Below are 55,759 nucleotides of genomic sequence, written 5' to 3'. Positions count from 1 at the left end.
CTCGTCGCTCTCGCGCGACGTGTCGGCGCGTACGTTGGCGATGCTCACGCCCGAGAACTCGTCCTCGGGTGCCGACGCCGTTGTCTATCTGCTGCGCACGCTCAATGCGACCGACGTGTCGTTTCTGGGGCAGATCGGTGCGCACGTGGGCGGTGATTCGGGACCGCTCGGTGTGATCGGTGTCGTCTCGCGCGCCGACGAGGTGGGGTCGGGGCGGATGGACGCGATGATGTCGGCCAAGGAAGTCGCTGCGCGATTCGCGTCCGAACTCGAGGCCACCGGCCTGTGCCAGGCGGTGGTTCCGGTCGCGGGTCTGCTGGCGCTCGGTGCGGAAACGTTGCGGCAGAACGAGTTCTCGGCATTCGAGATGTTGGCCACGGTGCCGACCGAGGATCTGCAGTTGGCGATGCTCTCGGCCGATCGATTCGTCCGTGCAGAAAGCACGCTACCGGTCGACGCGGCGCTGCGAGCCAGCATCGTCGACCGTTTCGGGCTGTTCGGCATTCGGATGGCCGTGACGTTGATTCGGCTCGGGGTACGCGATTCACCCACGCTGGCCGCCGATCTGGTCGAGCGCAGCGGGCTGACCGAACTTCGGTCGGTGATCGACGTGCAATTCGGTCAACGCGCCGACCAACTGAAGTTGCACTCGGCTCTGGTTGCCCTGCAACGGATTCTGGAGTTCCGTCCGGAATCGCATGCACTGCGCACCGAAGCCGGGCGAATGCTCGCCGATGTGCACGGCTTCGCCGAATTGCGTCTGCTCGGCCGATTGCGCTCCACCACACCGAAACTGCCCGACGGCGGACTGCTCGAGCTGCAGCGCATCATCGGCGGCTTCGGCATCGCCGCCACCGAACGCCTCGACCTGCCTCCCGATGCCGGTCACGCCCAACAGCGAGACACCGCGCTGGCGGCGGTACACAAGTGGCGAGCACTGTCCTCGCATCCACTGTTGGACCGATTCACCTCGACCTCGTGTGCCACGGCGGCCCGGAGCGCGGAAGGAATACTGGCCTCACTGGCGTGAGGATCCCCGGGGCAGGAGGGCCACGATCGTCGCAGCGACAGCCGTGCCCGCCACGACGAACGGCCCCCACTGCAGAACGCCGCCGAGCAGCGCGGAGGCGTCGGACACGAAGGTCGAGAACGTGACTGCCGCTCCGATGGTCAGGATTCCGACCGCTCCCATCAGGACCTTCGACGACACCGCCGCGTTGCGCAGCAGATTCAGTGCGACGAATCCCAGCAGCACGAGCACCGCTGCTGCGGCACCACTGGACAGCAGCGTGGCCGAGGCGGTGTTGCGGACGTCGGCGGCACTTGCCGTCGAATCCTGCTGTGACACTGCAGTTTCGACGCCGGAGAGCACGGACTCCCAATTCAGCGCGATGACGGCGGCCAACGCGAGGATCAGAGCCGCTGTCAGAGTCCACAGCGCGCTCGCGACCTTGGGTAGGGCCGACCGAGATGGCTCCTGCCGTGGCCGCAGCGGTTCGACGGCAACATCGGGCCGCGGTGGTTGCGGACGGGGAGGCATGGGCCTCCGCGATGTCGGGTCGTTCTGTTCTTCGGCCACGGCAGGAGTCTATCCGTCGGTGGGGAGCCCTGCGGTCTCAGCGCAGCACCACCGGCACACCCTCGTACGGGCGCAGCGTCATCGGGAAACTGTTCAGTTCGTCCACCGTGGCGATCTCGTTGTCGTCCGATACGTCGACGGCCGTGGTGCCGGGCACCAGGTGCTTCGACTGGATGGTCGCGCTGATCTCCTCGGACGAGAAGTTGAGCACCGTCGCCTGGATGGTTCCCTGCCCGAGTTCGTGCACCATCACCAGTAGACCCTTGTGCGAGACGGTCGGGATGTCGATCTGCTGGGCGGTGGCGATACCGAACTTCTTGCGCAACTCGATGATTCGCGCCAACTGGCGGGCGAACGACTGTGGATCCGCCAGCTGCTCCGGGAGCGAACCGTACAGGCTGCGCCCGCGGGGGATGCCGGATTCGGAGCGCACGGCCTCGGGGAAGTACCCCATCAGATCGTGTGCGCCGCGGTTGATCCAGCGGGTGTCGCCTTCGCGGATGAGGTCGTCGACCTCCTCGGCATCGATCGGCAGGATGCCCAGAAGATCCCAGCCGGACAGTGCGAACACGCCCGGTTGCAACGCGTTGTACATCGCGAGCAGCAGATGGGCCCGCTTGACCGTCTCGATGTCTCGCTCGTCCATCCGGTCCAAATCGCGGATCCCGAGCGATGCGGTGATCACACTTGCTGTGGTGCAGGCGATTCCGTTGGTGGTGAACGTCCGGTTGTACGGTGCCCAGCGCCCGGTGAGTCGATCGGTCAGCTCACCGCGGATCCGGTCGCCCAGATCGCTGCCCTTGACCGCCTCGCCGCCGTAGGTGAACTCGTCCTCGGCGTGCAGGGTGGCGAAGTGGATGAGCTCGAACGTCATCTCGTCGTGGTTCTGCAACGCGTGCACCAGAGATGCCGTGTCGACGCCGTGATCGCGCGCCAGAGTCATGGTGAGCCTGAGAAACTCGGTGTTTCCCATGACGAGCGCGTGCTGATAGGCCGGGCGATTGATGAAGTCGTACGACAGGTCGGCACCGTTTTCACCCATGGCCTTGATGTCGTCGATCGTCAGGTTCAACTCCTGGAAGGTGAACCCGCCCATCTTGCGCACCACGCTGGCGATCAGGTGGTTCGCCGCCTCGGACAAGGGGTGGCCCTCGGACCAGCCCGGGCCTTCGGCTCGACGCTCGACACCGAGAAAACCGTTGGCGTCCAACCGCAATGCGCCTGCACCCAGATCGGCGATGGAGTGGCACGCGTCGCCGATCACCAGTCGCATTCCGGCGAAGGAGGGATCGAGCCAGTTGATCGACGGCTGACCGGCCTTGAAGTAGTGCAGGTACACCCAGCGACGCTCGACGCCGTCGATGCCGACGACGGGAGGTGTTGCGCTCCAGTTGGTTTCCTTCACACCGAGCTCGTAGAAGATCACGCGCTGCAGCTGGCCGATGATGTATCCGGCACGGGCGAGATTGGCCTCGGCCTCGGCGTCGATGTTCTGCGAATCGGCTCCGGCCCGCACTCGTGGCAACAGATGCCAGTCCTGCGGTTCGATCTCGACCATGTGGTAGATGCCGGGGTAGTCGGCCACGGCCATCTCGGCGAGCCGGAAGTCCGCACCTTTACCGGTGTGTCCGGGCACGATGTCGTCGATCACGATGCCGTCGTACGCCGACGCCACCACGCAGAGGCGTCGGAACTCCTCTTCCGATCCGAACGCGGGGTCGATCTGCATGCCGATGCGGTCGAAGTGGCCGTCGACCGAGGGAGTCGGACGCCAACCGTGGATGCCGCCGGCCACCTTCACCGGGCCGGTATGCACTGCGGTGACACCGATTTCGGAAAAGGCCTGCCACAGCTTCTCGTCACCGAGTGTGCTCAGGAAGCTCGTCTGCGGGGCGTTGATCACCGAGATGGGATACGCGGTGAACCACACCGGTGCGCGCTCGACGGCGGCGCGAGGATCGGGGTCGGCATACGGGTTCTGCCACATGCTGCCCTTGCCCGAGAGTTGCTCGGCAATGAGCTTGGCGTCGCGCAGCATCGACTGTTCGGTGAGCCAGTCCACGTACTCGGGATTCGAGGCCACCGGTTCGCTGTCGGGTGTGGGGCTGCTGCTCCTGTTGGCGCGTCGCACCGAAGGTCGAAGTGGTTTCGGCCGAGCCGGATAGAACTTCTCGTCGTAGGTGATCTCGCTCGGTTCGTGCTGCACTTCGGGATCCATGTGCCTCCGTAGCCTCGCTTTTCCTCAACCCTACGTAGGGCGCGGCCGATCCGCAGGGTTGTGGTTCCCCTGATCGGCAACCGGTGAAACCTGGCTCACCGACCGGTGAAACCTACTCCGAACTACATGGATGTGATTCGTCAGGGGCGTTTTCCTTCGATATGCGAACGTCATCGAATCGAGACCGCCTGGTGTGGAATGTCGGAATCCGATAGGACATAGTGAGTTGAGTACCAACTGACCCATCTGTCACATCAGACTCATGAGTCACATCCCCTTCAGCTACAGGAGTTGTTCATGCGACGTCTTGCCCGCACATCGATCCTGGCCTCGACGGCCGCTCTGGCCGCCGCCATCGGTGCGGTTGCCCTCGCACCGGCCGCATCGGCCGAACCTGCCCCCGAACCCGTCGGCCCGCTCGGCTCGGTGGTTCTCGAAAGCCCCGACCTGGTGGTGACCATGGCCGCCGTCTGCGACACCACGGTCAAGGACGCACCCGAGGGCGGCGTCGTCGCACTTCAGGTCAAGGTGGACAACGTCGGTGCGGACGACGCGTCGAACGTCAACGTCAACTACGGCGCACTGCCGGGCGTGCAGGGTCAGAACACCGAGACGACCATCGAGGCAGGCGAAGCCGCCACGTACACCGTGCCGTCGGTCGATCGTGAATGGATGGCCCGCCCCGCCGGTGCCGCGGCCTTCGCCAGTGCACTCGACGCGAACTTCCTCGACAACATCACCGGTGGGCTGCTCACTCACAGCTGCATCCCCGCCCCGGTCGAGGAGCCTGCCGAGTAATTCCCCCCGCAACACTTTCTCCCCGCTGCGCCGCGACGATCCTCGTGATCGTCGCGGCGTACTGCTGTGGAGGGGCTTCGCCCCACGTGCGCGAAACCTCGTAGCAGGGGTCGAGTTTTCGCTCACATGCGGCGCACCCGCTCCCACGGGAACAAAGTCGCCACACCCTCCGTTGTGCAGGTCAGCAGCCTTGAGTGGATGAGGCTCAAGTTGGAAGTTGACGCGACAAGACGCGTTGTGCAAACTTGAGCGGAGTTCGCTCACCCAGGGACTGAACCCCAGCACTAACAGGAGGAAACATTATGGCTCGTGCGGTCGGTATCGACCTCGGGACCACCAACTCGGTCGTGTCCGTCCTCGAGGGCGGCGAACCGGTTGTCGTCGCCAACTCCGAGGGATCACGCACCACCCCGTCGATCGTCGCTTTCGCCAAGAACGGTGAAGTGCTGGTCGGCCAGCCCGCGAAGAACCAGGCGGTCACCAACGTCGACCGCACGATTCGCTCCGTGAAGCGCCACGTCGGCACGGACTGGACCGTGGAGATCGACGGCAAGAAGTACACCCCGCAGGAGATCTCCGCGCGCACGCTGCAGAAGCTCAAGCGCGACGCCGAGGCCTACCTGGGCGAGGAAATCACCGACGCGGTCATCACCGTTCCCGCGTACTTCGAGGACGCACAGCGCCAGGCCACGAAGGAAGCCGGCCAGATCGCCGGCCTCAACGTCCTGCGCATCGTCAACGAGCCCACCGCGGCAGCTCTCGCATACGGCCTGGACAAGGGCGACAGCGAGCAGACCATTCTCGTGTTCGACCTCGGTGGCGGCACGTTCGACGTCTCGCTGCTGGAAATCGGCGACGGCGTCGTCGAGGTCCGCGCGACGTCCGGCGACAACCACCTCGGTGGCGACGACTGGGACGAGCGCATCGTGACCTGGCTCGTCGACAAGTTCAAGGCTCAGAACGGCATCGATCTGACCAAGGACAAGATGGCGCTGCAGCGTCTGCGTGAGGCTGCCGAGAAGGCGAAGATCGAACTGTCCTCCGGGCAGAGCACCTCGATCAACCTCCCGTACATCACGGTCGACGGCGACAAGAACCCGCTGTTCCTCGACGAGCAGCTCAGCCGCTCGGAGTTCCAGAAGATCACCTCCGACCTGCTCGACCGCACCCGTGCGCCGTTCCAGGCAGTGGTCAAGGACTCCGGCATCGCCGTCAAGGACATCGACCACGTCGTGCTCGTCGGTGGTTCGACGCGTATGCCCGCCGTCTCCGAGCTGGTCAAGGAACTCTCCGGTGGACGCGAGCCCAACAAGGGCGTCAACCCGGACGAGGTCGTGGCCGTCGGTGCTGCACTGCAGGCCGGTGTGCTCAAGGGTGAGGTCAAGGACGTTCTGCTCCTCGACGTCACGCCGCTGTCCCTCGGTATCGAGACCAAGGGTGGCGTGATGACCAAGCTCATCGAGCGCAACACCACCATCCCGACGAAGCGGTCCGAGACCTTCACCACCGCTGACGACAATCAGCCTTCGGTGCAGATCCAGGTCTTCCAGGGTGAGCGCGAGATCGCCTCGCACAACAAGCTTCTCGGCTCCTTCGAGCTGACCGAGCTGCCCCCGGCTCCTCGCGGCGTCCCGCAGATCGAGGTCACCTTCGACATCGACGCCAACGGCATCGTGCACGTCACGGCCAAGGACAAGGGCACCGGCAAGGAAAACACGATCAAGATCCAGGACGGCTCCGGTCTGTCCAAGGAAGAGATCGACCGCATGGTCGCCGACGCGGAAGCTCACGCAGACGAGGACAAGGCTCGTCGCGAAGAGGCCGAGGTCCGCAACCAGGCCGAGTCCCTCGTCCACCAGACGGAGAAGTTCGTCAAGGACAACGAGGACAAGGTCGACGCCGAGCTCAAGGGACGCGTCGAAACCGCCATCGCCGACGCCAAGTCGGCTCTCGCGGGCAGCGACATCTCGGCAGTCAAGACCGCCGTGGAGAAGCTCTCGACCGAGTCGCAGGCTCTCGGCACCGCCATCTACGAGGCTCAGGCCAAGGAGCAGGGCGGCGCAGAGGGTGGCGCGCAGGCCGCTGACGACGGTGTCGTCGACGCAGAGGTTGTCGACGAGCCCGCCGACGACACGGACAAGAAGTGACGTCGGACAACACCGAGCAGGAACCGGTCACTTTCGTGGACAAGCGAAAGATCGATCCCGAGACCGGTGAAGTACGGGAAGGTGACGCAGTTCCGGAGCCCCTGGTGGGCACCGGGGCTGCGCCCCAGCCCGACTCGGTGGACGAAGGGACCGTCGACGGCGACGTAGTGGAAGACCCGCGTGACACGCAGGTTGCAGAGCTCACCGCAGATCTGCAGCGCGTCTCGGCGGAGTACGCCAACTACCGGCGTCGCACCGATCGTGAGAAGCAGACCGGAGCGGAGAACGCGAAGGCGTCCGTCGTCTCGCAGCTTCTTCCGGTTCTGGACGACCTCGAGCGAGCCCGCCAGCACGGCGACCTCGAAACCGGACCGCTCAAGGCAGTGGCAGACAAGTTGGCAGGGGTGTTCTCGAACATCGGCCTGACCACTTTCGGAGCCGAGGGCGACGCCTTCGACCCGGCCATCCACGAGGCCGTCTCCCATGAGGGCGACGGCAGCAGTCCGGTCGTCGGAACGCTGATGCGTCCGGGCTACAAGCTCGGTGAGCGCGTCCTGCGGACCGCGATGGTCGGCGTCGTGGACAGTGCAACACAAGAATCGGATGCACCCGCGTCCGACGAGCAGTAGAGAAATAGCGCGAGAGGAGGAAACGCCCGGTGAGCCAGCGGGAGTGGATCGAGAAGGACTTCTACAAGGAGCTGGGCGTTTCCTCCAGCGCGACTGCAGAAGAGATCAAGAAGGCGTACCGAAAGTTGGCCCGGGACAACCATCCCGACGCCAACCCCGGTAACGCCTCGGCCGAGAACAAGTTCAAGGCGGTCAGTGAGGCGCACGCCGTCCTCGCCGACCCGGCCAAGCGCAAGGAATACGACGAAGCACGAAAGCTGTTCGCCTCCGGTGGTTTCGGTAACCGTGGCGGAGGTGGATTCTCGCCCGGCGCAGGCGGATTCGGCGGCGGTGGACAGACCTTCGACGTCGGCGACATCTTCGGCCAGGGCGGCGGCGACGGCGGAATCGGTGACCTGTTCGGTGGCCTGTTCAACCGCGGCGCGCAGCAGCGTCCGCAGAACAATCGACCCCGACGCGGTAGTGACGTCGAAACCGAGACCTCGCTGCAGTTCCGTGAAGCGGCACAGGGCGTCACGGTCCCCCTGCGATTGACCAGCCCGTCCTCGTGCACCACCTGCCACGGCAGCGGTGCGAAGCCCGGAACCAGCCCGCGGGTGTGCCCCAAATGCAACGGCCAGGGTGTCGTCAACAGAAACCAAGGCGCGTTCGGCTTCAGTGAGCCGTGCGACGACTGCCGCGGTACCGGATCCATCATCGACGACCCGTGCGTCGACTGCCGCGGCACCGGAGTGCAGAACCGCACCCGCACCATCACCGTGCGCGTCCCGGCCGGCATCAGCGACGGCCAGAAGGTCCGGCTCGCCGGTCAGGGCGAAGCCGGCTTGCGCGGAGCACCGTCCGGCGACCTGTTCGTCACCGTTCGGGTCAAGCCCGACAAGGTGTTCGGCCGAACAGGCGACGACCTGACGGTGACCGTTCCGGTGAGCTACGGAGAACTGGTGCTCGGCACCACGCTGTCGGTGCCCACCCTCGAAGGGCGAGTCGGAGTGAAGGTGCCACCGGGCACCGTCGACGGCCGAGTGCTACGTGTGCGTGGCCGCGGTATCCCGAAGAAGTCCGGCACCGGCGACCTGATGGTGACCGTCAAAGTTGCCGTCCCGCAGAAACTGGACGATGCTGCTACCGACGCTCTGAAGAACTATCTGGAAGCCGAGAAGGCCAGCGGATTCGACCCGCGGGCCGGGTGGGCAGGTGTGTGATGTCGGTCCCTCCCGAGGGCGGATCCGCGAAAGCCGGTGGCGGGCAAGCTGATCCCGATGCCCAGGTCTTCGTGATCTCCGTCGCGGCACAGTTGGCAGGTATGCACGCGCAGACGCTGCGTACCTACGACCGGCTCGGGCTCGTCACCCCGCATCGCACCACCGGCGGCGGTCGACGCTACTCACCTCGTGACGTCGCGCTGCTTCGTGAAGTGCAGCGACTCTCGCAGGACGAGGGCGTCAACCTCGCCGGCATCAAGCGCATCATCGAACTGACCAATCAGGTCGAGGCACTGCAGGCCCGGGTCTCCGAGCTGGCTCAGGATCTGGCCAACGTGCACGCCAGCTATCGCCGCGACCTGGTGCCGATTCAACGCAACGCCCTGGTGGTCTGGAAACCGCGCCACCAGCGCTGAATTCGAGGGTTCGCCCTTCACCGTTCACCCCCAACTGTTCGCAAAAGCGCGCGCGTTCGTCAGGTGCGCGCGGATTCGCCGGCGATCGGTCGCTATTTCGCGCGCGTTCGGCAAACGCGCGCGCTTTTGCGGCGTCGACCGGGGGCGCCCGGCGTCGACCGGCCTCCCACCGGCGTCGGCGGCGAACCTCCCGCACCTCGACCGGCCTCGACCGGGGCGACGGCATCGACCCCCGCGCGTGTGTGCGAGGTATTTCGCGTCGGCCCCTATCCTGGTTCACATGCAGGCGTGGAGTTCGACGGTTGTTCAGTATCATCGCCTTCGGAACGATCTTGCGGTGATCAGACTCGAAGGCGATGCTGTGCCGTTTCAGGCAGGCCAGTCGGTGTCGGTCACGGTTCCCCAGAACGCTGCTCTGACGCGGCGATACTCACCGGCGCTGCCGCCTTCGCGAGACGGGAAGCTGGAATTCCATGTTCGAGCCGTTCCGGCCGGTTGGGTGAGCGGTTCGATCGTCAACGAGACGCGGCCCGGTCATGTGTGGCAGATCAGCGATCCGCGGGGCAGTCTGCATGTCGACGATTCGGGGCGCGACGTCGTGATGATCGCGGGCGGCACCGGCCTCGCTCCGTTGCGCGCGATTCTGCTCGACCTCACTCGCCGCCCACAGCCGCCGAACGTGACGCTGTTCGTGGGCGGCAAGTCGCCACGTGATCTGTATGCCGGTGACATGCTGTGGTTGATGGCGGCGGAGTTGCGGTGGTTGACGGTGGTACCTGTCGTCGACCAACTGCACGAGCCGTGGGCGTCGGATCGATGGAACGACCGCATCCATGCCGAGATCGGTTCCAGTGCAAAGTTCTTCGAGCCCGAGCATTGCTGGGAGGGCAGTGTGGCCGACGTCGTCGCCACGCAGGGGCCGTTCCCGGATCGCCAGATCCTGGTCTGTGGCTCACCGGGAATGGAAGCGGCGACCGTGCGCGCGCTCGTCGAGATCGGCACACCACTCGACGCCATCCGCCGCTGAAGCGGGAAGCCCAGAAATCAGGGCAGCTGCAGAATCCGTCGTAGATGCGCCAGGTCTTCGGCGGATACCGTCGTGAATTCCGGCGGCGGGGCGTCGGCGATCGCTCGCGCCTTCTCGGCGAGGCGGCGTCCGACATCGGTGAGTCCGATGATGCGGCGTCGGCGATCGTCGGGATCCTCGGTGCGCATCACCAAGTCGCGTTTCTCCAGCTCGCGGATGTTGAGCGAGACGTACGGCGCATCGGACGCGAGAATCTCGGCCAATTCGGTCACCGTCCGATCGCCCGTGAGCAACTTGGTGAGCAGCTTGGCTCGCAGGAAGCTCATCCCGGTGGCGTCGGCGACGGCTCGGCGGGTGTCGTGCTTCTCGAGCATCAACGCGCGCATCTCGCGCCAGACGAGGGCTGCCTCCGAGTCGGTCATACGAGCACCGGTTGGTCGATTCGGTCGGCGGTCGAGCGGGCCCACCTGCCGGTGGTGACCACTGCGAGCACGGTGACGACCACGCCCGCGCCCGCGATGACGAACCACGCCGGAACTGCTGCGGCGGTGAAGCCGTCGGAGATCTCGCCGACGATGCTCGCCGTGACGATGGATCCGACGACGGCCACGCCGAGCGATTGACCCACCTGCCTGCTCGTCGACGCGATGGCGGATGCCACTCCGGCCTGACTGCGCGGCATTCCGGACACAGCGGTGTTGGTGATCGGGGCGTTGACCATGCCGAAGGATATTCCGAAAATCACGTACGCCACCGCAAGCCACGCGAACGACGTCGTCGGAGTCAGTCGGGTGAGCATCAGCGCCGAGGCCACGAAGCCGATTCCGGCGATGAGCAGCGGGATACGCGCTCCGAGGGTGCCGACGATGCGACCGGAGATCGGCGCGAAGATCAGCGTCATCAACGCCATCGGCAGCGTGTACAGACCGGCGTGCAGTGGTGAGTACCCGCGCACGTCCTGCAGGTAGAGGGTGTTGAGGAACAGGAATCCGCCGAGAGAAGCGAACGCGCACACCGCGATCACCGTCGCTCCGCTGAACGGCGCGCTCCGGAAGAACTTCAGTTGGATGAGCGGTTCCTCGATTCGCGACTCGACCACCAGCAGCCCGACGAGAGAGCCGACGGCGACGGCACCGGTGAACACGATCAGCGGCGATCCCCACCCCTTCGCGGGACCTTCGATGATGGTGAACACCAGGGACACGAGGAACGCGAAGATGAGGAATTGGCCGGCCGGATCGAACTTGCGTGAGTGCTCGGCCTTCGATTCCGGGACGAATTTCAGTGTCATCGCCAGAGCGAAGATCCCGACGGGGACGTTGATCCAGAAGATGGACTGCCAGCCGGCACCGGTGACGAGGATGCCGCCCAGCGCCGGGCCCGCCGACATCGAGATTCCGACGACGGCACCCCACATTCCGATGGCTCCGGCACGTTCTTTCGGATCGGTGAAGGTGTTGGTGATGATCGACATCGCGACAGGATTCATCATCGAGCCGCCGACGGCCTGCAGCATGCGGAAGGCGATGAGCCAGCCCAGTGACGGTGCGATGCTGCACAGCAGGGAGCCGAGGACGAACGTTCCGGTGCCGATCAGAAAGAAGCGCTTGCGGCCGTATTTGTCGGCCATCGAGCCGCCGAGCATCAGCAGTGATGCCACGACCAGCGTGTATGCGTCGATGATCCACTGCAGACCCGATACCGACGCGTTCAGATCTGCGCGCATCGACGGCAGCGCGACGTTGACGATCGTGTTGTCGGTGCTGACGAGAAACAGACTCAGGCAGCAGATGCCGAGCACGAGATACCGGTGTCGTCGAGTCAACTCGGCCACGTTCACCTCCGCGATAATGCTTGTATATCTACAACTATTACATGAGTACTCCTAAATTGTTCGACGAGCAAGTGAGATGCACGCAGAGCACGCCCGATAGGGTGTGTGTCACAGACTTGCTCGACCCCGAAACGCTTGCTCGGTGAATGGAGAACAACAGTGGCTTCCGAGATCGCACCAGGCGACCTGGTTCAAGCGTCCGGGCATGCAGGCCCGTGGAAGGTGCTCGAGATCCGTCAGGGTCTGGCGTTGCTCGAGCATCACGACGGTCATCGGTTGTCGGTACGTACCACCACGGTCGAGGTGGTGCGGAAGGCGTCGAACATTGAGGGTTCGGCCCGGCAGGCCGAGGCGGAGACCGACAGTCCCTCACTGTTCGACGAGAGCTGACCTACCGCTTTCTGCCGTCGACGGCGTACTTGACGCGCAGCGACTTCGAGATCTGCTTGTACTCCCGCAACTTCTGGCTGCGAGCACGGGCGTCCTGCCTCGACATCGCCCAGGCATTCTCGCGCAACAGTTTTCGGTAGTTGCCCAGTCGTCGTTCGGTGAGCTCACCCGCGTCGACGGCGGCAAGCACCGCACAGCCGGGTTCGTGTTCGTGCGCGCAGTCACCGAACCGGCACAGTGCGGCGAGTTCGTCGACGTCGGAGAAGGCGCTCGCCACAGCGTCTTCCGATCCTTGCACGCCCACCGAACGCAAGCCTGGGGTGTCCAGCAGCACCAGGGCAGAGGACGGGATCGGCACCAATTCTCGACGCACCGTCGTGTGCCTGCCTTTGCCGTCGGCCGACCGAGTGGCACCGGTTTCCAGAACCGAACCACCCAGCAGCGCGTTACCGAGCGTCGACTTTCCGGATCCCGACGGCCCGATCAACGCGACCGTTCCGCGCAGATGTGCTGTCAGTGAGTCGATTCCGCTGCCGTCGACCGCGCTGGTGGTGCACACCTCCACACCCGGCGCGGCGGCCAGCACCAACTCCTCGGCGACGCTACCGCTGTCGGTCTTGGTGATCGCGACCACGGGAACGGCGCCGCTGCCCCAGACCAGGGTGATGTAGCGCTCGACGCGACCGAGATCGAGGGCGGTGTCCGACGCCACCGTGACGACGACGGTGTCGACGTTGGCTCCGAGAACCTGTGTGTCGGAGGTGGATCCGGCGGAGGCGCGTTCGATGGCTGTGCGGCGAGGGAGGGTAGCGGCGAGCCTGAACGAGTCCAGTGTCACCCAATCTCCGGTGCAGATACCGGTGCCGGTGCAGCGGACGATGCCGCTGTCGGTGACGGCGTCGAATTCACCTCGGTCGACGCGAACGACGCGGGCGAGAGTTGTTTTCTGGGAGAGCTTTTCGAATTCGGTCAGCCAGTGCTGATCGAGGCCGTAGTGGTCGAGTGGAGACATGCGAGGTCCTTGGGGGAGGAGGAACGGGGGCTCGGGTCCGTCGATGTCCGGGTGGCCACGATGCCACCTCCTCACTGTCTCGATGCACGAAAAAACCGTCGACGGCAAAGTAGCAGCCGTCGACGGTATCGGGAAAGCGATTTATCGGCTGAGGTTGGTGCCCTCCGCCGGCGCTGCGAGTGCGGTCAGGAAGGAGCGGGCCCAGCGATCGACGTCGTGCGCGAGCACCTGCCTGCGCATGGCACGCATGTGGCGTTTGCCTGCCTCGGGTTCCTGCTCCAGTGCGCCGATGATCGCGTCCTTCACGCTGTCCAGGTCGTGTGGGTTGCACAGGTACGCCTGGCGCAGTTCTGCTGCGGCACCGGTGAATTCGCTGAGCACCAGCGCGCCACCGAGGTCGCTGCGGCAGGCCACGTACTCCTTGGCGACGAGGTTCATGCCGTCACGCAGCGGAGTGACCAGCATGACGTCGGCAGCGACGAAGTAGGCCAGCAGGTCGTCGCGGGGGATCGGCCGGTGCAGATAGTGCACCACGGGATGACCCACCTGGCCGTACTCGCCGTTGATCCGGCCCACTTGCTGCTCGATTTCGCCGCGCATGGCGACGTAGCTCTCGACGCGTTCCCGGCTGGGTGTCGCCAACTGCACGATGACGTTCTCGGCGGGATCGACGCGGCCCTCTTCGAGCAATTCGCGGAACGCGTTGAGCCGAACGTCGATTCCCTTGGTGTAATCGAGTCGATCGACGCCGAGCATGATGCGCTTCGGGTTGCCCAGATCCTTGCGCAGTTGCTTCGCGCGATCACGGACGGCCTTGGAGCGAGACTTGGTGTCGAGGTCACCGGAATCGATGGAGATCGGGAACGCGCCGACTCGCACGGTTCGGAAGCCGACCTGCACGACGCCCAACTTGGACCGCACTCCGACGGTTCCGCGGGACGTGGTTCCCCCGGCGAGGCGTCGGGCAAGGTAGAGGAAGTTCTGCGCGCCGCCGGACAGATGGAAACCGATGAGGTCGGCACCGAGCAGCCCTTCGACGATCTCGGTGCGCCACGGCATCTGCATGAACAGCTCGATCGGCGGGAACGGGATGTGCAGGAAGAACCCGATGGTCAGGTCGGGGCGCAGCATCCGCAGCATCTTCGGAACGAGCTGAAGCTGGTAGTCCTGGATCCACACCGTCGCGCCCTGTGCTGCAGCCTCGGAGGTCTTCTCGGCGAAGCGGCGGTTGACTTCGACGTAGGCGTTCCACCAGTCGCGGTCGTACTCCGGCTTGACGATCACGTCGTGATAGAGCGGCCACAGCGTCGCGTTGGAGAAGCCCTCGTAGTACTGGGTGTATTCCTTCTCGCTGATCGTGACCGGACGCAGTTGCAGGCCGTCCTCGACGAACGGCTCGACGTCGACGTCCGAGACACCGACCCACCCCACCCAGGCACCCTTGTTGGCGCGCAGGATCGGTTCGAGAGCGGTGACCAACCCGCCGGGGCTTCGCTTCCATCGGGTGCTTCCGTCCGGAAGCTTTTCCAGATCGACCGGCAACCGGTTGGCTACGACGACAAAATCCGAACCCTGCGAGGCGTCAGCCACAACTGTCCAATCCGCTTGTAGATCTCTGGGGGAGCCAGTCCTGCGAAGGTGCTACTCGCTTTCGCCCTTCACAACAGGATCTATACCCAACATCGACAGCAACATGCGGCATTCGTCGGCATCGGTTGCGTAGGCCGCGACGACGCGCTGAGCCTGGCTGGCCGTCTCGTACTCGAGTGGGACGATGTCTTCGTCGGCGATGTCGTTGTCGGTCGAAGTCTTGGCAGGCATGGTGTTCTCCGTACTCTCTGCTGGGCTTACACGGTGTTCGTTGGTCCCGACTCTATGTAAATGTGGCGTCCCATCGCCACTTCCCGATGCCATAGGCTGCAGCAAATGACCGATTCTGTGCCGCTCCGCCATGCTCGGACAGTGGTGGAAGAGCCTTCTCCGGCCACCGGCTCCGCGATTCTGCGACGCACCGTCCGACGCCATCGCACCCGACTGATCGTCTCGTCGCTGCTGTTCGGAGTGCATCAACTGTGCGAAACGATGGTCCCGGTGGCGATCGGACTCATCGTCTCGCGGGCCATCGACACCGGTGATGTGACGGCGATGATCGTCTCGCTGGTCGGTCTGGCGGCCTTGTTCGTCACCCTGTCGTATGCGTGGCGGATCGGTGCCCGCATCATCGTCGTCGCCATCGAGCGGGAGGCGCATCTGGTGCGCGTGGAGGTCGCCGGTCGTGTCCTCGATCCGCGGGGTGTACGTACCGAGCTGTCGGCGGGGGAGTTGCTGACGGTCTCGACGTCCGACGCCGAGAAGGAGTCGTGGATCCTCGATCTGATCGCCCGGGTCTTCGCGTCGGCCGTCGCGGTCGTCGCATCGGCTGTGGCGTTGTTGATCATCGACGTTCCCCTGGGCCTTGCCGTCGTGATCGGGACCCCGGTCATCTTGATCGCGCTGCAGCGCCTCGCTCCACTGCTCACCCGCGCAGCCACCGCCCAGCAGGCCCGGATCGCCGGTGTGTCGGGTATGGCCACCGATCTGGTCAGCGGTGTCCGGCCGCTGCGTGGCATCGGTGCCGAGAACGCCGCGACCGAGCGATTCGTGACGTCGAGCCGAACGGCATTGGCGGCGACTCTGAAGCTGGCTCGCGCGAACAACGTCTATCAGGGCTTGTCGGCAACGGTCAACGCATTGCTGGCCGTCGGGATCGCCGGTACCGCCGGCTGGTTCGCGCTGCAGGGCCGAATTTCGGTCGGTGAGTTGATCACCGTCATCGGCCTTGCCCAGTTCGTCATCGAACCCCTGACCGGGTTGGCGAGGATCCCCGGCGTCGTGGCGATGGTGCGCGGATCGGCCGATCGGTTGGCCCTGGTGCTCGGTGCGGAACACGTTCTACCGCAGTCGAAATCCGCGGTGCCCGCGCGGACCGATCTCGGTGTCGACAGCGTTCGATTCCGATCGCTCGACGGCCTCACCTTCCGGGCAGAACCAGGCGAGATGCTCGGCGTGGTCGCCTACCGACCGCAGGACGGAGAGGCGCTCGCCGCGCTGCTGTCCGGTCAGATCTCCGACGCCGACTACACCGGATCTCTTCGCGTCGGCGGCATTCCGGCGGGAGAGATCGATCTTCGACGCTCCCGCGAGACCGTTCTCGTCGAGCCGCACCTCACCGACCTGTTCGCCGGAACCGTCCGCAGCAACGTCACCGCCGGGCGGGAGCGGCCCGACGCCGAACTCGACCGAGTGCTCCAGGCATCCGCGGCCACCGACGTCGTCGAATTGCACGAGGCGGGTCTCGATCACGCCGTCACCGACCGCGGAGCCAGCCTGTCCGGCGGCCAACGCCAGCGAGTGGCGTTGGCGCGAGCGCTGTCGGTCGACGCCCCGGTCCTGGTACTGCACGACCCCACCACCGCCGTCGACGCCGTCACCGAGCACGCCATCGCCCGCGGCATCGCCGAGCTCCGGCACACCGAAAGAAGCTCGCAGACAACGATCCTCATCACCACCAGCCCTGCGCTGCTGTCGGTGACCCATCGCGTTCTCGTCGTCGACGACGGCCGCGTCGTCGCCGAGGGAACGCACCACGATCTCGCGTCCTCGGACGCGCAGTACAAGGACGCGGTGCTGCGATGACCACCCCCGAACTTCTTCCGATCGCCACCGGAGCCCGATCCGGTCGCTGGTTGCTGGAACAGCTGAAACTACGACGGGTGCGTACGGCGGTCACGCTGCTCCTCGGCGCACTTGCGGCGGCGATGTCGCTGGTGCCGGTCTACGTCTTCGGGGTCCTGGTCGACCGCGTCCGCGACGGGGCCGACTCGTCGACGATCATCGGGGTCGTCGTCGTGATCTCGGTGGCCGCGGTGATCGGCGGCATCGTCACCGGTTTCAGCGGCTACCTCATCAGCACGTTGGGTGAGGGCATTCTGGCGTCGCTGCGCGAGGTCGTCGTGCGCCGCGCGCTGCATCTGCCGGTGGCCACGCTCGAGCGAGTGGGCAAGGGCGACTTGCTCTCCCGGGTGGGCGACGACGTCGCGGTGATGGCCAAGTCGATCGGTGAGGTGATCCCGCAGCTCGTCGGTGCGTTCCTGCTCGTGTGCCTGAGCATGATCACGATGCTCGGCATCGACTGGCGACTCGGCCTGGCGGGGCTCGTCGCGCTGCCGATGTACGTCCTCGCGCTGCGCTGGTATCTGCCCCGCTCGGCACCGAAGTACGCGGCCGAACGCGTGGCGATGGGCGAGCGAGCGCAGTCGTTCGTCAGCAGCATGCAGGGCGCAAAAACCGTTCGTGCGTACGGACTCGAGTCGGCGCACCTGAGCGAGATCGACAGAGCGTCGGCGAAGGCCCGCGACATCGGCGTCGATGTGTTCCGCTTGTTCACCCGATTCGGATCTCGAAGCAATCGCGCCGAATGCGTCGGACTCTCGGTGATCCTGTTGGCCGGATTCTTGCTGGTGCGAGGCGATCACGTCACCGTCGGTGAGACGACCGCTGCGGCGCTGCTGTTCCACCGACTGTTCAATCCGATCGGCACCCTGCTGTTCACGTTCGACGACATCCAGTCCGCGGGAGCCTCGTTGGCCCGGCTCGTCGGCGTCATCGACATCCCCGACGACCGACCCGTCGGCGACGGTTCCGTGCCGTCCGACGCCACCTTGGACGTCACCGATCTGCGGCACGAGTACGAGTCCGGCCACGAGGTTCTGCACGGAGTGAACCTGCGGGTCGGCGCAGGGGAGACCGTCGCTCTCGTCGGATCCACCGGCGCAGGCAAATCCACGATTGCAGCGATCGCGGCAGGCTCGATGGCGTCGACGTCTGGGACGGTTCGGGTCGGCGGCGCATCACTGGATGCGCTGGGCAGTGAGGGCCTGCGGCGACACGTCGCGATCGTCAGCCAGGAAGTGCACGTGTTCGCCGGCCGATTGATCGACGACGTGTTGCTTGCCGCCCCTGATGCCGGTCGTGACGACGTCGAAGCCGCACTACGCACCGTCGGTGCCTGGTCGTGGGTCGAGGCGCTCGAGAACGGCCTCGATACCGCCGTCGGCGAGGGCGGACGCCAGTTGACCGCGGCTCAGTCGCAGCAATTGGCCTTGGCGCGACTGGTTCTCGCCGACCCGGCCGTCGCGGTGTTGGACGAGGCCACCGCGGAGGCGGGCAGTTCCGGTGCGCGAGATCTCGAAGCTGCGGCCGAGGCAGCGACCAGGGGGCGCAGCACGTTGATCGTCGCGCATCGGCTGACTCAGGCTGCTGCCGCCGACCGCGTGGTGGTCCTCGAACACGGCAGAATTCTGGAACAGGGTCCGCACGAGGAGCTGGTCGCGGCCGGTGGACGATACGCACAGCTATGGGAGGCGTGGCAGGGTCGCTGATTGCTTTAGCAATTTGCCTAAAGCTATTAGGTTTGGTTACGGTGTCCTCGAAAGAACGAGGAGGCCGGTATGGCACGCGCAGGATTGACCGCGCAGCGCATCGTGGCGGCAGGAGCGGATCTGGCCGATGAGGTCGGCTTCGATCGCGTCACCGCCAGTGAGCTGGCCAGACGCTTCGATGTCAAGGTGGCGAGCCTGTATTCGCACCTGAAGAACGCGCACGAGTTGAACGTCGGGATAGCGCTGCTGGCGTTGGAGGAACTGGCCGATCGGGTGTCCGAGGCGCTGGCAGGCCGAGCGGGCAAGGACGCATTGGTGGCCGTCGCCAACGCGTATCTCGGTTATTCGCGGGAGCACCCCGGTCGCTATGCGGCGACGCAGTTTCCACTCGATCACGAGACTGCTCTTGCAAGTGCGGGAGTGCGTCACTCGGCAATGATGAAAGCGATCCTCCGGGGGTACGACCTCGGCGAAGAGGATCAGGTACACGCAGTTCGATTGCTCGGCAGCGTGTTTCACGGCTATGCCAGCCTCGATGCGTCGGGCTCGTTCGGTCACAGTGCGCCCGATTCGCAGCAGTCCTGGGCCCGCATCCTCGACGGAATCGACACACTCTTACAGCACTGGAGGCAGTGACATGGAACCGATCTCCGAGCGCGACATCAGGTCGTCGTTCGTCAACTCGTCCAAGGGGGACGCCGGAAGGCTCTCCCTTCCCGAGATGTTCGACGCGGTGCCGTGGAGCGATCTCGACTTCTTCGGTTGGGTCGACCCCAAGCTTGCCGGGAGGAGCTACATCGTCGTTCCTTCCGTGGATCGACTGTGTGGAATCTCGTTGCGCTACAAAGTCGGTGGGCCACGCACAGCGCAGATGTGCAGCATCTGCCTCACCACACACGCGAACGGTGGCGTCTCGCTGATGGCTGCCGCGAAGGCAGGCGAATCCGGCAGGCGCGGAAACACGGTGGGTACCTACATCTGCTCGGACCTCGCGTGCTCGCTCTACGCGCGAAAGAAGAAGACCCCGGCGTTGGGCCGTCAATTCAAGGAAGACTTCGATGTCGAGACCCGCACCGCGGCAGTCGAAGACAACATTGCTGCGTTTCTCGCCCGCGTCCTCGATTGATCAAGTGGTGGGCGGCGAGCGCGCGCCCCAATTGACGACTGCGCGCCCATACTCTGATGCGAGTAGGGGCGCGCAGTCGGCAAAAAGGGTGTGAGGTCCTGCCGGAGATCGGTAATTCGCCGACAGTACCGAAGTCAGTCCTTGTTCTTCTCTGCGATGAACAGCTTCTCGATGCGCTCTGCCTCGTCCTTCTTGGCGGCGGCCTCGTCGGAACGCTCGGCGGCCTCGGCCAGTTCGGCCTCGGACGGCGCGGCGGCCAGCTTCTCCTGCTTGTCGACCTGAGCCTGCTGCGCCTTCTTGCGATCCTCTGCGGCCTTCGCGGTGGCAGCGGCCTGCTCGTCGGCCTTCTTCTTCTTGGCGGCGGCTTCACGCTCGGCATCCTGAGCGGCCTCGCGCTTGCGTTGCTCGGCCTCCTGGCGGGCGTCACGTGCGGATTCCTGGGCGGCGGCGTCGGCTGCGCGGCGATCCTTCTCGGCGGTCTCGCGAGCCACCTTCAGTTCGTCGTTGGCTGCGGCCTTCTTGGCCCGAGCCTCGGCGTCGAGGCGCGCTGCTTCGGCACGGTTCTCGGTGCTGTCGACCAGGGTTTCGCCGCGATCGGCGAGTCCCTTGTCTCCCAACAGGTTTCCGACGGCACGGTCCAGTGAACCGAGCGTGTGCTCGTACACCAGGCGCGCGGGTGATTCCGCATTCATCTTCTCGACCACGTTGGTCTCGATGAGCTGCAACGGAATTCGAGCGATCTTGTACTGGATGCGAAGAATGGTCATCGGTATGGCTAGGACACTCATGAAACGAAACTCCTGTTTTGCAGTAGTGGTTCAGGCCTGGTTGCGGAGCTCTTCGGCCTTCTTGCGATCGGCCTCGGCCTGACGAAGCGCCTCCTGGTGCTTCTGTGCGGCCACCATTTCGTCGGAGTCCGCGGCAGCCTGCTCGATGCGCCGGTCCTCTTCGGCCTCGATCTGCTCGGCGGTCGCGTCGACCTCAGCGGCAGCGCGCTCCTGCGCTATGGTCTCGCGCTTGTTCTGCTCGGCCGCGACCACCTGCGTCTCACGCACCCGATCTGCCTGCGCCTCGGTGACCGCGGCGTTCTCCTCTGCGGCCTCTCGGCGGCTTTCGGCTGACGTGCGAACGTCGGCCAGTTCCTCGGCGGCTTCGGTGGCCTGCGCTTCGGCGACCCGCTCCGTGGCCTGGGCCTCCTTGTGTTCACGAGCCTGAGCAGCCTGTAATTGGCCCTCGGCCGTCAACGAGTCGTTGCCGGTCACCGCGCCCACGACCTCTTTGGCCTTGCCCTTGATTCCGTCGAGCAATCCCTTGCGTGCTTCGCCCGCTACGTTCTCGTCAGTCATGTAACACCAGGTACCCACTGGCTGTTCGAGTAACCCCGTGTCGGTGTCGGACGATACGATCCCGGACGGACGAATCAGCAGTAAGGAGACGTATGCCTATCGCCAAGATCAACGGCATCGACCTGAACTACCAGGTCAAGGGCAGTGGAGACCTGGTAGTTCTGATCATGGGCACCGGTAGCCCGGGCCGTGTGTGGGAGCTGCATCAGGTGCCCGCTCTCACAGCAGCGGGATACCGGGTGTGCACTTTCGACAATCGCGGCATCGCGCCGTCGTCGGAGAGCACGCACGGCATCACCATGGAGGACATGGTCGCCGATACCGCCGGCCTGATCGAACTTGTTCGCAACGGCGACGAGAAGGCCTACGTCGTCGGAACCTCGATGGGCTCACGCGTCGCGCAGGAGCTCGCTCTGAGTAGGCCCGACCTGGTTCGTAAAGCGGTCTTCCTCGCCGGCCACGCCCGAGTCGACGAATTTCAGAAGACTCTCGCCAACGGCGAGCGAGCCTTGTACGACAAGCGCGTCGAGCTCCCGGGAACCTATTCGGCTGCGGTGACAGCGGTGATGAACCTGTCGCCTGCGACGTTGCGTGATTCTCGCGGGGCACGCGACTGGCTCGACCTGTTCGAGTTCTCCGCCTCCTCGCCGTCCGCCGGCGTGCGCGCTCAGCTGGGCATGGAGGACGATTTCGATCGAACTGCGGCCTACCGCGGCGTGTCGGTGCCGTGCCTGTCGGTCGGATTCGCCGACGATCGGATGATCCCGCCGTACCTTGGCAAGGAACTGGCCGACGCCATTCCCGGTGCGCGGTACGTCGAAATAGCGGACGCCGGGCACTACGGATATCTCGAGCGTCCCGAGGCCGTCAATGCGGAAATGCTCGGCTTCTTGAAGGCCTGACGGCACCACGGCTCGACCTGCGTTGCTAGGGTCGTGTGGCACCTCACGGTGCAGACTTACCAACCAAACGTTCGCGACGAGTGAGGCGAGATGAGTACCAACCCGTTCGATGACGAAGACGGACGCTTCTTCGTGCTGGTCAACGACGAAGACCAGCATTCGCTGTGGCCGACGTTCTCCGAGGTCCCTCAGGGATGGCGTGTCGTCTTCGGTGAAGACACCCGCGCCGCGTGCTTGGAGTACGTCGAGAAGAACTGGACCGACATGCGTCCGCGCAGCCTGCGTGAGGCCATGGAGGCCGACGCTGCTGCACGCGCATCCGCTGAGGGAACCCCCAGCACAGAGGCCTGAGCTCCGCCTCTTACGAAGGACTCGTACCGCGCCGCCGACGAACAGTCGGTCGGCGCGGTTCTTCTGTGCGGCGAAGCGTCGGGCGCAGTAGTTCTTCCGTGCGCGCGATGATGCGTGGTCGACGCAGGGTGCGGGCACCCCACTCACCCAAAGTCACACCGGCGGCCAGGCCGCAGCCGACGCCGAACGCGGCGAACAACGAGCTGATGCCGAGCAGTAGCTGGTCGTTGAGGATCGCGTACAGACCGCGGTACAGCGCCAGGCCGGGGAGCAGGGGAGTGATGCCCGCGACGGCGACGATCAACGGTGGAATCAGCGCACGACGAGCCAACAGACCACCCGCGAATCCGACGACGGTGGCAGCGATGGCCGAGGCGATGATCGGCCCCACGTTGAGCGTTTGCGAGAGCAGATACACCAGCGAGCCCGCGAAGCCGCCCATGAAGGCAGCCGTCAACGCACGACGCTCGGCGTAGCAGGCCAGTGCATAGAACAGCGACGCTGCTGCGCCGGCGATCACCTTGGTGGGGACCTGCAGGATGTCCGGTGGGGCCAGGTTGCTGATCTGCGGCAGATCGCTGCCGATCAGCGCGGCCAACCGCAGAGACGTCGCGACGCCGGCGATGATGCCGCCGGTCATCATCAACACTTCGAAGAATCTCGACACCGCCGTGATCGGGGCACCGGTGATCGCATCCTGCACCGAACCGACGAGCGAGAGCCCCGAGAGCAGCACGATCACCCCGGCCGCGATGATCTGCGACGGCGAGATACTGATGTTCAGCTGGTCCTGGAAGTTGTAGAGCGTGATCGCCGGTGTCGCCGCCACGAAGCCGCCGACAACCTGTTGGAAGAAGAACGGCAGGCCCGCACGGTTGAGGACGCGTCCGATGCGGTCGATCACCATCGTCGTCAGAAAGCTGACCACAGCCACCAACGCGCCACCGCCGAGCAACACACTGATGGCAGCGGCCATGCCCGACCACGCCAGCGTCGCAATCCACCGGTTGTACGGGTGCGGAGCCTTGGTGATCTCGTCGAGCCGCTCGAGCGCCGCGCTCGGCGGCACCATCTTGACGCGCACGGCGCGAATGAGGCGGTCGACCTCGGCCAGCCGCGTGAAGTCCATCGAGCGGTAATGCACGATGCGCATCGTCGACGCCGGAGGACGCGTCGGGCCCCGGTGAGCACTGAGGGTGATCGAGTTGTACGTGACATCGACATCGCATCGCGCGAGGCCGTACGTCGCGGCGATGTACTGCACCTGAGTCGCCGTATCCATCGCTGCCGTGCCCGAGGCCAACAGCACTTCGCCGACGCGAACCGCGAGGTCCAGCACCTCCGCAACCGACGCATCGTCGGTCAGATCGATCGGACGTAGGGGCGACGGTGCTGCGGTCGGCGTATCGATGGTGGCCCGACGCTCACCGGTGAGACGGCTCAGCGAAGCCGTCAGGTCTTGCAGGAAAGTCATGACCGTCTTTACACGTTGCTGGGGTGATCCACGGACAAGGTACCTGTTGTTACTGAGCGTCCGATGAACGGATATGCTGGCTTCGCTTCACTGCCTCCTTAGCTCAGCGGTAGAGCACTCGCCTTGTAAGCGAGCGGTCAACGGTTCAATCCCGTTAGGAGGCTCCACTGAAAAAGGGTTCTGAACTGGCTTTTTGAGCTACTAGTAATGAGATTCATTGCCGATTAGGCGAGCTCAGTGTCACAGAATGTCACAAGTGCCGCAGAACTCGCCGGAACAGCGCCTGGTGAGACCGCCTGCTCCTATGTGGACGGTTGCGGACAAACGCCGGTCAACGCGCATCGTCGGATGGCTCGTCGCGACGCTGGACGAGTGACTGCAAAGTGTCGGCTGCGCCCAGTAGCGCATGGTTCTGGGAATGGACGTAGGTGCGCATTGTGAATGCGTTGTCCGAGTGCCCAAGCCATGCCGAGATGACGGCAATCGGCACACCCTGAAGGTGCAGCAGAGTCCCACACGTGTGGCGGGCGTCGTGGAGGCGGATGTCGGACACCTTGCTGTTGGTGCATAGCCTGCGCCAATAGTCGCTGACCGTATCGGGATGGAAAGGTCGCCCAACAGCGTCGGACACGACGTAGGTGCCAGGGCCGACGTAGGTCGAGCTCTTTCGTTCCACACCCTGCAAGCGGTGTGCAGTTTCGAGTGCGGATTTTAGGGCTGGTGTGAGGGGAAGCGTGCGCTTGGACTTTTCTGTCTTCGGAGGGCCCTCTACGACACGTCCATTGACCGAGACTCGCGTGTTGTTGATTGTCAGGCTGCCGGCGTGAAGATCGACATCGTTCCATCGAAGCCCGCACAGCTCACCGCGTCGGAGGCCGCTCAGAGCAAGCAGCCAAGCGTGGCCGTTCCGATCGCACGTCGATGCTTCCAGGAGGCGTTGCACTTCGTCCTCCGTGAATGTCTGCATCTCGACGTGCACACGGGGCGCGCGGTCGACGAGCGCGGCAACGTCTCGTACCAATCGCCCTTCTCGCATCAGCCCGGTGAGGACTGCGCTTACAAGGTTGAGCATCGGATTGATCGAAGTGGCCTTCCACGGACGTCGCAGTTGGCCATCGGGCTTGACCGAGCGGCCGGCCAACAGATCGTTCACCAGAGCGTCCAAGTGACCTTTGGTCAACTTCTGCACCGCTAGCGCGCCGTAAGTATCGCGCAGCGGTTGAATGGCATGGGTGTACGCGGCTTTAGTGGACTCTCGTACGCGTCGTCCGGCAAGCCACTCAGCGCAAGCCTCCTCGACCGTGGTGGTCGAGGAGGGAACGAATGTCCCCTTCGAGACTTCCTCGAGCACCTTGGATAGGGCTGCGCGAGCGTCCTTCTCCGTAAGAAATCGACGACGCAACTGCGTTCGCTTCGACGCCCGGGTGCCGGTGGCGTCGGCACCACCAGCGTCGACGGTCATTTGATACCGCAACTCGGTACTGCCTGTAGACCGATTGGTGACGTAGATCTTCTTGATCTGTGGCGGCAGTTGCTGCCTAGCCATCCTCTTCGTCCTGCGTGTTCATGCCCAGTTCGGTCATCCGTCTAAAGAGCTCTTCCGAACGCCGTCGAGCATCCTCGTACAGATATTGCATCGACTCGATGTGCTCAGCTGATTCATTCTTGGAAAGGCCGCTTCGGAGCTGCACCCGAGCACGCCGCATCGCCTTCAACGCATCAAGCCATTCACGAGTGATCCCAACGCGATCGTTCTTCGGGTCGAAGGTGTCACGTACCCACATTTCGAAAGGAGCGTCGGATTCCTCCTCGGTCCACTCGGAGCTCGGCCGCATCAGCCCAGCCTCCCCGCTGAACCAGCGGAGGGCATCGTGAGACTCCTGCTGGAGCCCTGGGAGTACTTCGACTCTTCCCTTGGGGAGGTCCGGATAGACCAGTTGTGCTGGTGAGACTCCCAGTGCCGCAGCCAAAATCAAGAGTTCCGAGACGTCCAAGCTCTTCTTTCGTCCGGTCTCCAAGTCCGCGACTACAGATCGCGAGATCCCCCACCCGAAGTCAACCGTCCTGTCGGCAAGCTTTGCTGCGGACAGAGCGGAGTGGTCTTTACCTCGAAGTCGGCGCACTTCCGAGGCGACCCGGGCAACGATCGATTCCGCCCACGACTGCGTCATGGTTACGCAGTCTAGCGGAGAATGTCTCCCCGTTGTGGGATGGCTACGTACTTGGTACTCTGTGGTGGAACCACGTGGACTGACCAGAAATGTCCTGCAGAATGTGGCTCTACTACACAATTCAGTGGAGGTGCTGAAGATGCCCAGACGGTTGTTGTCTGTCCCGGAGGCTATGGCTTGCACGGGACTTGGACGTTCCAACTTCTTCAACAAGATCGCGTCCGGAGAAATCCGGAGCGTGAAGGTCGGCAAGCGCCGGCTGATCCCGGATACGGCCATCGATGAGTACATCGAAGGTCTCGAGGCGCAATCCGACGCCAGCTCAGGCGTCGCGTGAGGCCGAGAGCCAACTGTCCCTCAGGAAACTGAAACGCCCCCGGAAAATCTCAGTGTTACCAGCACCGAGGCCGAGGGCGTCGAAACCACAACCCGTGAGGAAGGAGCTTCGCCACCGATCATAGAGCGTCTTGATAAGTCATTCAAGACATTTCGCCGAGTCACCGTTCTCCGCCCTCGATTTAGGTCAGGGGCCGAGCGGGCGATGACGCATGTTTTGACCCGCGACAGCGCGGTCGAGTTCTTCTGCTCGTGCCGCACAAGCCTTGGCTACGGGACTTCCTAGCAAGGCCTGATGTGCCGCAGCAGCGTCGTTTTCTGGCAGAGCCCGACGTAACACCAGCCTGCCGCCGGCCTGTGCACCCTTTGTAAATCCTCGGAGACCGGCCCCGAGGCACCACCAGCTCGACTGATCATCGAACCGGTGGCGATACCGATTAGCCGCGCGCCCACTGAGGCGCGGGGCTATCGGGCGTGGAGCGGACAACGTGGGTGCGGAAATTGGCTCAGGGGCCATGGGGGGTCCGGAGGGAACGAACGAAGTCCCTTGTCTTTCATACGTCACCACTATGGAGGTACCAATTGAGTTCTCGACCCATCTGCAATGCTGACATGACCAAGTTATCCTGCATGACGAACCGTCATGCAGGCCTCGATCTTTCAGTCCACGCCGCTCGCTTACTCATATCCGTTGTGAACGTCGATTCCGTGAAGATCCAAGCAGAGCAACATATTTGGCTGCTTCAGCTCGAGCGCGGCAGTTCGCCGGTGCAGGCCGCTCCCGCTAGCGGTGCGGCGGCGTTCCGCAAAACTGACGTACCTGAATTACCCGCAAAGAGTGCCTCAGATGACTCGCTGGCGACGGGCGTCATACATCCCGCAGTGGCCATACCTCCAATGCCTGCAAAGGTAGAGAGTCAAGCTCGGGATGTGTTGTTGGTAAATGCTTCTCATGCCACTATGGCGCGTCTTTCGCCTATGGCACGCGACTCACGCATCGCGCCCCTCACCTGTAATTCACCCGACCCTTTTACAGGGTGCGACTCATCCCTCGGTTCCAAGGCGTGCATGACGTCCCATACCCGCAATACCGCCAGTTCGTCCCATTCATCCATGGAAAGTGAGACCCACCATGCCCGCTGACATCTTTGCGTTCTGCAACCAGAAGGGCGGCGTGGGTAAGACCACCACCGTCTTTCACCTCGCCTACGCCGTTGCCCAAGCGGGGAAGCGAGCACTCGTTATCGACGTGGATCCGCAAGGCAACGCCAGCACAGTCCTGACCAGGACCGAGCTCGAGAGCGACGATGTCGGTGTTGCCGACGTACTCGCCGAGTCGTCGAACGCGACCATCGCCGATGCTGTTGTCCCCACCATCTGGCCTGGCGTAGACCTGGTACCCACGTCGCCGGGAAACGAGTCCCTGGCCTATGTCCGCGATCAATTGGTCGTCGCCGGTGCCGGCCGAGAGCGGCGGCTTCGCGACGCAATCGACGTCGTGCGAGGCGTCTACGACGTGGTCCTGATCGACTGCCCACCTAGCCTCGATCTGCTGACCATCAACGCCCTTGTGGCAGCGCGCGCCGCCGTCGTCGTGACTCAGTCCGCGCTGTTCTCAGCGAATGGACTCGCGCGGCTACTGCGCACCATCGACGCAGTCAAGCGCAGCTACAACCCGGACCTCGACATGCTCGGGGCGATCGTCAACCTTCACGAGATCGCGACAATCAGCGGTCGAGAACAACTGATCGAGATCGCCGCGAGCATCAACGTTCTCGGCGATGCCGTACCCAAACGTGTTGTCATCAAGGACTCGATGGAGGCCCAAACCAGCCTGATCGACTGGGGGACAACACAATCTCGCAGCCTGTCGACGATCTACCGCGACACACTTTCGCTGCTCACGAGGGGACACCTGTGATGGGCCGCCCCGAACGTATGAAGAGCGCACTCGCCGGGTCGAGCCCGGTCGACCCGCCGGAGCACACGCAGCACGCACCCGACACCGTTTCGGCGGCCGAGACCGGTGCGCAACCGTCACCGGACAACGCAAAACAGAAGCGTTCGTACTACCTCTACCAGTCCACCGTCGACGATCTTCTCAACGCAGCCGAAGCACTGTCCGCAACACCCGGCGCGCCGCGGGGCCCGTCGGATCTCGTCAATGCGGCGATCGAAGAGTATTTGGAGTTGTTGCGCCACAGATTCAACGACGGTGCGCCCTTCCCGCAACGAACCGGCCCTCTCGCACGAGGACCGAGAATCCGATGAGCCGATCACATTCAGCGGCAATCCCGTTGACAACGAAGCCGTCGGATGTCGTTGCGCTGCATCCAGCGATTTTGCAGTGGGCCCTGGCAACAGCCATTGCGTTGACAGTTGGCATCGCCGGGGCGTCCTTCTGGCTCAGTTTCGCTGTGTTGCGGGATCTCGCGGTGAGGGCTGGGATAGGTCCCGGCGAAGCGTGGGTGATTCCAGTCGTGTTGGACGGGGCGATCGTCTCGACAACCGTGACAGCCATAGCGCTGTCCAACCACACGGACAACCGCACGATCAAGGGCCGTCGCTTCGTCGTCACGATCTTGCGTGTTGCCGCATCGGCGTCGATTGCGGGTAACCCGTACCACGCAGTGTTGAGTGCGACCTTGCTTCCGGCCGTCGTCTCGGCGGGTATTGCCACCATCGCACCTATTGCGCTCCTTGCGATGACCGAAGTGCTGGCCGTCATACTTCGTGCGCCTCGCGGAGCCGTCAGAGTGGAATTCGCTCCAAGTGCTGCCACAGCGGAGCGGGACTGGACAGACACCGACTTCAGCCACGAAGGCCCCAGCCCAAGCCGGGATCACTCAGAGGGCGAAGACGGCACGTGGGGAGAACACGTCGACACGGCGGACTCGCCTCGACTGCAAGTAGACGACCTCACACCGGAAGTTGCGGAAACAGCGCGGCTCCGACACGCACACCGCGAATGGTCGTGGGCACGAATCGGTAAAGAAACGGACGGCTCCGTTGCATCGACCGCGATGCGCCGATATCGGAAGTGGGAAGAAGTCACCGCGGGGATCCGCGAGGGCCACCCGGATGGGCAAGCCGAATTCGATGACACGCCAGCCAGCGAGCGTGACCGCATGTCCGCAGAATAGAAGGGCTGCCGCGATATCGAGCTTTGTTGCTCTCCGTCGCTCCCGCGCAATCGCCCCAGGCTGTCGATGGCTGGGAGGTGGTCGCCTCGGGTGGCTCAGTCTGCGTCGAAACGTGTGCTGCCCCGGGACCACCTCCGGCGGTCTCCGGATAGAGCTCCGCTGCGCTTCGCACTGCGAAAGAACAATTTCCTTCGCACATCTGGCTCCGGTCGAGCATGCAACACCCTGACCCGTCTTACCTAATCCTGACTCCGCCTTGCTCCGGCCCGATGGGCTCCGAAAACTTTTCAAAGCGCCTGCGGCTGAAAACTTTCCGGATCAGGGCCAGGACGCCGGTCCAGTGCGCCGCCTTCTCTTCTTCGAGCCAGATGACGGCAAAAGAAATTGGCAGAGCGAAAGGGCCGGGGGAGCCGGTCCCGCAACAGAAAGAGAGCCCGACATGCCGCAGAGTACTTCCAGCACAGGACGACGGACCACCGCCGCACACAACGCCCGAACCACCGGAATTGTCACCCACACAACCGTCCTGGTCACAGGACCCCAACAGGCCACTATCACCGCCACCTCCGCAGCAACCGACGAAGCGCAGATGATCGTCGCACTAGGTCACGTCATGATGACCTTCCGCAGCGCCGAAACAGTATCCGCAGTCATCACCGGATTTGCCACCGTCCGGGCCGCACTTGCCGGAGCCGATGGACAAGCCCCCCACCCCGCCCAACCAGGCGCAGAATTCGGGGCCGCTGCGATCTCCGTCTTGTGGCTCGACAGCCCCGAACACACAGCAGTGCCGCACCACCGCTACAGCTCCGAACAACGTCGCACCATCCACTGGGTAGACCTGCACATGGGACCTGTCACGTGGCGCATCACCGACCGCATCGGGTACGACACCCTGATGGCCGAACTCCGACGCGTTCACCGTGCTGCCGTCGGAGTATTTCTCGACGGCAGCCGCTACCGTCGCGACCCCGCCAAACTCCTCGATGTCTTCGACGACGTCTAGTACCACACGTTCGGCCCCAACCCCGGGGCCGAACGTCGTTTATCCACAGGCTGACTCGACACCACAGTTATCCACACCCTCGCCTGACCGCCTCCGCAGCGAACGCTTTGTTACGGACCTCGTGTGACGCTCGATTAGAAGCAGCTGGCCGGCACGAGCGACGAGGAACCAAACGATGATCACCTGGACCGTCACCACACACCCCGAGGACAACCCCGAAATTCTTACCGCAACCGGAGCAGAACCCAATCTCCAAGGTGCGAAACGCGCCGCCGCCGATGCCGTCCGTGTCGCCCTCCTCGACGCACGCGAGCACGCATCGTCCGACAACGGAACGCCGCCGTCCTACCTCGTCACACTCGACGGAACCTGTGCCCTCATCATCGGACTCGGAAGCTGCAGGCCCGAGAACTACAACGCCGTCCTCGACAGCCTCGAGCAGTTCGACGGCACCGCACCACCGAACCTTCTCTACATCTGACCCACACCTCCGCAATGACGACCAACGCGGCATAACCAAGCACAGCGCCACCGGAGTACCGAATCCAGTTCTCCCGCAACAGACCCGCAAAGAGAAACGAGGCGAACAGATGACCCCGTTGAGAGCAGTCGAACCCACCGACGACGATCACGCTGATCTGACGGACCATCCGGAGACGGCATCGGAAGCACTGGTCATCTGCGCACTGATGTGGTTGCAGGACACCGACGAGGCCGCCCGCATTGCAGCGTCATTGCAGGCCAACGATTTCCACGATCCCGTTTATCGCGAGCTGTATGGCATCGTGCAGGGGCTGATCATCGACAACCTCCCACACGACCCCGCGAGTGTTCTGGGCGTTCTTGTCCGGTCAGGTGCCAGTGGACACCGCGGTGCACGGCTGCGTCGAACACTGACCGACGTCACCGCAGCGAACGCATGCGGAGCATCGGCAACCGACTACGCCGGCATGGTCCTGTCGGAAAGTTACCGACGCAGCTTCTTCGAGGCAGGGATCAGAATTCAGCAGATCGCCGAGGAAGCGCCGGAAGAATTCCTCTTCGACCAGCTCGTCGAAATCGGAAGGGCGCAACGTGAAGCGACAAACCGCCTGAACGCCTTCCGCAGCGGTAGCACACTGTGACGGCGCGGGAAGAGACAGAGCCGGGCCGTGAGCGGCGTCGAGCTGCCCTCGCTTCTGTCCGGTTGGCCGCCGCAGACGTCGCACATCGAGATACGGACGAAGTTGAAAACCTCGCTGCCGGGCATGAGATAGATGAAGCCCTGGCCGCCGGCAACACACTGAACGAAGTTGCGCGGTCCATCTGTTACACCGAGGCAGTCGCCTCAGACCTTCTAAGCAAGTTCCAAGAGTTCCGCGACAGTCTCGCGGCGCGCAGCCAAATTCCCCTGTTCTGAGCAACTTTCCACGCACACCTCGCATTGCCGCTATGACTCGAAGAGGCCGAAGCCATGAATTTCATCCGCATCGACACCGACCGAGGGACCCTCTACGGGCCATCCTTCGCCGAGACGCTGACACACTTCTTCGGACAGAACCAGCACGTCGAGTGGGAATTCCACCAGCTCACCGCCGGATACTCTGATGGGCGGTGCACCGTGTCGACCGCGATCCGAGTGCATCACCGCGGACAGTGGATCGTCGCTGCTCGATCCTTCGGCTCCCGCACCGTCGACGCGATCCCCGACTGCGTAGTTCGCGTCGAATCGAATTTCGCCGCCGCACCGTTCGACGCACCTGCGTTACCTCGCTGGGTGTACGAGTGGGCGTATGACCTGCTGGTCTAATTCACGGTATAGGTCGACTGGTACAGATCGAAAGCGAAGAACTTCTCGAGTTCGTAGATGCAGAAATGCCGGAGTGCGACCAATAGTTTTCAGCGCGCGACGATCCCAAGAGGGTCACCCCGCAGAAGCGACTTCCCATTGTGAATGAGTCAGCGAACATCGCACCGAACGACGACCGGGTTTGTGTCGAAAGTTCGCACGCGGCTTCACGGTCTCTTGGTACGGGGTGGTCGTGTCGCTGGTCCTCGTCTCGTGGTGCGCTTCCGATCCACTGCATCGATGTCTTCGTTGATGGTTCGGCGAAGTTTCCTGAGGGTCAGTGCCGACAGCGGCAGGCTTGCTGCGAGTGCGATGAGAAGAACCAACACGAAGGGGATGTCGAGACTGGTCAGCGCGTCGACGGCCAAAAGCACTCCTGCGGCCACGCACACGAGGAGCAGGCGCACGACGTTGTAAGCCAGCACATGTAGGGCAAGCCGTCCTCGAGCAGTTGAGGGTGTGCGGATCAGTGGCATCTGCTGTCCTGTCGTGCGTCGTGGCTCATCGTGCTTTCCATTCAGGCCGGTAAGAGTGTCTGGCGTCATCGTCCGGTGCGGGACCGGGTTTCGGTGCCGATCTGTTTGAGGAAGTCGTTGTAAGCGTTCAGTTCGCTGTATCCGTCCTCTTCGGCTTGGCGATCCGCGACGGCCGATTCCTCTTTTTCGTCCCGGTTCCATTGAATGCAGAAGATGAGCACGACCAGTAGGGCGACCGGTTCGCCGTAGGACCACGCCAACGCTCCGGCGAGCTTCTGATCGGATACCGGATCGATGCCCCATTCCGGGGGTGGGAAGGCGAAGGTCGCCAGCATTGGGGTGCTCGACATCATCAAGATGACACCGAAGAACACGTGCAGCGGCATCTCGACGAACAGGTCGAACAACCGGCCCAGATTGCTCTGCCGAACGGGGAGGGGGCCGACGGCGAGCACAGGGATGATGAACAGCAGCCCGCTGGCGAAGAAGAAGATCTCCATCGATACGTGCCCGATGACTGTGATGGCGAGAACATCGAAGATCGACGACAGATACAGCCCGTAATAGCTGAAAAGGAACAACGGGATCGTCAGCCCGGGATGGAGAGCGATGCGTCCGGCGCGGCTACGCAACCCCGTCAGCGCCGCGATCAGTACCCACCTACCGGCTCCGTGATGCGCGGTGGCTCGCAGGAGAAGTCGTCCGGGCGAACCCACCACCAACAACGGTGGGATGGTCATCGACAACGTCAGATGCTGGAACATGAAGACGCTGAACAGGCTGTAGCCGTAGCGTTCGATCTGCAGTCCGGTCACCAGGACCAGCGCCGCGCAACCGAGCAGAAAACTCGCACTCCGCCACCGCGACCATGCGATACCTCGACCGCGGACCCGGTAGAGCCCCCAGCAGTACAGCCCGGCCATGACGACACCGGCGATCGGCAGGATCGGTAGGGGAGGAAGATCCCAGCTCAACAACGCTGCCAGCGTCGGCGGCCCTTCCGGGGGAGCAACGGCAGCGATGATCATCGGCACCCTGTCATTGCTTGTTCTTGCCTCGGATCACCAGGGTCAGGGCGATGGCACCGAGACCGAGCACAGCCAGGCCCACGATCGAGAGCAGCATCATGGTGTTCTGTTTCGGTGGCCGGTCTTCGCTGGCGGACGGATTGTTGGGATCGTAGGGCTGCGTTGCCGTGGTAGCAGGAGTCGGCGAGGTCGAGGTCGCACCGCTCTGCGACTGCTGTGCAGCGGCGTCCTGAGGGGTGGCGGTCGCCGCAACGTCGACGGAGAAACCGTACGATCCGGTGATCGGGTGCCCGTCCGCGGAGGTGACCCGGTAGCCGACGGTGTACTCCCCGTTGGGGAGTCCGTCCTCGAGCAGGACCGATACGTCGGGGCCCTCGACCGTGGCCGTTCCCTGTGCCCACTGAGTGTCGCCAGGACCCACGACGCTGATGGTCGCGAACGATTCGTTGATGTCCTGGTTGAACACCAGACCGACACCGATCGGCGCGAAGTCGAGTGTGGCATCGGCGGGCGGGTCGGAGCTGACCAGTTCGCTGTGCGCCGACGCCGGCGCCGCAGCGAACAATGCTGTCCCGCAGATCATCACGGCAATCAGCATCAGACGTTTCACGTGGGGTACTCCTCTGTATCGAGCCCGACCCAACAACTACGGGTCATAGTAGTAGGGAGGGCGGTTTAGCGGTGGGTCACTTCTGCGGCGATGGTTATTTCACCGGGTCCGGAGGATCGGATCGTTCATGGCCGGCGATGGCTTCGGTGATCACTTCCGAGGGCGCGATCGAATCCGAGTGCGGGCCACCGACGTGCTGCTCGGCGCGGATGCGTTCGACCATGTGCGGATAGTGAAGCTCGAACGCCGGCCGCTCGGAGCGGATTCGGGGCATCTCGGTGAAGTTGTGCCGCGGCGGTGGGCAACTGGTCGCCCACTCGAGGGAGTTACCGAACCCCCACGGGTCGTCGACAGTGACCACTTCGCCGTAGCGGTAGCTCTTGAAGACGTTCCAGATGAACGGCAGCGTCGAGGCTCCGAGAACGAACGATCCCACGGTCGAGACCTGGTTGAGGGTGGTGAACCCGTCGGACGGAAGATAGTCGGCGTACCGGCGCGGCATTCCTTGCGCTCCGAGCCAGTGCTGGACGAGGAAGGTGGCGTGGAATCCGAGGAACGTCATCCAGAAGTGCCACTTGCCCAGTCGTTCGTCGAGCATGCGGCCGGTCATCTTCGGAAACCAGAAGTAGATCCCCGCATAGGTCGCGAAGACGACCGTTCCGAACACGACGTAGTGGAAGTGCGCGACGACGAAGTAGGTGTCGGTGACGTTGAAATCGATGGGCGGGCTCGCCAGGAGCACTCCGGACAGCCCGCCGAAGACGAACGTGACGAGGAATCCGATGGAGAAGAGCATGGGGGATTCGAGGGTGACCTGGCCGCGCCACATGGTGCCGATCCAGTTGAAGATCTTCACCCCGGTCGGCACAGCGATGAGGAAGGTCATGAACGAGAAGAACGGCAGCAGCACGGCGCCGGTGGCATACATGTGGTGCGCCCACACCGCGATGGACAGGGCTGCGATGCCGACGGTGGCGTAGATCAGACCTTTGTACCCGAAGATGGGTTTGCGGGAGAAGACCGGGAAGATCTCCGAGACGATTCCGAAGAACGGTAGCGCGATGATGTAGACCTCGGGGTGACCGAAGAACCAGAACAGGTGCTGCCAGAGCAACGCCCCGCCGTTGGCGGGATCGAAGATGTGGGTGCCGAGTTTCCGGTCGGCGAGCAGGCCCATCAGCGCTGCGGTCAGCAGTGGGAACGCCAGCAAGATCAGGATCGAGGTCACCAGGATGTTCCAGGTGAAGATCGGCATGCGGAACATCGTCATTCCCGGTGCGCGCAGGCACACCACGGTGGTGACCATGTTGACCCCGCCCAGGATGGTGCCCAGGCCTGCGATGAGCAGGCCCACGATCCACAGGTCGGATCCGATACCGGGGGAGTAGACGGCGCTGCTCAACGGGGTGTATGCGGTCCAGCCGAAGTCGGCGGCACCGCCGGGGCTGATGAACCCGGCGGTGGTGACCAGTGCGCCGAACAGATAGAGCCAGTAGGAGAAGGCATTGAGCCGGGGGAAGGCGACATCGGGTGCGCCGATCTGCAGCGGCAGGATGTAGTTGCCGAAGCCGAAGACGATCGGGGTGGCGTAGAGCAGCAGCATGATCGTGCCGTGCATGGTGAAGAGCTGGTTGTACTGCTCGTTGGAGAGGAACTGCATTCCCGGAACGGCAAGTTCGGAGCGCATGATCAAGGCCATGAGGCCGCCGACGAGGAAGAATCCGAACGAGGTCACCAGGTACATCAGTCCGATGACCTTCGGATCGGTGGTGGTGACCATCGTGTGCAGGAACGACCCCTTGCGGGCCCCGCGGGGTGGATAGGGGCGAACCGCCGGCGCAGCCGGAGGAGATGTCAGCGCCGTCATGGAACCACCTTCGAATCGCACGCGAATTACAGGACGCGTCCGACAGCCTAACTCAAATACTATGCTGCATAGTATTTGGGTGGGTCAGGTCAGTACGGCCGCACACGCTGCGGCGGAGATCGCACTGAGGGTGAGGATTGCCATGGCGGCCGGCACCACGAGCGGCAGTACGGCGGCGGCAGCGTATGCGCCGGGCACTGTCCGGGTCGGCATCTGCGCGCTCGTATCGAGGTGGCGGAGTCGTTCGGTGGTCGATTCGCCGATCAGGCCCAGTGCCCACAGTGGACGTGCAGAATGCGCCTGCGAGACCGTCGACAGTGCCGAACGTACAGTGTCGGCGCTGGTGACCGCGGCCGCGGACCGGTCCGCGGCGACCTCGACCAGAACCCGCACCGCTGCAGGTGCTGCGGCGAACAGGGGAACGCGAGGGAACGCCGCTGCCAGGATCTCGCAGATGTTGACGATGCGGTGGTGGCGCCCGCGCAGGTGGGCTCGTTCGTGTGCGATCACAGCTCGCTGTTGATCGGGATCGAGATGGGCGAGCAGGCCTTCGGTGGCCACGACGTAGCCGGGGCGACCGTCGATGCTGTAGGCCAGCGGGAGCGGGTGGTCGAGCCACATGATCGGTTCTGGTCCGGGGTCCGTGCGAGCGACGACGGCGATGACATCGCGGTGATAGTCGCGGACTTTGGACCGGGCTCGAAGTTGACGGCGAGTCGAGCGCAGGACGCGCGCCGACGCCGACGCCGCGAGGACGACCGATGCTCCGGCGACCGCTTCGCCGATCCACGGCTGGGCCGCGTGTTGCAGTGAGCCCAGACAGCGGACGGCGAGTTCGACCATGCCCTCGGCGGGCGCATGGCCGGGCCAGAGCAACACGGTCACCGCGGATCCCACGAGAAACAGCACCCCGGCGATGCTGCCGATCCATGCGGTCAAGGCGAGAGTGGGGCTCACGGTGCGGGTGAGAGAGGTCAGCGGCCGCGGCAGGGCGACGGCCGCGATGATCGCCGCGAGGAGCAACACCAGCGCGACGATCACCGGTTCACGTCCGGCAGGTTCCCCCGCAGAGCGTCGAGCTCGTCGTCGGTGACGGTTTTCGCGAAATGCATCAGGACGGCGGCCGAGTCGGTGCTGGTGTCGAGGATTTCGCGCAGAGCTTGCGAGGTGGCCTCCGCGCGCGACTGCACCGGGGAGTACAGGTACGCGCGTGACTGCTTGGTCCGCTCGACCCACCCCTTCTCGTGGAGATGGGTCACGACGGTCAGGATCGTGGTGTAGGCGGGGTTTCTGTCGGCCATGAGTTCACGCAGGTCGTGGACCGACTGCGGTCGATCGCATTCCCAGAGCACGTTCATCACCTCCGCTTCGAGATCACCGAGCCTTTTCATCGCCAGTTCTTCTTTCCTTGTCGTGTCAGCTGATATCGACTCCGCGTGCCGACAGCCACGCCGTCGGGTCGGACTTGGCACCGTCGGGTTGCCACACTTCGTAATGCAGGTGGGGTCCGGTGGATTGGCCTCGGTTGCCTACCGTAGCAATGAGCTCGCCGGCTTTCACACGTTGACCGGCGGTGACGAGCGCCTGGTCTATGTGCCCGTACACCCCGATCGTGCCGTCGTCCTGACGAATTCGCACCCACAGGCCGAACCCTTGCGCCGGCCCTGATTCGATGACCTCGCCGTCGGTCACCGATACGATCGGCGTCCCGATCGTGTTGGCGATGTCGAGTCCGTAATGCGTTGTCCCCCAACGTGGCCCAGAACCGGAGGTCAATGTGCCAGACACCGGCACCACCGAGAGCGGGCGGCGCGCCTCGGCATCGCGTGCAGCGCGCTCCGCCGCCCGAACTCCCCCCTCGGCGAGTTGCTCGGTCATGCGCTGCGCGAGTCGGCCGACATCGAGATCGGGCAACTGCAACACCTGCGGGGGTGAGGCAACGACCGGGCTCGGCGGCAGGACGCCGGCGGGAGGTCGATCGATACTCGCGGCGCTGAGCGCCACACTGTCCTGCGACCCGGTGTTCGGAGCCGTCGCTGCCGCGGAAAGAAAGGCACCGACCGCGACCGACGCAGCGATGGCGCGGCCACCCGGCTTCGGCACCCGGCGGCGATGAAGTCCGCGGCGAGCACTTCGCGACACGGGCTGGACTACGCCGCGGTCGACCTCGCCGTGTGTCGTCTCGTCCGGACCGGCCACGTGCGCCGCCCACATCGACGCGGTAGTGTCCGCGGCCGCGGTGTCCCAGGCGTCGCTGACCGCGTGAACGGTTCCATCCGGTGCGGGCGTCAGCGCCGAGGGCGTGTGCTCGTCCTCCGGCAGAGTGTCGGAGTACCCGGCATCGGCGGGCGACTCGGTCACAAAACGTGAGGGTGCGAACTCGGCCCGTCGATGACGGGGGCGATCGGTGAGCGCCGTCGGCCTGGTGCCGACGGGCATCGAGATCACGCCGCCGCGCGCCGGCGCTGCGCAGTCGTCGTCGATCGGATCGGGTGTGCGGTGTCGGGCCAAGATCACAATCCTTGGTGGCTACGAGGCCGAGGCCTCGCTCGAGATAACGAAATGGTGACGGTCAGGCCACAGGTTACTACTATCGAGCATAGTTTTTCCATCCCACTCGACCCGGATTCGCCCATACCGCTGGTCACGGTCCTCGGAGGACATCCCGCGGGCTACGGCGTCCCTGACCGAGAACGGATTCTTCGGGTATCAGGGGTGATCGCGCCGAGAGGACAGGCCACCGAGCATGGTGTTGTACGCCTCGAGTTCGGTATCACCTTGATCGTCGATTCGGCGATCTCGTTGCCGTGCCGCGCTCTCGTCGGCCGCCGACCACCGGACCGCGGCGAGAACCGCGGCAGCGAGCAACGGCAACTCGCCGATGCCCCACGCAAGAGTGCCGCCGCGCCGCTGGTCGGCCAGCAGGTCTGCGTTCCAATCCAGACGCAGTCCGCTGTAGAAGCTCGCTCCGAGCGCGGTCTCGAGATCGATCGTCACGACGAGGAAGAATGCGAACCCGGCCAACGCGGTGATACTCGCGAGCAACTTCGTCAGTCCCGCGATCGGTCTCGGTACCGGGTCTTCGCCGACCGTGCCCCAGAACATCACCATCCCGACGGTCAGGAACCAGCCCTTCATCACCATGTGTGCCACATGCGAGTCGGCGACGGTGTCGAACACTCCGCCGGGGTAGATCAGGTAGAAGCTGCTCAGGAACACCGTGGTGCTGACCCACGGGTGGATCGCGATCCGGGCTGCTCGGCTGTGCCATGCAGCCCGGAGCCATTCGCGCGAGCCCGGTGCGTCGGCTGCCGGCGCGGTCGGCAGGACCGAGGCGAACAAGGTGGCCGGTCGGCCGAGGACCAACAGCAACGGCACGGCGATGGCGACCGCGGTCAGTCCCGCCATGTGCACGCTGAACATCGCCGGGCTGTAGAGCCCGACCCCGGACGAGGTCGCCACGAGCAGCACCGCAGTGCCCATCAACCAGCTCGCTGTCCACCGCCTCTGCCATGGCAGGCCTACCCGCCGGCGGCGCCGCACGGCCACCAGGTACAGGACGGCCGCGATCACCGCAGCGGAGCCGAACACCAGGTCGAAACGCCACTCGAACGCCAACCGCGCAGCGGTGGGCGGGCCGTCCAACACGTAGCCCAAGGCCTCTTCGTGCGCCTGAGGTAGCGAGGCGTCCTGCGGCGGGGGCGGGGGAGTGCGACCGAGTGCAACCGCCAGGCCCACTGTGGTGACGAGAACGAGGGTCTCGATCATCGACAACGTGATCAGGGATCTGCGGTTCTCGGGATTGTGAGCCAGAGCGCCGACCGTTCGTCGTCGCTGTATCCACCCGAGGGTCCCCACGATCGCCAGGGCTGCGATCTTCGCCAGTATCAGAGCGCCGTACGTCGAATCCCACAGCGACGTCACGGGTACACGCACGGCAGCGTTGACCACTCCGGAGACCGCCATGATCACGAACGCAACCAGAGCGAGCGTCGAATAGCGGCGGGTCGCGACGGCAAGGTGTCCACCCCCGCGCAGCGCATGAGCGAGAAGTGCGAGGAGTCCGCCCACCCACAGAGCGGCAGCGAGGATGTGCAGAATCAACGAGTTCGTCGCGATGTCGTGATTGCCGCCGGTCGAGGAGTGGCCGGTGACCGCGCGCGGGATCAACGCGAGCATCGACAGGGCGAACAAGGCGGGGGTCCACCGATGCCGCAACACCGCCGCGCATGCTGCGGCGGTGATCGCCGCGACCGCAGAGGTGATGGCCCATGCAGTGGAGGCCTCGACATCGCCGATCGCACCGAGGAACTGCACCGGTTGCGCCGCAACGGATCCGACAGGTTGACCCGACGCGTCCGAGAGCGTCAGCGGCACCAACGCCGCCGCGCACACCGCCCACACTGCGGAGGCCTTCGCCGCGGTGCGGACGGCGATGTACCCGTCGATGGCGAGCACACCCGACATTTGGGGAGGAACGAGGAACGCTGCGAGAAGCAACGACCCCACCGCCACGACCGCGGCTACCTCTCCGAGCGCGGTCAGCGCCGGAATACCGTAGGTCGTGATCGGTCCCGGATCGGGAAGCCCGAGCAGAATCAGCGCCTGCGACGTCGACAACGCCGCGAGCACAGCGGCCACCACTGCCGCGATCGCGGCCCACAGCAGCATCACCTGCGAACCGGAGCGTCGATTCACCGGACCGCGGGTCGAGAGTGCGGCTTCGGTGGCCATGTCGTCGGTGGCCATGACGCGGCACCCCTTACGTGGATGATGTGTGGCGGGAAAACTGTCGGCCGGCAATATCGGCACGGCTGCGCCACCAAGTCGCGCAACCGAGATCGAACTACTACGAATCATAGTTCTGCGCCGACGCAGTGCGGCCGCGCGGGCAGCAGCTTCCAGCGAACACGACACTTGCATATATGCGCATATCGCAATATGTTGTGTTCCTGCTATCGAACCACGCCGAGAAGGGGTACCCACGATGGGACACGGACATGGCCACGGGATAGAGCCGGGATCGCCGGCGAGCGCATCCGGTAAGCACCTCGGGCGACTGTGGATCGCTGTCGGTCTCGGGGCGGTTACGTTGGTGACGCAGGTGGTAGTGGGTCTGTCCACCTCGTCGCTGGCGTTGTTGTCCGATTCCGCGCACGTGTTCACCGACGTGTTCGGGGTCTTGATGGCGATCGTGGCAATCACACTCGCACAGCGGCAGTCTCGCAAGACCGGCCGCACGTTCGGACTGTATCGAGCCGAAGTGTTCGCGGCTCTGTTCAATGCAGTGCTGCTCTTCGGTGTCGCTGGGTGGATTCTCTACGAAGCCGCGCAACGCATCACGAACCCACCGGAGGTGCCCGGGATTCCGGTCATGTTGGTGGCACTGCTCGGTCTGGCCATGAACCTCATCGCGTTCCTCCTTCTGCGTAGTGGTGCGAAAGAGAGCCTCAATGTTCGGGGTGCGTATCTGGAGGTGATGGCGGACATGCTCGGCTCGATCGGAGTGCTCGTCAGCGGACTGGTCACCGTCGTGTTCGGGTGGCGGTACGCCGACCCGGTCATCGCGGTCGCCATCGGGTTGTTCGTTTTGCCGCGTGCATTCACTCTGGGGCGTCATGCCGTACGAATTCTGCTGCAACACGCTCCGTCGGGCATCGATGTCGCCGCCGTGGAAAAGGCCCTGACCGGTGTCGACGATGTCGAAGAGGTACACGATCTGCACATCTGGACACTGACGTCGGGGATGGAGGTCGCTTCGGCGCATCTGACGGTCGCCCCGGAGGCCGAGACACCCCGGGTGCTCGCTGCAGCGCAGCAGGTTCTCCGCGACGAGTTCGGTCTCGAGCACGCCACTGTGCAGGTCGAACCCCAGGAAGGCGAAGGCCGTTGCCGAGAGGTCAATTGGTAGGCAGGTCTCGACCCGGTGCGAGATCGGCACGCCGTGCTGTCGTCGACACGGCAGCGATGTACCGGAACCGGCACCAGTCGGGTGGGGGCACAGAGTGGGTCCTCGATTGCCGCACATCGGCCCGGTCGACACCGTTCACCCCGAACCCGTCCACCTCGCATGTTCGGCCGCCCGGTGATGGATCAGTCGACTGTGAGGGTATCTACGGTTCTGGTCACGGCGCGGTTCGGCAGTGGCTCGGTAGCGGGGCTGCGCACGACCACCCCGTCGGTGATCGAGAAGGCACTGTTGTGGCAGGGGCACTCGATCGTGCCGTTGCGGACTCGGTTCACTGTGCACCCTTGGTGAGAACAGATAGCCGAGAAGGCCCGGAAGGTACCGGGTTCCGGTTGGGTGACGACGACCTGCCGGTCGGCGAGCACGATTCCACCGCCGACAGGAACATCGTTCACCGACAAGGTGATGGGACCGTCGGAAGCGGTGTCCTCACCGGACGGGGCTTCGCCGACGCTGCATCCGGCGGCAGCCAGGCACGCTGTAGCGCAGCTCGTAGCGAGAAAAATACGGCGCGGTAGCGCCGGGATGTTGTCGCTCATGCAGCAGGTTCCCCTCGGTGCGCCTCGGTGCGCCTCGGTGAGCGAGAGGCGACGATCGCTTGTCGGTGGTTGTGGTCGAATATGTTTCGAGCCGTTCCGGTGTCGATCACTCTCACTGTTCGAGCGAATCAGCATGATTGTCCTGTCGCGAATGTGTCTGCACTGCAGGGCATTCGATTCGAGCACCGAGGTATCTCATGCAAGTTCACGATTCGGCGCTGTCGGGCACTGCGGGCCGAGGGGTAATCTTTGTGGCCTCTCGCGTGAACAGTGCCGCCCCGATCATCAGCACCACCCCGCAGGTGATGTAGATGTCGGCGAGGTTGAATGTCGGCCACCAACCGGTGTGAAAGTAATCGGTGACCGCGCCGTCGAGGAGCCGGTCGAGGACATTCGAGAGTGCACCGGCGAGGACCAACGACAGCGCTGCCGTGGTGACCGGACCCGCGTGAGGCGCGGTACGCCACCCGTAGATCGCCAACCCGGTGGTGATCGACGCCGTCACGGCGACGACGACCCACACGGGCAGAGAATCACCCAGGCTGAACGCCATTCCGCGATTGAAGGCCAGTCGCAGCTCGAGTATCCGCAGCGGAATCGTCGAGCCGGGCAACGCCGCCTGCGCCCAGTAGTCGACCAGTAGAGCGGCAGCGACCAGAGCCAGGACAAGGGCGGTTGCGGCGGCGCGGAGCCGAGCGGTGGCGATGGGGGAGCGGGTCACTGGTCCTCGTTCTCGGGTGTACACCGTGCGTACGTCCGGGTGCACCGCAGACGGTGCAGGTGACCCCGGATTTGCCAACACTTGAAATACTATGCACCATAGTAGTTGATGAATACCGTCGATTTCTCCGCCACCCGATGCGTCGTGTCGCCGTGAGGGCGGCGGCACCCTCGTCATGAGGGCGATGCCCGATGCCGAACCCGGGCCCGGACCGTCCTGCGTCGACCGAGGTCGAGTGTGGCGGCTGTATCGGACAAGTCGAGGTGAAGGGCCCCGAACCTGGGCACGTCTGACCGCAGCGGCAACTTCGGGGCTGGCGATGTACGCCACGTTCCCGCCCCTAGATCTGTGGTTTCTCGCTCCGGTAGCAATTGCAATGCTGCTGTTGGCTGTGTGCGGGCGAGGGGCGCGTGCGGGGGCCGGCTACGGCTTCGTTGCCGGCTCGGCGTTCTTCGTGCCTCTGCTGCCGTGGGTGGGGGAGTATGTCGGATCGGTGCCGTGGCTGGCGCTGGCTGTCGTTCAAGCCCTCTTCGTGGCGATGTTCGGCGCAGTGGCGGATCGGATGTCGCGACTGCCGTGGGGGCCGGTCTGGGTGGCGAGCGCCTGGGTGGCGATTGAAGCGGCACGATCTCGGATCCCGTTCGGCGGATTCCCCTGGGGCCGCATCGCATTCGGTCAATCCGACGGTCCGCTGCTGCCTCTGGCTGCGTTGATCGGCGCGCCGGGGTTGTCGTTCGTCGTGGTGCTGATCGGGTCCGCTCTGGCCGGTGCCATCGCTTCCGATCGCATCACCCGCAGAACTGCAGCAGCGTCGTGCATCGGTGCGGCCACTGCTGTAGGGGCGCTCACGGTGGTGGCCCCACTGTTCGCTCCGCCGCCGCAGGACAGGGTCACCGTCGCCTTGGTGCAAGGCAACGTGCCGCGGCTCGGTCTCGACTTCAACGCCCAACGACGAGCAGTGCTCGACAACCACGTTCAGCGCACCATCGAGCTCGCCGACGACATCGACTCCGGCCGCGTACGCGCACCCGATCTGGTCATCTGGCCGGAGAACTCCTCCGACATCGATCCCCTGCGCAACCCCGATGCCGCCGCACGAATCGACGCCGCAGCCCGCGCCGTCGGTGTGCCCATTCTCGTCGGCACAGTACTACGCCAGGGCGACGGCACCACGAGCAACACCTCGATCGTGTGGGATCCCGCCACCGGGCCCGGACAGATGCACGACAAGCGGCAACTGGTGCCGTTCGGGGAGTACCTGCCGCTCCGCACGATCGTCACCGCACTCTCTCCCTACGCCGCCCAAGCAGGACGCTTCGTTCCGGGTCAGGGTGACGGTGTCGTCGACGTCGCCGGAGTGCCCGTGGCGGTGGCCACCTGCTACGAGGTCGCCTTCGACTCGTTGCTCACCGACTCCGTTCGCGCCGGTGCCCAGCTGATCGCAGTGCCCACCAACAACGCCACCTTCGGTCGGACGAACATGACCTATCAACAACTCGCCATGTCGCGGGTACGAGCGGTCGAACACGGGCGCAGCGTCGTCGTTTCGGCCACCAGCGGAGTCAGCGCCGTCATCGATGCACGCGGGGAGGTCGTCGAGCGCACGGAGCTGTTCACCCCCGCAGCTGTCGTCACCGAGGTCTCGCTGAGTACCACGCTCACCCCGGCGACGATCACCGGCAGCGTTCCGGAATGGATTGCCGCCACCGGCGTTGTTGCGGCACTGGCGTTCTCGCTGCTGCGCCGACCACGCTCCACCACACCGAACCCCCAAACTACTATGTCGCGTAGTATTTAGATGGTGGTCGGTGAAGGGCGTGCGGAGATGACGATCGACGAACACCCCCGTGCCCACTCGCCGGGACTGGTGCGCAGAACAGTGGCGATGCTGCGCAACCGGTGGCGACAACTGACGTCGATGCGTACAGCGCTGGTGCTGCTGTTCCTCCTCGCCGCCGCAGCAATCCCCGGCGCTTTGCTGCCGCAGCGCAATCTCAATACCCAGGCCGTCGATGCCTACATCGCCGCGCGCCCGGCTCTCGGGCCGGTGATGGACACGCTGGAACTGTTCGACGTGTTCGCAAGTTCCTGGTTCACCGCGATCTACGTCCTGCTGTTCGTGTCCCTGATCGGCTGTCTGACTCCCCGGTTGATCGAGCACGGCAAAGCTCTTCGCGCACAACCTGTTCGAGTGCCTCGAAACCTCACCCGACTACCGTTGCATCATTCGGGCACCCTCGCCGGCGACCCCGAGAAGGTGATCGCCGACATCGCGCCGCACTTGAAAGGGTGGCGCACCGTCGTTCGACCCGAGCCCGATGGCGCACTGACTCTCTCGGCCGAGAAGGGCTACACCCGCGAAGCCGGGAACTTGCTCTTCCACTTCTCGCTGATCGGCCTGCTCGCCGCTATCGCCATCGGCAAACTGTTCGGCTACGAAGGCTCGGTCATCGTCATCGCCGACAACGGACCCGGTTTCTGCAACACCTCTCCCGCCGTCTACGACTCCTTCCGCGCCGGCAACAGCACCGACGGCACCGGACTCGAGCCGTTCTGTATCCGGGTCAAGGACTTCACCGCCGACTACCTCGAGAACGGTCAGGCCGAGATGTTCACCTCGAACATCTCCTACCAGAGCGCCGACGACATCGCCGCCGACACCTGGCGCGACTATCAACTCAAAGTCAACGAACCCCTCCGGCTCGGCGACGAACGCATATACCTCACCGGACACGGCTACGCCCCCGAATTCACCGTCACCTTCCCCGACGGCCAGACCCGCACCGAAGCCCTGCAGTTCCGCCCCGACGACGCCACCACGTTCCTCAGCAGCGGCGCGCTGCGATTCGACCCACCCGGGGGGACCTACGCCACCGCCGACGAACGCCGCCGAGGCCAGATCGCCATCGAAGGACTCTTCGCGCCCACCGCGCAATTCAACGGAAATCTGCTCTCCTCCCGCTTCCCGGAATTGGTCGATCCCGCTGTGGCAGTGGACATCTACAAGGGCGACACCGGTCTCGACACCGGCATCCCGCAGTCGATCTTCTCCCTGGACCAGGAGATGATCAACCAGGGCCGGCTGGTCAAGCAGGACCGGGTCAACCTGCGGCCCGGAGAATCGACAACCCTCTCCGACGGCACCCTCGTCCGGTTCGACGGTGCCAAGGAATTCGCGAATCTCCAGGTCGGATACGACCCCGCGCAGCGGTGGGTCCTCGTGTTCGCGGTCACGATGATGACCGGACTGCTGGTGTCCCTGGTCATCACACGCCGGCGCGTCTGGTTCCGGGCCCACCTTGGCGAACACGGACTCTCGCGAGTGGACATGGGCGGCCTGGCTCGCACCGATCACGCCGGCTGGGGACCCGAATTCCAGACCCTCCGGTCACAGATCTGGCCGCAGACAACCCCGAGCGACTCCGAGACCCACGACAGAGAAACGGTGTAGCACCATGCCGATCGACGACACCCTCGCTCGTTGGAGCGACATCAGCTTCGAGACCGCCTTCGTGGTCTATCTCCTCGCAGCAATCGCATTCCTCGGCCAGCTCGCGTCGACCCGTAGCGCGGAGCTGCACAATATGGAGCGACTGCGCACGCGGGTGATCGCAGTGACATCGACGACGCCCGGACGCATTCCCGACGCACCCCGGCGGGTTCCGTCCGAACGCATGGGCCGTACCGGACTCGGGCTGGTGATGGTGGCGCTGACGTTGCATGTCGGGTCGATCGTTCTTCGCGGGATCGCCGCCAGCAGGCCGCCGTGGGGCAACATGTACGAATTCGTCTCGGTCACCTGCGCGGCCGGTGTACTGGCTGCACTGGTGGTGCTGCGCTCCAAGCAACTGCGCACCCTGTGGTTGTTCGTCCTGGTGCCGACGTTGATCCTCCTGTTCGTCGCCGGCACCGTGCTGTACGCCGACGCAGCACCGGTGGTACCGGCACTGCAGTCGTACTGGCTGCCGGTGCACGTCTCGATCGTCTCGCTCGGCAGCGGGGTGTTCTTGATCTCCGGGGTTGCGAGCGCGCTGTTCCTGATCCGCATGAAGCATCCCGAGGCCTCGGGGAGCAGAATGAGCCGAATCGTCGCCCGTCTGCCTTCCGCGCAGACACTGGACATCCTGGCGTACAAGACCACGATCTTCGCATTTCCACTCTTCGGCGTCGGCGTCATCCTCGGTGCCATTTGGGCCGAAGCCGCATGGGGCCGATTCTGGGGCTGGGACCCGAAAGAAACGGTCTCCTTCATCACCTGGATCGTCTACGCCTCCTACCTGCACGCCCGCGCCACCAGCGGATGGCGCAACACCCGCGCAGCATGGATCAACATCGCCGGATTCGTGGCGATGCTGTTCAACCTGTTCATCATCAACATGGTCGTCTCCGGCCTGCACTCCTACGCAGGCCTGAACTGATGACTCCCGCTACGTGCCCCCCAGCGCGTCCGCAAGGTCCTGCGGAATGGGCATCGGCGACATCAGTCCCGCCTCGACCCGGCCGGTGTTACCGGCCGGGTATCGCCCCGACCACGATCCTGGAGCAGCGACCACGATCCGAATCAACTGGCCCCAGGATTCGCGCCGATCATGTTCTGTCACCGCAGCTTTCAACATCGCGGCGTGGTTGCGAGTATGCAACCACGGATAGGGCTGCGAGAGGATGTGTGCTCGTTCGAGGTGGTACCAGCGCACCTCTGTTGTCGATGCCCCTGCTGCTGCGGTCATTTCGATCTCGTAGAGCCTGCGTGCAGTTCGATCACCTCTCACAGGTCTCTACCGCTGTCCGCGGAAGAGTTCGCCGTGCGCGGGGGTCGATGTGCAGCAGGTACATCCATCCGAGCACCCGGAGCTGCCATCGTCTGCTCCGATCGCCGATGGTGACGTTGTGGTGGTGGAGGCCAGTGGGTTCCCAGATGCGAGAGGTGCGGTGTTCCTCGGCGTCGGAGCCGGAGCGCAGCAGGCATCCTCGAAGGCCGCTGCGGGTGCGATCGTGACGTTGAGGGCACCGGACGCCGCGGGCGGGGGCACGAAACCGTCCAAGGGGGTGGTGCGGGCGGCGCGAATCGCATTGGCTATGACCAGGACTTCGGCGAGTTCGTGGACGAGCACCACGGTGGCCAAGCCCAGGACACCGGTAGCAGCCAGTGGGACGAGCACGCCGATGATGGCAATCGACAAGGCGATGTTCTCGATCATGATGCGCCGGGCGCGTCGAGCGTGGGCCAGCACCTGCGGTAGATGCCGGAGGTCCTCACCCATGAGGGCAACATCGGCGGTCTCGATGGCAACGTCGGTTCCCATCGCGCCCATGGCGATCCCGACATCTGCGGTCGCCAAGGCAGGAGCGTCGTTGATGCCGTCGCCGACCATGGCAATCTTGCGTCCGGCCGCGATGTCGGTCAGCAGGGCCGCTTTGTCCTCGGGCAGTAGTTCGGCGTGGACGGCGGTGATGCCCGCCTGGGTCGCCAGGGCCTGCGCAGTGAGCGCGTTGTCGCCGGTGAGCATCGCAGTGTCGATACCGAGCGCGGTGAGTTGGCGGACAGCCTCGGCGGCCTCGGGCCGCAGTTCGTCGCGGACGGCGATCGCAGCGATCAGAACTCCGGCGCGTTCGACGAGAACGACTGTGGCACCGCTGCTTTGGAGACGAGCGACGTCGGCGTGGAACTCCTCGGAGCTGGGGTGTGTGTCGAACCAGCTCGGTTTCCCGAGCCTGATCGGGGCTCCGTCGAGGGTGCCGGTCAGGCCGTGCCCGGCGATGGCAGTGACATCATCGGCTGCCGCGACGGTTGATACGGAGGCCAGTACGGCGCGGGCGAGTGGATGCTCGCTGCGCGCTTCGAGCGCAGCAGCAACGGCCAGCGCGTCGTCGCGGCTGATTCCCGCAGCGGTGACGACGTCGACGACCTCCGGTCGTCCTGCGGTGAGGGTGCCGGTCTTGTCCAAGGCGACGACGCGAATGCGGCCCAGCTCTTCCACTGCTGCACCGCCTTTGATCAATGCCCCGTTGCGGCTCGCAGCCCCGATCGCCGCCACCACCGACAGCGGCACCGAGATGGCCAACGCGCACGGTGATGCCGCGACCAGGACCACCAGTGCGCGTTCGAGCCACAACATGGGGTCACCGAGCACCGCACCGACGCCAGCGACGAGTACGGCGAGAATCATGATCGAGGGCACGAGCGGACGTGCGATACGGTCCGCCAGCCGTTGGCCGGCCCCTTTGCGGTCCTGGGCCTGTTCGACGATGCGGACGATGCGAGCAAGCGAACTCTCCGATGCCGGCGCGGTGACGGTGACCTCGATGGCCCCGCCGCCGTTGATGGCACCGGCATGCACCTCGTCACCGACACCGGCTTCGATGGGCACGGACTCGCCGGTGATCGCAGACACGTCCAGATTCGTCGAACCGCGAGCGATGGTGCCGTCCGTGGCAGCTCGCTCACCCGGCCGCAGCACCATGATGTCCCCGATCACGACCTCGTCGGGGGACAGGGCCTGCTCGGTTCCACCGCGCAGGACAGATACCGTCGGCGGCACCAACGACAGGAGTGCGCGCAGTCCGCGGCGGGTCTTGGTGACCGCGTATTCCTCGAGTCCCTCGGCGACGGAGAACAAGATACCGAGCATCGCGGCCTCGGGGATCTGGCCCAATGCGATGGCACCGAGGAGCGCGATCGTCATCAGCGTGCCGACACCGATGCGTCCGTGGCGCAGATTTCTCACCGTCGCGGGAACGAAGGTGACGGCGGCGATCGCGGCAGCGATCAGAGCGCCGACGGTCGCAACCGCATCGGCACCCGTTCGACCGAGCAACCACGATGCGCCCAGGATGATCGCGGCGGCCGACGCGAGTTGCAGCTCGCGGACCTGCCACAACCTCGGGAGTGCATCGGTCGGAGCCGGACCTCCCGTGCCCGCACCGTCAGCAGTGGATTCGGTGGTCGGCGCTGCCGGGGTAGGTCCGCAGCACGCGTCAACCATGATCTACCCCGGTGAGATCAGTGGCGGTCGAGGCGGTGGGCAGTACCTCGGTCAGTGTCGCGAGCAGTCGGGTGCCGCGGTCGGTGAGCGCATACATGACCAACTTTCCCTCTCTGTTCGATGTGACGGCGTCCGCGGCTTTGAGTTTGCGGAGATGGTGGGAGACCAGCTTCTGGCTCTGTCCCACGATCCACGCGATGTCGCAGCCGCACATCTGCCCGCCGGCGTTCAACGCGAGCGCGATGGTCAGTCGGGTGGGGTCGCCGAATGCTCGGGCAGCGTCGGCGACGGGTTCGATATCGCCGAGCGCGGGCAGAGTAGCGCGAACCCTCTCGGCGTGAGGGAGGTCCATACACAACAGATCGCACGAGTCCAGAGGTTCCAAGGCCATGGTCACAATCTAACAATCATGCGATCGTTAGGGAAGGGCTTTGGTCAACGTTCGTACGATTGTTAGTGTCATAACGAGTCGAAACGCCCATATCGGGCCCATTGATCAGTCCGAACGAATCGAGAAGGTAGTTGTATGAGCCGAGCGTTGAAGATTTCCTTGTCCCTGGTGATCGTGTTCGCCGCCGCGTTGGCTGTATTTCTGATGGTGGATCGATCGGGGTCCCCCGATGCTGCCGCCGCCGAGCAGGCCGCGACCGACCCTGCCTCGATTGCGGTGCGCGAGAACAGTCATCGGTTGAACTCGGTGCCCGACGGCCGGGTCACGTTCGTGGAGTTCCTCGACTTCGAGTGCGAGGCCTGCCGATCGGCCTACCCGGCGATCGAGCAATTGCGTGAAGAGTACGGCGACCGGGTGAGCTTCGTGGCCCGCTACTTTCCCATCGCCTCCCACTTCAATGCCGAACGAGCCGCACGCGCAGTCGAAGCCGCGGCCCAGCAGGGCGGATTCGAGGCCATGTATCAACGCATGTACGAAACGCAGGCGCAGTGGGGCGAACAGCAGGTTCCGCAGGACGAGTTGTTCCGCAGCTTCGCCGTCGAGCAAGGGCTCGACATGAGCGCCTTCGATGCCGCCTACACCGACCCTGCGACGCTCGCGCGCATCGAGGCCGACGTCGCGGACGGGATCGCGCTCGGCGTGCAGGGCACACCGACGTTCTTCCTCAACGGCACCAAGATCGAACCCACCACGTACGGAGACCTCGCCGATGCCCTCGACGCTGCACTCGGCTGACCCCGCAGCCGCTCTCACCCGACGCAGCGGACCGTTCGCTCGAAGCCTGCCCTGGCTGCTGTTGGTGGGCGGCCTGATCGGACTGACCGCCGCGTTCGTGCTCACAGTGGAGAAGTTCGCTCTGGCGCTCGATCCCGCCTACGCCCCGACCTGCAGCATCAACCCGGTGCTCAACTGCGGATCGGTGATGGACACCCCGCAGGCGTCTGCGTTCGGATTTCCCAATTCCCTTCTCGGGATCGCAGGCTTCGCCGTCGTGGCGGCAGTGGGTGCCGGCCTTCTCGCCGGTGCGGTGTTCGCACAGTGGTTCTGGGGTGCGATGCAGGTCGGTGTCACTGCTGCCGCAGTCTTCGTGCACTGGCTGATCGCGCAGAGCCTGTACGACATCGGCGCCCTGTGCCCGTACTGCATGGCGGTGTGGGCGGTCACCGTACCGATCTTCTGGTACGTCACGCTGCGCAACCTCGACCGCGGGGCTCCGAGTGCGGGCCGGCGGCAGTGGGTGGGAGTGTTGATGCGCAATCACTCGATTCCACTGACCGTGTGGTACCTGACGGTGATTGCTCTTATCGCACAGCGCTTCTGGTCGTATTGGTCGACACTGCTATGACCGGCGACATGTGTTCGCCTCGTGCGCGGTGCCCGCGGTGCGGACAGTCGAAGCGATGAGAGGCAGCGGAACGGTGGTGATGCTCGTGCTTATGGTCGCAATGATCGCGGCACTGTGGCCACGATCCGGTGGCATCGAGCGCGGCCCGTCAGAGGCCATCGCCGACAATGCCGCGCCGGTCGTATCCGAACCCGCACGGTCCCGCCCACCAGGTGACGCGGCACGAGCAACAGCGCTACCGCTGTGTCCGCCGCCGGTACCGCGCGAAGGCGGTCCGCTGGCGGGAGTGATAGCGCGCTGCATCGGCAGCGACAGCGACAGCGATGCCGATCTCGCCGACGTTCTCGGCAGTGAGGTGACGTTGATCAACCTGTGGGCATCCTGGTGCGGCCCGTGCCGCACCGAGATGCCCGTAGTCGATGCCTACGCCGCAGAACCCGACGCGATCCCAGTCATCGGAATCAACGTCGAGGACCGGCCCGCGGACGCGGCCGCGCTGGTCACGCAACTGGGCGTCCGCTATCCGAACTACATCGACGGCGGCAGCGTCCTGGACGCGCTCTCGGCACCGCCGGTCCTTCCCTTGAGCTTTCTCCTCCGCCCGGACGGAACGATCGAGCGCGTCACCGACCCGACGGTGTTCGAGATGACAGACCAGATCCGCACTGCAGTAAAGGATTTCACCTCATGACACGTCTCCCACCAGTGTGGGTCGGTGCGCGCCGTCAAGGCACCACGCCCACCGCGGCAATCGGATCGATTCTTGCCGTCGTACTACTGATCTCCGGATGCTCCGACGGCGCACAGGCTGCATCCACGGGAGGTAGCTTCGACTTCGTCGCCCCCGGCGGTCGAACCGACATCGTCTACGATCCCCCCGAAACACGCGGTACCATAGGCGAACTCGCCGGCCCCGATCTGATGGAGGAAGGCAAGACGACCGCTCTGTCGGACTACGACGGCAAGGTGGTGGTGATCAATCTCTGGGGTCAGTGGTGTGGCCCCTGCCGCGGCGAAGCCGACGACCTCGAAGAGGTCTACGAGACCACCCGCGAGCGCGGCGTGCAGTTCCTCGGTCTCAACGTCAGAGATCCACAGAAGGACAAAGCGCAGGACTTCGTCGTCGACAACGACGTCTCCTACCCCTCGATCTACGACCCTTCGATGCGGACACTGGTCGCCCTCGGCGGGAACTACCCGACCAGCGTGATCCCCTCGACGCTGGTACTCGACCGTCAGCACCGCGTGGCCGCGGTCTTCATGCGCGCCCTGCTCACCGACGATCTCCTTCCCGTCGTCGAACGGATAGCCGCGGAATGACGACTCTTCTCGCCCAGGACATCGGGTCGGCCTTCCAGAACGCGGCATCGAGCGGGCCACTGCTGCTCGCGATCGCGGCATGCACGCTCGCCGGGTTGGTCTCGTTCGCCTCACCCTGCGTGGTGCCGCTGGTGCCGGGATACCTGTCCTACCTGGCAGGAATCGCCGGTGCCGACGCCCAATCAGCCGATACCCGATCGCCCGGCACCTCGACCATCGGCACCTCGTCGACGGAGCTGGCGAATCGCTGGCGTGTGGCCGGCGCAGCGTCGTTGTTCGTTGCCGGGTTCACGATCGTCTTCGTCCTCGCCACAGCCTCGATCTTCGGAGTCATCGGCACCTTGCGCATCAACGAGCAAGTACTCCAACGAGTCGGCGGCGTCATCACGATCATCATGGGTGCGGCGTTCATCGGATTGATACCCGTTCTGCAACGCGACACCCGATTCGCACCTCAGCAGATCTCGTCCCTCGCTGGAGCGCCGCTGCTCGGCGGTGTGTTCGCGCTCGGCTGGACACCGTGTCTGGGTCCCACCCTCGCCGGCGTTCTGTCTGTTGCGGCAGGAACCGAAGGTGCAACCGCAGCTCGCGGGGTCACTCTCATCGTCGCGTACTGCATGGGGCTCGGCCTACCGTTCGTCGTCCTCGCGTTCGGTTCGAGTTCGGCGATGCGCGGGGTGGGGTGGCTTCGGAGGAACTCACAGAAGATCAAGGTCGCGGGCGGTGTCATCATGATCGCCGTCGGCATCGCTCTGCTGACCGGAGTATGGGGATTGTTCATCGCCTGGATCCGCAACGAATTCGTCAGTGCAGTGATCCTGCCCATCTGATCGAGATGTCGCCGAACCACCACGCCGCATTGCATTGTTCGGGTAGCCGAACTATATTTTCAGGGTCCTGACATACTGTTGGTGCCGGAGGGTGTGGTCATGTCTGTGCTGCAGCGCCGATCGTCTCGGCCGCCCTCGAGGTTTCGGTCGGGCCTCGTTCTGCTCGGACCCGCTTTCGTCGCAGCGATCGCCTACGTCGACCCCGGCAATGTCGCCTCCAACGTCAGCGCCGGGGCGCAGTTCGGATACCTGCTGGTCTGGGTGATCGTTGCCGCGAACGTGATGGCCGGTCTCGTCCAGTTCCTCTCCGCCAAACTCGGCATCGTCACCGGAATGACACTGCCCGAAGTCGTTCGCGAGAAGTCGAGCAGGACTGTGCGACTGGCATATTGGGGGCAAGCAGAAGTGGTCGCCATGGCGACCGACCTCGCCGAAATCGTCGGCGGTGCGATCGCCCTCTACCTGCTCTTCGACCTGCCGCTCCTGATCGGCGGCCTCATCACCGGGGCCGTATCGATGATCTTGCTGATGGTCCAGGATCGCCGGGGCCAACGGCCCTTCGAGTTCGTGATTCTCGGGCTACTCGGTGTCATCGCCGTCGGATTTCTTGCCAGCGTCGTCGTGGAACCGCCATCGTTCACCGAGGCCGCGGCCGGTCTGATTCCGCGGTTCGACGGCGCGGAAAGCGTGTTGATCGCCGCCGCGATGCTCGGTGCGACGATCATGCCGCACGCGGTGTACCTGCACTCCGGTTTAGCACGTGACCGGCACGGACACCCCGAGGCAGGGCCTGTCCGTCAGCGGTTGTTGCGGATCACCCGGATCGATGTCGGGTTGGCGATGCTGCTGGCCGGTGCAGTGAACATGTCGATGCTGCTGTTGGCGGCATCGACATTGGGGGGCCGCGAGGGCGTCGATTCCATCGAAGGAGCCCACGCAGCAGTAGGGGACACTCTGGGGCCGGTGGTAGCACTGCTGTTCGCGGTGGGCCTGCTGGCCTCGGGCCTTGCATCGACATCGGTCGGGGCGTACGCCGGCGCGATGATCATGGATGGGCTACTACGTAAGCGCATTCCGATTCTGGTGCGACGACTGGTGACACTTGTTCCCGCACTGGCAATTCTGGCAGCAGGAGTCGACCCCAGTCGGGCACTGGTCGTCTCGCAGGTCGTGCTGTCGTTCGGTATTCCGTTTGCGTTGATTCCCTTGGTGCGGTTCACCTCGGACCGCATCCTGATGGGCGGCGATGTCAATCACCGGATCACG

The 55,759-nt window shown here is 64.5% G+C and carries 58 protein-coding genes and 1 tRNA gene (2 of these 59 only partly in view); 34 read left to right on the top strand and 25 right to left on the bottom strand.

Going from position 1 to position 55,759, the window contains the following annotated elements; all coding sequences use genetic code 11:
* A protein-coding gene (locus QM615_RS13875; RefSeq protein ID WP_094669503.1) for a dynamin family protein crosses the window boundary here: on the top strand, positions 1–1,030 show its 3' portion. It extends 431 nt beyond the left edge of the window; 1,030 of the gene's 1,461 nt are visible here — the last part of the coding sequence; its start codon lies off the left edge, out of view; it ends in the stop codon at positions 1,028–1,030.
* Here the strand turns inward: QM615_RS13875 and QM615_RS13870 are convergent.
* Positions 1,019–1,579: a hypothetical protein gene (locus QM615_RS13870; RefSeq protein ID WP_283347412.1), complete on the bottom strand. Its 561-nt coding sequence runs from the start codon at positions 1,577–1,579 to the stop codon at positions 1,019–1,021. The two genes, QM615_RS13875 and QM615_RS13870, sit on opposite strands and share 12 nt — an antisense overlap.
* A 37-nt stretch (positions 1,580–1,616) precedes the next feature.
* Positions 1,617–3,797, bottom strand: coding sequence for a maltose alpha-D-glucosyltransferase (treS, locus tag QM615_RS13865; protein WP_283347411.1), 2,181 nt, complete (start codon positions 3,795–3,797; stop codon positions 1,617–1,619).
* A gap of 297 nt (positions 3,798–4,094) precedes the next feature.
* Here treS and QM615_RS13860 point away from each other — a divergent pair, with 297 nt between their 5' ends.
* The 6 genes from QM615_RS13860 to QM615_RS13835 all read left to right on the top strand — a co-directional run bounded on the left by QM615_RS13860 (position 4,095) and on the right by QM615_RS13835 (position 10,016).
* Positions 4,095–4,595: a Pro-kumamolisin, activation domain family protein gene (locus QM615_RS13860; RefSeq protein WP_283347410.1), complete on the top strand. Its 501-nt coding sequence runs from the start codon at positions 4,095–4,097 to the stop codon at positions 4,593–4,595.
* A gap of 302 nt (positions 4,596–4,897) precedes the next feature.
* Positions 4,898–6,742, top strand: coding sequence for a molecular chaperone DnaK (dnaK, locus tag QM615_RS13855; RefSeq protein WP_269594981.1), 1,845 nt, complete (start codon positions 4,898–4,900; stop codon positions 6,740–6,742).
* On the top strand, positions 6,739–7,371 hold the full coding sequence (gene grpE / locus QM615_RS13850) for a nucleotide exchange factor GrpE (RefSeq protein WP_283347409.1): 633 nt from the start codon (positions 6,739–6,741) through the stop codon (positions 7,369–7,371). Before dnaK ends, grpE begins: the two co-directional genes overlap by 4 nt.
* A 29-nt stretch (positions 7,372–7,400) precedes the next feature.
* Positions 7,401–8,573, top strand: coding sequence for a molecular chaperone DnaJ (gene dnaJ / locus QM615_RS13845; protein ID WP_068055903.1), 1,173 nt, complete (start codon positions 7,401–7,403; stop codon positions 8,571–8,573).
* A complete protein-coding gene (locus QM615_RS13840) occupies positions 8,573–8,989 on the top strand; it encodes a heat shock protein transcriptional repressor HspR (protein WP_045196872.1) in 417 nt (138 codons plus the stop codon). The genes dnaJ and QM615_RS13840 overlap by 1 nt, the downstream gene beginning before the upstream one ends.
* A 280-nt stretch (positions 8,990–9,269) precedes the next feature.
* The gene (locus tag QM615_RS13835) at positions 9,270–10,016 is read left to right on the top strand and encodes an FAD-binding oxidoreductase (RefSeq protein ID WP_149407354.1); all 747 of its coding nucleotides are present in this window, start codon (positions 9,270–9,272) and stop codon (positions 10,014–10,016) included.
* Positions 10,017–10,033: 17 nt separating this feature from the next.
* Here the strand turns inward: QM615_RS13835 and QM615_RS13830 are convergent, their stop codons facing one another.
* Positions 10,034–10,438, bottom strand: coding sequence for a MarR family winged helix-turn-helix transcriptional regulator (locus QM615_RS13830; RefSeq protein WP_149407353.1), 405 nt, complete (start codon positions 10,436–10,438; stop codon positions 10,034–10,036).
* Complete coding sequence (locus QM615_RS13825; protein WP_149407352.1) at positions 10,435–11,850, bottom strand: MFS transporter; 1,416 nt, start codon at positions 11,848–11,850, stop codon at positions 10,435–10,437. The genes QM615_RS13830 and QM615_RS13825 overlap by 4 nt, the downstream gene beginning before the upstream one ends.
* 159 nt (positions 11,851–12,009) lie before the next feature.
* On the opposite strand from QM615_RS13825, the gene QM615_RS13820 reads away from it, so the two are divergent.
* Positions 12,010–12,240, top strand: coding sequence for a hypothetical protein (locus QM615_RS13820; RefSeq protein ID WP_149407351.1), 231 nt, complete (start codon positions 12,010–12,012; stop codon positions 12,238–12,240).
* 1 nt (position 12,241) lies between these two features.
* Here the strand turns inward: QM615_RS13820 and rsgA are convergent, their stop codons facing one another.
* The 3 genes from rsgA to QM615_RS13805 all read right to left on the bottom strand — a co-directional run bounded on the left by rsgA (position 12,242) and on the right by QM615_RS13805 (position 15,073).
* Positions 12,242–13,252, bottom strand: coding sequence for a ribosome small subunit-dependent GTPase A (gene rsgA, locus QM615_RS13815; RefSeq protein ID WP_149407350.1), 1,011 nt, complete (start codon positions 13,250–13,252; stop codon positions 12,242–12,244).
* Positions 13,253–13,393: 141 nt separating this feature from the next.
* Positions 13,394–14,842 (bottom strand): alpha,alpha-trehalose-phosphate synthase (UDP-forming), encoded by a 1,449-nt coding sequence (locus tag QM615_RS13810; protein ID WP_094686889.1) that lies wholly within the window; start codon positions 14,840–14,842, stop codon positions 13,394–13,396.
* A 51-nt stretch (positions 14,843–14,893) separates the two neighbouring features.
* Complete coding sequence (locus QM615_RS13805; protein ID WP_068055931.1) at positions 14,894–15,073, bottom strand: hypothetical protein; 180 nt, start codon at positions 15,071–15,073, stop codon at positions 14,894–14,896.
* 105 nt (positions 15,074–15,178) lie between these two features.
* On the opposite strand from QM615_RS13805, the gene QM615_RS13800 reads away from it, so the two are divergent.
* The 4 genes from QM615_RS13800 to QM615_RS13785 all read left to right on the top strand — a co-directional run bounded on the left by QM615_RS13800 (position 15,179) and on the right by QM615_RS13785 (position 19,798).
* Positions 15,179–16,927 carry an ABC transporter ATP-binding protein gene (locus QM615_RS13800; RefSeq protein WP_188078782.1) on the top strand — a complete coding sequence of 583 codons (1,749 nt, stop codon included), beginning with the start codon at positions 15,179–15,181 and terminating at the stop codon, positions 16,925–16,927.
* A complete protein-coding gene (locus QM615_RS13795) occupies positions 16,924–18,672 on the top strand; it encodes an ABC transporter ATP-binding protein (RefSeq protein ID WP_149407349.1) in 1,749 nt (582 codons plus the stop codon). Before QM615_RS13800 ends, QM615_RS13795 begins: the two co-directional genes overlap by 4 nt.
* A gap of 69 nt (positions 18,673–18,741) precedes the next feature.
* Positions 18,742–19,308 carry a TetR/AcrR family transcriptional regulator gene (locus QM615_RS13790; RefSeq protein ID WP_094640835.1) on the top strand — a complete coding sequence of 189 codons (567 nt, stop codon included), beginning with the start codon at positions 18,742–18,744 and terminating at the stop codon, positions 19,306–19,308.
* A 1-nt stretch (position 19,309) separates the two neighbouring features.
* Positions 19,310–19,798 carry an FBP domain-containing protein gene (locus tag QM615_RS13785; protein WP_149407348.1) on the top strand — a complete coding sequence of 163 codons (489 nt, stop codon included), beginning with the start codon at positions 19,310–19,312 and terminating at the stop codon, positions 19,796–19,798.
* Between the two features lie 134 nt (positions 19,799–19,932).
* Here QM615_RS13785 and QM615_RS13780 read toward each other — a convergent pair whose 3' ends face one another.
* Entirely contained in the window at positions 19,933–20,586 is a 654-nt protein-coding gene (locus tag QM615_RS13780; RefSeq protein WP_149407347.1) for a hypothetical protein, read from the bottom strand.
* A gap of 30 nt (positions 20,587–20,616) precedes the next feature.
* Positions 20,617–21,144, bottom strand: coding sequence for a general stress protein CsbD (locus QM615_RS13775; protein ID WP_068055948.1), 528 nt, complete (start codon positions 21,142–21,144; stop codon positions 20,617–20,619).
* 92 nt (positions 21,145–21,236) lie between these two features.
* On the opposite strand from QM615_RS13775, the gene QM615_RS13770 reads away from it, so the two are divergent.
* Positions 21,237–22,046 carry an alpha/beta fold hydrolase gene (locus QM615_RS13770; protein WP_149407346.1) on the top strand — a complete coding sequence of 270 codons (810 nt, stop codon included), beginning with the start codon at positions 21,237–21,239 and terminating at the stop codon, positions 22,044–22,046.
* A gap of 90 nt (positions 22,047–22,136) precedes the next feature.
* A complete protein-coding gene (locus QM615_RS13765; protein WP_008710007.1) occupies positions 22,137–22,397 on the top strand; it encodes an MbtH family protein in 261 nt (86 codons plus the stop codon).
* Positions 22,398–22,407: 10 nt separating this feature from the next.
* On the opposite strand, the gene QM615_RS13760 is transcribed toward QM615_RS13765, so the two are convergent.
* The gene (locus QM615_RS13760; RefSeq protein WP_094640838.1) at positions 22,408–23,871 is read right to left on the bottom strand and encodes a threonine/serine exporter family protein; all 1,464 of its coding nucleotides are present in this window, start codon (positions 23,869–23,871) and stop codon (positions 22,408–22,410) included.
* A 92-nt stretch (positions 23,872–23,963) separates the two neighbouring features.
* On the opposite strand from QM615_RS13760, the gene QM615_RS13755 reads away from it, so the two are divergent.
* Positions 23,964–24,038: transfer RNA gene (locus QM615_RS13755), tRNA-Thr, on the top strand.
* 164 nt (positions 24,039–24,202) lie between these two features.
* Here QM615_RS13755 and QM615_RS13750 read toward each other — a convergent pair.
* Positions 24,203–25,417 carry a tyrosine-type recombinase/integrase gene (locus tag QM615_RS13750; protein ID WP_094650941.1) on the bottom strand — a complete coding sequence of 405 codons (1,215 nt, stop codon included), beginning with the start codon at positions 25,415–25,417 and terminating at the stop codon, positions 24,203–24,205.
* Positions 25,410–26,042, bottom strand: coding sequence for a helix-turn-helix domain-containing protein (locus QM615_RS13745; protein ID WP_094650940.1), 633 nt, complete (start codon positions 26,040–26,042; stop codon positions 25,410–25,412). The genes QM615_RS13750 and QM615_RS13745 overlap by 8 nt, the downstream gene beginning before the upstream one ends.
* Positions 26,043–26,166: 124 nt before the next feature.
* On the opposite strand from QM615_RS13745, the gene QM615_RS13740 reads away from it, so the two are divergent.
* From QM615_RS13740 to QM615_RS13705, 8 genes are all read left to right on the top strand, one after another.
* Positions 26,167–26,379, top strand: coding sequence for a helix-turn-helix transcriptional regulator (locus tag QM615_RS13740; RefSeq protein WP_230074464.1), 213 nt, complete (start codon positions 26,167–26,169; stop codon positions 26,377–26,379).
* A 1,131-nt stretch (positions 26,380–27,510) separates the two neighbouring features.
* Complete coding sequence (locus QM615_RS13735) at positions 27,511–28,299, top strand: ParA family protein (protein ID WP_094650939.1); 789 nt, start codon at positions 27,511–27,513, stop codon at positions 28,297–28,299.
* Complete coding sequence (locus QM615_RS13730) at positions 28,299–28,649, top strand: hypothetical protein (RefSeq protein ID WP_094650938.1); 351 nt, start codon at positions 28,299–28,301, stop codon at positions 28,647–28,649. Before QM615_RS13735 ends, QM615_RS13730 begins: the two co-directional genes overlap by 1 nt.
* On the top strand, positions 28,646–29,521 hold the full coding sequence (locus QM615_RS13725) for a DUF2637 domain-containing protein (protein ID WP_094650937.1): 876 nt from the start codon (positions 28,646–28,648) through the stop codon (positions 29,519–29,521). Before QM615_RS13730 ends, QM615_RS13725 begins: the two co-directional genes overlap by 4 nt.
* Before the next feature lie 439 nt (positions 29,522–29,960).
* The gene (locus QM615_RS13720) at positions 29,961–30,527 is read left to right on the top strand and encodes a hypothetical protein (RefSeq protein WP_094650936.1); all 567 of its coding nucleotides are present in this window, start codon (positions 29,961–29,963) and stop codon (positions 30,525–30,527) included.
* Between the two features lie 175 nt (positions 30,528–30,702).
* Positions 30,703–31,008, top strand: a complete 306-nt coding sequence (locus QM615_RS13715) for a hypothetical protein (protein WP_094650935.1) — start codon at positions 30,703–30,705, stop codon at positions 31,006–31,008.
* A gap of 109 nt (positions 31,009–31,117) precedes the next feature.
* Positions 31,118–31,651 (top strand): DnaB-like helicase N-terminal domain-containing protein, encoded by a 534-nt coding sequence (locus QM615_RS13710; protein ID WP_037107051.1) that lies wholly within the window; start codon positions 31,118–31,120, stop codon positions 31,649–31,651.
* 329 nt (positions 31,652–31,980) lie between these two features.
* Positions 31,981–32,316, top strand: coding sequence for a hypothetical protein (locus tag QM615_RS13705; RefSeq protein WP_094650933.1), 336 nt, complete (start codon positions 31,981–31,983; stop codon positions 32,314–32,316).
* A gap of 206 nt (positions 32,317–32,522) precedes the next feature.
* Here the strand turns inward: QM615_RS13705 and QM615_RS13700 are convergent, their stop codons facing one another.
* The 7 genes from QM615_RS13700 to QM615_RS13670 all read right to left on the bottom strand — a co-directional run bounded on the left by QM615_RS13700 (position 32,523) and on the right by QM615_RS13670 (position 38,550).
* Entirely contained in the window at positions 32,523–32,780 is a 258-nt protein-coding gene (locus QM615_RS13700) for a DUF4229 domain-containing protein (protein ID WP_052057734.1), read from the bottom strand.
* Positions 32,781–32,896: 116 nt separating this feature from the next.
* Positions 32,897–33,859 carry a cytochrome c oxidase assembly protein gene (locus tag QM615_RS13695; protein WP_094650931.1) on the bottom strand — a complete coding sequence of 321 codons (963 nt, stop codon included), beginning with the start codon at positions 33,857–33,859 and terminating at the stop codon, positions 32,897–32,899.
* 10 nt (positions 33,860–33,869) lie between these two features.
* Complete coding sequence (locus QM615_RS13690) at positions 33,870–34,469, bottom strand: copper resistance CopC family protein (RefSeq protein ID WP_037107040.1); 600 nt, start codon at positions 34,467–34,469, stop codon at positions 33,870–33,872.
* A 94-nt stretch (positions 34,470–34,563) separates the two neighbouring features.
* Entirely contained in the window at positions 34,564–36,336 is a 1,773-nt protein-coding gene (gene ctaD, locus QM615_RS13685) for an aa3-type cytochrome oxidase subunit I (RefSeq protein WP_094650930.1), read from the bottom strand.
* An 84-nt stretch (positions 36,337–36,420) separates the two neighbouring features.
* The gene (locus QM615_RS13680; RefSeq protein ID WP_094650929.1) at positions 36,421–37,377 is read right to left on the bottom strand and encodes a M56 family metallopeptidase; all 957 of its coding nucleotides are present in this window, start codon (positions 37,375–37,377) and stop codon (positions 36,421–36,423) included.
* A complete protein-coding gene (locus QM615_RS13675; RefSeq protein ID WP_032382574.1) occupies positions 37,374–37,727 on the bottom strand; it encodes a BlaI/MecI/CopY family transcriptional regulator in 354 nt (117 codons plus the stop codon). The genes QM615_RS13680 and QM615_RS13675 overlap by 4 nt, the downstream gene beginning before the upstream one ends.
* Before the next feature lie 25 nt (positions 37,728–37,752).
* Entirely contained in the window at positions 37,753–38,550 is a 798-nt protein-coding gene (locus QM615_RS13670) for a M23 family metallopeptidase (RefSeq protein WP_094651186.1), read from the bottom strand.
* 193 nt (positions 38,551–38,743) lie between these two features.
* Here QM615_RS13670 and QM615_RS13665 point away from each other — a divergent pair, with 193 nt between their 5' ends.
* A complete protein-coding gene (locus QM615_RS13665; protein WP_155288468.1) occupies positions 38,744–38,905 on the top strand; it encodes a hypothetical protein in 162 nt (53 codons plus the stop codon).
* Between the two features lie 140 nt (positions 38,906–39,045).
* Here the strand turns inward: QM615_RS13665 and QM615_RS13660 are convergent, their stop codons facing one another.
* Positions 39,046–41,085 (bottom strand): bifunctional copper resistance protein CopD/cytochrome c oxidase assembly protein, encoded by a 2,040-nt coding sequence (locus QM615_RS13660; RefSeq protein ID WP_094650928.1) that lies wholly within the window; start codon positions 41,083–41,085, stop codon positions 39,046–39,048.
* Between the two features lie 238 nt (positions 41,086–41,323).
* On the opposite strand from QM615_RS13660, the gene QM615_RS13655 reads away from it, so the two are divergent.
* Positions 41,324–42,247, top strand: a complete 924-nt coding sequence (locus tag QM615_RS13655) for a cation diffusion facilitator family transporter (protein WP_032370892.1) — start codon at positions 41,324–41,326, stop codon at positions 42,245–42,247.
* A gap of 182 nt (positions 42,248–42,429) precedes the next feature.
* Here QM615_RS13655 and QM615_RS13650 read toward each other — a convergent pair whose 3' ends face one another.
* Together QM615_RS13650 and lspA are read right to left on the bottom strand one after the other, a co-directional pair.
* Complete coding sequence (locus tag QM615_RS13650; RefSeq protein WP_057479439.1) at positions 42,430–42,843, bottom strand: Rieske (2Fe-2S) protein; 414 nt, start codon at positions 42,841–42,843, stop codon at positions 42,430–42,432.
* Positions 42,844–43,048: 205 nt separating this feature from the next.
* Positions 43,049–43,564, bottom strand: a complete 516-nt coding sequence (gene lspA, locus QM615_RS13645; RefSeq protein ID WP_052053813.1) for a signal peptidase II — start codon at positions 43,562–43,564, stop codon at positions 43,049–43,051.
* A 319-nt stretch (positions 43,565–43,883) separates the two neighbouring features.
* On the opposite strand from lspA, the gene lnt reads away from it, so the two are divergent.
* From lnt to ccsB, 3 genes are read left to right on the top strand one after another with little or no spacing between them, the layout of a single operon-like run.
* The gene (gene lnt, locus QM615_RS13640; RefSeq protein WP_241260673.1) at positions 43,884–45,362 is read left to right on the top strand and encodes an apolipoprotein N-acyltransferase; all 1,479 of its coding nucleotides are present in this window, start codon (positions 43,884–43,886) and stop codon (positions 45,360–45,362) included.
* Between the two features lie 27 nt (positions 45,363–45,389).
* Complete coding sequence (gene resB / locus QM615_RS13635) at positions 45,390–47,015, top strand: cytochrome c biogenesis protein ResB (protein WP_230074466.1); 1,626 nt, start codon at positions 45,390–45,392, stop codon at positions 47,013–47,015.
* Positions 47,016–47,019: 4 nt separating this feature from the next.
* Positions 47,020–47,982 carry a c-type cytochrome biogenesis protein CcsB gene (gene ccsB / locus QM615_RS13630; RefSeq protein WP_094650926.1) on the top strand — a complete coding sequence of 321 codons (963 nt, stop codon included), beginning with the start codon at positions 47,020–47,022 and terminating at the stop codon, positions 47,980–47,982.
* A gap of 9 nt (positions 47,983–47,991) precedes the next feature.
* Here the strand turns inward: ccsB and QM615_RS13625 are convergent, their stop codons facing one another.
* The 3 genes from QM615_RS13625 to QM615_RS13615 are packed head-to-tail and all read right to left on the bottom strand — an operon-like array spanning position 47,992 to position 50,938.
* Positions 47,992–48,333, bottom strand: a complete 342-nt coding sequence (locus tag QM615_RS13625) for a DUF3703 domain-containing protein (RefSeq protein WP_256987778.1) — start codon at positions 48,331–48,333, stop codon at positions 47,992–47,994.
* Between the two features lie 6 nt (positions 48,334–48,339).
* Positions 48,340–50,547 carry a heavy metal translocating P-type ATPase gene (locus tag QM615_RS13620; RefSeq protein WP_094650925.1) on the bottom strand — a complete coding sequence of 736 codons (2,208 nt, stop codon included), beginning with the start codon at positions 50,545–50,547 and terminating at the stop codon, positions 48,340–48,342.
* Positions 50,540–50,938 (bottom strand): ArsR/SmtB family transcription factor, encoded by a 399-nt coding sequence (locus QM615_RS13615; protein WP_094650924.1) that lies wholly within the window; start codon positions 50,936–50,938, stop codon positions 50,540–50,542. Before QM615_RS13615 ends, QM615_RS13620 begins: the two co-directional genes overlap by 8 nt.
* Positions 50,939–51,073: 135 nt before the next feature.
* Here QM615_RS13615 and QM615_RS13610 point away from each other — a divergent pair, with 135 nt between their 5' ends.
* The 6 genes from QM615_RS13610 to QM615_RS13585 all read left to right on the top strand — a co-directional run.
* Entirely contained in the window at positions 51,074–51,733 is a 660-nt protein-coding gene (locus QM615_RS13610) for a DsbA family protein (protein WP_094650923.1), read from the top strand.
* Entirely contained in the window at positions 51,708–52,343 is a 636-nt protein-coding gene (locus QM615_RS13605; protein ID WP_094650922.1) for a vitamin K epoxide reductase family protein, read from the top strand. Before QM615_RS13610 ends, QM615_RS13605 begins: the two co-directional genes overlap by 26 nt.
* 55 nt (positions 52,344–52,398) lie before the next feature.
* Positions 52,399–53,034, top strand: coding sequence for a TlpA family protein disulfide reductase (locus QM615_RS13600; RefSeq protein ID WP_094651184.1), 636 nt, complete (start codon positions 52,399–52,401; stop codon positions 53,032–53,034).
* Positions 53,031–53,663, top strand: a complete 633-nt coding sequence (locus QM615_RS13595) for a TlpA disulfide reductase family protein (RefSeq protein WP_128645990.1) — start codon at positions 53,031–53,033, stop codon at positions 53,661–53,663. The genes QM615_RS13600 and QM615_RS13595 overlap by 4 nt, the downstream gene beginning before the upstream one ends.
* Entirely contained in the window at positions 53,660–54,493 is an 834-nt protein-coding gene (locus tag QM615_RS13590) for a cytochrome c biogenesis CcdA family protein (protein WP_094650920.1), read from the top strand. The genes QM615_RS13595 and QM615_RS13590 overlap by 4 nt, the downstream gene beginning before the upstream one ends.
* A gap of 99 nt (positions 54,494–54,592) precedes the next feature.
* Positions 54,593–55,759, top strand: the 5' portion of a protein-coding gene (locus QM615_RS13585) for an Nramp family divalent metal transporter (protein WP_094651183.1). It continues 75 nt past the right edge of the window; the window shows 1,167 of its 1,242 coding nt (coding positions 1–1,167); its start codon is at positions 54,593–54,595; the stop codon falls past the right edge of the window.

The organism is Rhodococcus sp. IEGM 1341 (genome assembly GCF_030056895.1).
Taxonomy (GTDB): domain Bacteria; phylum Actinomycetota; class Actinomycetes; order Mycobacteriales; family Mycobacteriaceae; genus Rhodococcoides.
Note: the sequence above shows the minus strand (reverse complement) of the source record. Positions and strands in the feature narration are given on the sequence as shown.

Coding starts and splice junctions, on each gene's coding strand:
- QM615_RS13655 (WP_032370892.1), top strand. CDS start 41,324: ATGGGACACGGACATGGCCACGGGATAGAGCCGGGATCGCCGGCGAGC.
- QM615_RS13765 (WP_008710007.1), top strand. CDS start 22,137: ATGAGTACCAACCCGTTCGATGACGAAGACGGACGCTTCTTCGTGCTG.
- lnt (WP_241260673.1), top strand. CDS start 43,884: ATGTACGCCACGTTCCCGCCCCTAGATCTGTGGTTTCTCGCTCCGGTA.
- QM615_RS13800 (WP_188078782.1), top strand. CDS start 15,179: ATGACCGATTCTGTGCCGCTCCGCCATGCTCGGACAGTGGTGGAAGAG.
- QM615_RS13705 (WP_094650933.1), top strand. CDS start 31,981: ATGAATTTCATCCGCATCGACACCGACCGAGGGACCCTCTACGGGCCA.
- QM615_RS13615 (WP_094650924.1), bottom strand. CDS start 50,938: ATGGCCTTGGAACCTCTGGACTCGTGCGATCTGTTGTGTATGGACCTC.
- QM615_RS13715 (WP_094650935.1), top strand. CDS start 30,703: ATGATCACCTGGACCGTCACCACACACCCCGAGGACAACCCCGAAATT.
- QM615_RS13785 (WP_149407348.1), top strand. CDS start 19,310: ATGGAACCGATCTCCGAGCGCGACATCAGGTCGTCGTTCGTCAACTCG.
- treS (WP_283347411.1), bottom strand. CDS start 3,797: ATGGATCCCGAAGTGCAGCACGAACCGAGCGAGATCACCTACGACGAG.
- QM615_RS13675 (WP_032382574.1), bottom strand. CDS start 37,727: ATGAAAAGGCTCGGTGATCTCGAAGCGGAGGTGATGAACGTGCTCTGG.
- QM615_RS13600 (WP_094651184.1), top strand. CDS start 52,399: ATGAGAGGCAGCGGAACGGTGGTGATGCTCGTGCTTATGGTCGCAATG.
- resB (WP_230074466.1), top strand. CDS start 45,390: ATGACGATCGACGAACACCCCCGTGCCCACTCGCCGGGACTGGTGCGC.
- rsgA (WP_149407350.1), bottom strand. CDS start 13,252: ATGTCTCCACTCGACCACTACGGCCTCGATCAGCACTGGCTGACCGAA.
- QM615_RS13730 (WP_094650938.1), top strand. CDS start 28,299: ATGGGCCGCCCCGAACGTATGAAGAGCGCACTCGCCGGGTCGAGCCCG.
- QM615_RS13595 (WP_128645990.1), top strand. CDS start 53,031: ATGACACGTCTCCCACCAGTGTGGGTCGGTGCGCGCCGTCAAGGCACC.
- QM615_RS13720 (WP_094650936.1), top strand. CDS start 29,961: ATGCCGCAGAGTACTTCCAGCACAGGACGACGGACCACCGCCGCACAC.
- QM615_RS13835 (WP_149407354.1), top strand. CDS start 9,270: ATGCAGGCGTGGAGTTCGACGGTTGTTCAGTATCATCGCCTTCGGAAC.
- dnaK (WP_269594981.1), top strand. CDS start 4,898: ATGGCTCGTGCGGTCGGTATCGACCTCGGGACCACCAACTCGGTCGTG.
- ccsB (WP_094650926.1), top strand. CDS start 47,020: ATGCCGATCGACGACACCCTCGCTCGTTGGAGCGACATCAGCTTCGAG.
- QM615_RS13795 (WP_149407349.1), top strand. CDS start 16,924: ATGACCACCCCCGAACTTCTTCCGATCGCCACCGGAGCCCGATCCGGT.
- QM615_RS13760 (WP_094640838.1), bottom strand. CDS start 23,871: ATGACTTTCCTGCAAGACCTGACGGCTTCGCTGAGCCGTCTCACCGGT.
- ctaD (WP_094650930.1), bottom strand. CDS start 36,336: ATGACGGCGCTGACATCTCCTCCGGCTGCGCCGGCGGTTCGCCCCTAT.
- QM615_RS13695 (WP_094650931.1), bottom strand. CDS start 33,859: ATGATCATCGCTGCCGTTGCTCCCCCGGAAGGGCCGCCGACGCTGGCA.
- QM615_RS13605 (WP_094650922.1), top strand. CDS start 51,708: ATGCCCTCGACGCTGCACTCGGCTGACCCCGCAGCCGCTCTCACCCGA.
- QM615_RS13750 (WP_094650941.1), bottom strand. CDS start 25,417: ATGGCTAGGCAGCAACTGCCGCCACAGATCAAGAAGATCTACGTCACC.
- QM615_RS13840 (WP_045196872.1), top strand. CDS start 8,573: ATGTCGGTCCCTCCCGAGGGCGGATCCGCGAAAGCCGGTGGCGGGCAA.
- QM615_RS13610 (WP_094650923.1), top strand. CDS start 51,074: ATGAGCCGAGCGTTGAAGATTTCCTTGTCCCTGGTGATCGTGTTCGCC.
- QM615_RS13670 (WP_094651186.1), bottom strand. CDS start 38,550: ATGTGGGCGGCGCACGTGGCCGGTCCGGACGAGACGACACACGGCGAG.
- QM615_RS13710 (WP_037107051.1), top strand. CDS start 31,118: ATGACCCCGTTGAGAGCAGTCGAACCCACCGACGACGATCACGCTGAT.
- QM615_RS13725 (WP_094650937.1), top strand. CDS start 28,646: ATGAGCCGATCACATTCAGCGGCAATCCCGTTGACAACGAAGCCGTCG.
- QM615_RS13660 (WP_094650928.1), bottom strand. CDS start 41,085: ATGGCCACCGACGACATGGCCACCGAAGCCGCACTCTCGACCCGCGGT.
- QM615_RS13745 (WP_094650940.1), bottom strand. CDS start 26,042: ATGACGCAGTCGTGGGCGGAATCGATCGTTGCCCGGGTCGCCTCGGAA.
- QM615_RS13735 (WP_094650939.1), top strand. CDS start 27,511: ATGCCCGCTGACATCTTTGCGTTCTGCAACCAGAAGGGCGGCGTGGGT.
- QM615_RS13790 (WP_094640835.1), top strand. CDS start 18,742: ATGGCACGCGCAGGATTGACCGCGCAGCGCATCGTGGCGGCAGGAGCG.
- QM615_RS13650 (WP_057479439.1), bottom strand. CDS start 42,843: ATGAGCGACAACATCCCGGCGCTACCGCGCCGTATTTTTCTCGCTACG.
- QM615_RS13590 (WP_094650920.1), top strand. CDS start 53,660: ATGACGACTCTTCTCGCCCAGGACATCGGGTCGGCCTTCCAGAACGCG.
- QM615_RS13780 (WP_149407347.1), bottom strand. CDS start 20,586: ATGAGTGTCCTAGCCATACCGATGACCATTCTTCGCATCCAGTACAAG.
- QM615_RS13620 (WP_094650925.1), bottom strand. CDS start 50,547: ATGGTTGACGCGTGCTGCGGACCTACCCCGGCAGCGCCGACCACCGAA.
- QM615_RS13775 (WP_068055948.1), bottom strand. CDS start 21,144: ATGACTGACGAGAACGTAGCGGGCGAAGCACGCAAGGGATTGCTCGAC.
- QM615_RS13860 (WP_283347410.1), top strand. CDS start 4,095: ATGCGACGTCTTGCCCGCACATCGATCCTGGCCTCGACGGCCGCTCTG.
- QM615_RS13770 (WP_149407346.1), top strand. CDS start 21,237: ATGCCTATCGCCAAGATCAACGGCATCGACCTGAACTACCAGGTCAAG.
- QM615_RS13830 (WP_149407353.1), bottom strand. CDS start 10,438: ATGACCGACTCGGAGGCAGCCCTCGTCTGGCGCGAGATGCGCGCGTTG.
- QM615_RS13805 (WP_068055931.1), bottom strand. CDS start 15,073: ATGCCTGCCAAGACTTCGACCGACAACGACATCGCCGACGAAGACATC.